We start from the raw sequence: 57671 nt of genomic DNA on the forward strand, positions 1-57671 counted from the left end.
CAATTTGATCGGAGCTTAAGGCGCTATCAAATATGCGAATCTCATCGATATTCCCTTGAAAATATTGAATAGGTGTACCTCTTGATAAACGTCCTACCTCAAACTTGCCATTCCATAAACTCGCATCGGCTTCTATAGTTTGTCCAATCCATGATGCATTGGTAACCGTAGAAATTAATTCACCATCAACATATAGTGTTTGGGTTCCTGTTGTGCCTGAAAAAGTTCCGGTAACATGATGCCACTCATCTGGATTAACTGAACTAGCACTTAATGTATTTGTTGTTCCTGAAGATAATCGTATCCCAAATGATGGTCTGTTTCCATGCTTTCTATATAACCTACAAGACACATCTTCACCTAATATCGTCCTGTCTGAAACACCTGTGAGTGTTCCATCAATTTTTATCCAAGCCATAAGTGTTACTTCGCCTAATCCTTGCAATAACGCATCACCCATTAAATAATCGTCCGACCCATCAAAATCTATCGTTGCGGCTGACGGTGGGTTAACATTAAATAAATCGCGGTAATCTAAATCGCCGCCAGAAGCTAAATCACCATCCGCATCTGGAAGTATCGATAAATCTGAAGGATTTTCAATATCCTCATTAATATCCCAAGTCGTATCAAGAACACCATTGGTTTCAAAGACATTATCTAAACCATCTGAATCTGCATCAACCGATAATACGGCATTTGCCATTCCATTTTCTTGTATATCTGGAATGCCATCATTATCACTATCTAAATCCAAGAAATCTGGGTAAAAATCAAAATCGGTAAATACCACGTCTAATCCCGTACCGTAATCTAAATCTATACCTTCAGTAGAAACAGGGCCAGATGGGGCAATGTAACCAATAGTATATTGTGCTTCCACATTATCTGGAATTCCATCATCATCACTATCTAAATCTAAATGATTAAAAACACCATCGCCATCAAAATCTTCTCCAGAAACGATATTTAAAGAATTCGCATTAAAATCTAAAAACTGACATTGTGTAAATGACATACCAAATTGCCTTGTTCTAGAGCCAGTAGCGGTCTTAAGAGCCTGCATTCTCATAGTAAATGAATTACCAACAAATTGATAATAAGCTCGTAGAACTCTTAAAGTTGAAAAACCAGGACCTTCTTGTAAACCAGAAGCACTAATTTGAATATCACCAGCTCCTAAATCGAGAACCTCAAGAGAAGTTGGGTTTTCAGTTCCGTATGCTGCTGCATCATTATAAACTACAGATTCTCTTAAACTACCGCTTCCATCACAATCCCAAGTAATTCCGTTTATTCTAAATATGTCTGTTGAAGGAATTGTTGTACCAGAATTAACAATTGTAAATTTAAAAGTAACTCCGGGTGTTCCTACTCCCGTGAAAGTAAGTTCAGTTTGTAAATACTCAGGATTACCGGTGGTATCATTATCTATATTAGCGATAGTGGTATTGGACATTTCCATAATCTCCATAAGAACATCATGTCCTGCTATGGTATTACCAAATCTATACACAGCCCCAACAGTTCCAACAGAACCTGAACTTGCCCCAGCATCATAATATCCATTTTCAAAATCTAAAGAGGGTAATGTACATTCAAACCTATTTTCACCCAAATTTTCTATGGCATCTGTTATACCATCGCCATCATCATCATAATCTAACTTATCGATAACTCCATCTTCATCGGTGTCTATTTGTGCATTACAAGTTGCATCTCCACCAGCCACATTAAAATAAATAGTTTGCCCAGAAGTATCGGCAGTGCTACCATTATTATTAATCACCTCTAAACCTGCAACAACAACCGAAACATAGCTTCCACTACCGTTCCAACCATCGTTTGCAAAATCGTAAATTTTTATATAATAATTATTACCGTTTGCAACGCAACCTAAATCGTATTTTGATCCATAGGATTGAGTTACACCAGATTGCGACCCTTGATAACATTGATTATCGTCACATATTGTAGCAATTAAATCGTTTGCCGTATTGTAAATTTCAATTTTATTCTCATAAGCCCTATTAGGCCAAACTACAGTTATTTGTACGTCGGAGAATTGTGCAAAAGAAAAATTGCACATGAAAAAGATAAAAAATAGACTACAGAGTAGATTTTTTTTCATGGTTTATAGATTTGGGCATTACAAAATTAACTGACTCACAACTCTTTACATATTTAATTCGATAAAAATTAAAAAATACTCTATCAAATACACATAATCGATGAATGGTTGCTATTCAACTGATTTGAATCATTTCATTGATACAAACAGCGCCATAGTACTGAAATTAAGTTGAGGGAAGGTTATTTCAGTGTGAGAACCAAATTCGAATTTTTCGATTAAAATAAGGGTCAATATTAGAAAAAAAAATCGATAAAAACTAATATATATCAGATAAAATGCATGTTTTTTACGATGAATTGCACTTTGTCGGTTTCGAAATCAAAAATAAAATTAAACGATTAAACCTATTAAATCTTCAATTTTAGAAATTAATTGAATTTTTATAACCGTGTTTTTTAGAGAAATTTTATTGTATTTAGACACAAAAATGGTTGAAAACCCCAGTTTTTCAGCTTCTAAAATACGTTGTTCTACACGCTGAACCGGCCTAATTTCGCCTGATAATCCCACCTCAGCAGCGTAACAAAAATCTTTAGGAAGGGCAACATCTTCGTTTGAAGATAAAATTGAAGCCACAACCGCCAAATCTATAGCCGGATCATCAACAGATATGCCTCCGGTAATATTTAAAAAGACATCTTTTGCACCTAAACGAAAACCAGCCCGCTTTTCTAAAACAGCCAGCAACATGTTAAGTCGTTTTGCATTAAATCCAGTCGCGCTCCGCTGTGGCGTACCATAAACAGCGGTACTTACAAGGGCTTGTACTTCAATCATTAACGGTCGCATCCCTTCTAAAGTAGCAGCTATGGCATTACCAGATAGTTCTTCATCTTTTTTTGAAATTAATATTTCAGAAGGGTTTGAAACTTCTCGCAATCCAGAACCTTGCATTTCATAAATACCTAATTCATTTGTTGAGCCAAAACGATTTTTATGTGCTCTTAAAATTCGGAAAACATGATTTCTATCACCCTCAAATTGTAATACGGTATCTACCATATGTTCTAATATTTTTGGGCCTGCAATATTACCATCTTTTGTAATGTGCCCAATCAACAAGACAGGTGTTGCCGTTTCTTTTGCAAATTTTATCAACTCGGTAGTACATTCTTTTATTTGAGAAATACTTCCTGAAGACGATTCAATATAATCGCTATGTAAGGTCTGGATAGAATCAATAATAACAATATCGGGCTCTAAAGCCTCTATTTGTTTGAATATATTCTGAGTTTTGGTTTCAGTTAAAATATAACAGTTGTTATTTTCTGGATTAATACGTTCTGCACGCATTTTTATCTGTTTTTGGCTTTCTTCACCAGAAACATAAAGCGTTTTGTAAGGTAGTTTTAATGAAATTTGAAGCAGCAAAGTACTTTTTCCAATTCCAGGTTCACCTCCCAATAACGTTAAAGAACCTGGTACAATGCCACCGCCTAAAACGCGATTAAATTCTGCGTCAAAAGTATCTAATCGAGGTTCTTTAGAGGTATCGATTTCATCAATTCGAAGAGGAATTGATGCTTTTTTTACTTTAGAAGTAGGTGATTTCCAATCGCTTTTTTCTGGTTTCTGAATTAGTTCTTCAACAATGGTATTCCACTCTTTGCAGGCATTGCATTGTCCTTGCCATTTAGCATATTGAGAACCGCAATTTTGGCAGAAAAAAGTAGTTTTGATTTTAGCCATTATTAGTATCCAAAATCTTCTTTAATTAATTCTGCTTTTTCGAGCATCATATCTTTAGTAAGTCCAGCAACTTCTTCAAGTGTGTAAGCAGACTGATATGTTCTCATGGCCTTTTTGGGTTCCCCATTTTCTTCATAAAATCTTGCAATATAATATGCTCCTAAAAGTGTTTCGGGGTATGCCTTACGTGCTAATTTGCCAAGAGCTTCGTAATATTCGTAATATTCGTTTTTTTCTATTGCAGCAGAAATAGCTTTAAAATCGTTTATTAGGATTTTTTTATCGATACCAAATAAATTGGATATTGCCTGATACTTTTCTTCTAAATAGAGCACTGGCGAGATTTCTAATTCCAGAATAACCTCTTTATATTCCTTTTTTGAAATTGGTTGAAAAACCTGAAAAATACGCTCAATAGCGCTTGGTATAGCATGTGCTGGAACAGAGTAATGCGATGGCCCGTTGAAACTTTTAAAATAATATTCTAATTGGTCATTCTCTATTGCTGAAAGATCTGAATTAAGAGCTTCAGTCATTTGCGTTATCGATTTATTATCGTTAGAAGTATTTGCTAAATAATAAAATGTTTTAGATGGAATTTTATTTAAGACCTCTGGCAAATAATCTATCATATTAGGAGCTAGTTCTGGGCTTATTGATATATAAGCTTGAAATAACGCATTAGGTTTTAATAAGTAATAATTTATAAAATTCGCAGTTTCTCCATGGCCTACAGCTATTCTAAAATTACCTGCTCGATATGTTTTTTCCACATATGGCATTAATTCCATACCAATAAACTCGAAAAATACAGCTCCTGTCTCTATTGGTAACGAATTTTGTTCAGAATACAAACAATCATCAAATCGATTATCTATTTGATTTACTCCTACAACTATAGCTTCTGGCATATCATCCCAATACGAGTAATAATCAACATTTCCAGCAACAATTTCAAACATATAATCGCCATCTAAAACTATAAATATAGGATAAGTTTTATCTTCATTAGCGGCATAACCCCTAGGCAATTGAATTTTAATTTGTCGCTCCTCGCCTAGTTTTGAAGAATGAATAGTTTCATATTTAACTTGAGCCTTTGTAATATTCAAAGCCAATAAACAAAGTATAAAAAGAATTGCAGATTTTTTCATTATGAAAATAATTGAGAAATTTTAGTGGCAAGGTAAGAAATTAAGATAGAGTTTAAAAGCAAAGATTTTTATGCTTCTAAGCCCCTTTAAACTGTTTTTTTTCTATTGAAAATAGGTAAATAGATTAATGAAAGTCCTCCAAAAACTATAATTAGTAAGGTTTGCGAAGACCAAACAATCCAACCGAAAGCACGACTAGGGTCCTCAGGAATAAAAAATAACGATGTAAAAACTAACACGACAGCCTCTGGATAAGAGCCAATACCTCCATTTGTTGCAGCAATACTAAAACTGGCTGCTATAAATCCTATTAAAACAGCAGCAAATGGAATGTCATTCATTTCTGCTAATGAAAAAGTGGTAACGTAAAACATGAGCACATACATGGTCCAGATAAAGAGCGTGTGAAAAATAAATGCCCATTTCTTTTTCATTTTAAAAATACTTAAAGCACCCTCAACTAAACCTGCAACGAAATGCTTAATTTTTAGGGCAATTTTAGAGTTACTTCTATTGATAAATCTTAAAAAGAAAAGAATTAAAATGAATACCGCTAGTAAAGCTATACCTATTTTGAAAGGGTCGAATTTTTCAACTAAAAAACCATAGATAAAATCAAATTGAAGAAAAAGTGTAACGACAATAATACCTAACATGACAAGCATATCGGCAATACGCTCTGCTACAATAGTTCCAAATCCTTTTTCAAAAGGTACATCCTCGTAATTTGTCAGTATGGAAGCCCTTGCAACTTCTCCTGCCCTAGGAATCGTATAATTTATTAAATAGGTCGCAAAAACAGCCATAATACTATTCCCTAATTTAATTTCATACCCCATTGGCTCCAGCTGAAACTGCCAACGATAAGCTCTAGATAAATGGCTTAATAAGCCAAAAAACATCCCTAGTAAAATATAGGTGTAATCAGCCTTCTTGAAATATTCTAAAAGTTCTTTAATTGAAATTTGCGACAGAGAATACCAAACTAAAAAAACTCCCAGTAATAATGGGAGCGTAATTTTTAAAGTATTTTTAAGTTTTTTATTCAAAGCCTATTTTAATAAGTTAGTGGCTTCATCAGGGAAAACTAAAGATGGTTTAAAATTTTTAGCCAGTTCAATATCCATAAACGCATAGGTGATAAGAATTAAAGTATCTCCCACAGATACTTTTCTTGCTGCGGCACCATTTAAAGTGATTTCTCCTGTTTTACGGGGTCCTGGAATACAATAGGTTTCTAATCGTTCTCCATTATCATTATTTACAATCTGAACTTTTTCACCTTGTATTATATTGGCAGCATCCATTAAGTCCTCATCAATAGTTATACTACCAATGTAATTGAGTTCTGCACCCGTGCATTTAACTCTATGTATTTTAGATTTTACTACTTGAATTTGCATGTGGCAAAGATAATTAATTTAAAGCGATATTATCAATTAGTCTAATATCATCGGCATATACGGCAATAAACGCTCTATATGCTTTTTTGTTTGATTTTCGTTTAACCGGTTTTAAGGTTTTAACATCGGCAATAATGAAATATTCCAATTGCAATAATTCATGTTTAGCAAACTGTCTTTCAACCCATTCCGAAACTTTACCAGCACTTTTTGTGCCAAATTTTTCCTTGGCAGTTTTTAAAGTTTTGTAAATAAAAGGTGCTGCGTCTTTATATTCGGGCTTTAACCTTGTATTTCTGGAACTCATGGCTAAACCATTAGTTTCTCTATGAATTTTGCAACCAACAATAGTTACAGGAATATGATATTTTTCAACGAGCTTTTTGATAATTGTCAGTTGCTGAAAATCTTTCTCTCCAAAATAAGCTTTGTGCGGTTTTACAATCTCAAAAAAGCGTTTTACTATGGTGCCGACACCATCAAAATGGCCTTTTCTGAATCTGCCTTCCATTTCAAACTCTAATCCATCAAAATCAAATTCCTGTGAAACGGTCTTTCCTTCGTAAATATCCTTCACAGTAGGTGCATATACTAAAATTTTACTTGTGCTAACCGTTTGCAAAAGTGATACATCTGCATCTAAGGTCCGAGGGTATTTTACTAAATCGTTTTTATTATCAAATTGGGTTGGGTTAACAAAAATACTAACAACAACCATATCATTTTCATTCAAGGCTTTTTTAACCAATTGTAAATGACCTTGGTGCAAAGCGCCCATGGTAGGAACCATTCCAAAAGTTAGCTTTTTAGCTTTAAAGGCTTCAATAGCCTTAATTATTCCTTGTTTGTCTTTGTAAACTTCCAACTTTTAATAAAAAATTAACGCGTGCAAACTTAAGATTTTACAACCAATTAGCATAAAATTTTGTACTTTTGCGTGTTTTTTATTTCGAAATTTTAAATAAAGTGTACCCTTCAATTAGGCAAGACTAGTTTTAATTTCTAAAAAACAAATCATTAATTGCTATTGCATTAGTGCTATTTTAAGTCAACAAAAACAAACATATGAAAGATAAGAGGGTATTATATGTATCATCTGAAGTAGTTCCTTATTTACCTGAAACCGAAATTTCTTCTATGTCGTTCGAAGCACCAAGATTGGTGAATCAACAAGGCGGTCAAATTAGAATTTTTATGCCCCGATACGGCAACATTAACGAAAGAAGACATCAATTACACGAAGTTATAAGGTTATCTGGTATCAATTTAGTTATAAATGATTTAGATATGCCTCTTATAATCAAAGTGGCTTCCATCCCAAAAGAACGTATTCAAGTTTATTTTATTGATAATGACGAATATTTTAAAAGAAAAGCAACCTTGACTGATGAAGATGGGAAATTGTTTTCTGATAACGATGAGCGCGCTATCTTTTTTGCAAAAGGCGTAATTGAAACAGTTAAAAAATTAAACTGGGCACCAGATATTATTCACGTGCATGGTTGGTTGGCATCACTACTTCCTATTTATTTAAAAGAATACTACAAGGATGAACCTTTATTTAATGAAAGTAAAATTGTAACATCTATTTACAATCAAAGTTTTGAAGACACGTTAAATAAAGACATGTTTAATAAAATTAGATTCGATAACATAAATGAAGATGCTATTAAATCTCTCGAAGAGCCTTCATATAGTAATTTAATGAAAATAGCGATAGATTACTCCGATGCTCTAATTATTGGGTCTGAAGATATTCCTGAAGATTTAAACTCCTATTTACAGGCCACAGATAAGCCTATTTTAGAATACAAAAGTAAAGATGAATTTGGTGAAGCTTACACAACATTTTTTAATGAAACCGTTTTAAGTTAATACATTTGAATTCATTACATATTTTATGAAAAAGACATTGAAAGCCCTTAAATTTCCCAGCGTTTTTCTACTCATGTTATCTACGTTTATTGCTTGCGATAAAGATTTTAGTGTTATAGAAAGTGATGTACTTGGTATTGATAACGCCAATTTTTATATAGATTCGTTAGTTTTACCTATTAATGCATATAATAAAAAACTAGATACGGTTCAAATTAATAATTTACCATCAAACTTACTTGGTGTTTTTAACGATTTAGAATTTGGAAAAACTAGCGCTAGTATAATAACACAGATTACGCCAGCCTCTTACAGTGAAGATTTTGATATCAATCCGATTATAGACTCTGTAGTAATAAACATTCCATATTTTAGTACTGTAACTGGTACAAATGCTGAAAATACTGATGCCGCTGATTATAAAATAGATTCGTTATATGGGAATATTGATGCAACATTTAAATTAAAAATTTATCAGAACAATTATTACTTAAGAGATTACGATCCATCGGACGTCGATTTTGGTACCCAAAAATATTATTCAAGAACCGAAAATCTTGTAGACCCGACTCATAATTATATCTCTAATGGCAATCAAGAAATTGATTTTGACAATCATTTAGGTGAATTATTATATGAGAATGATGAATTTAAGCATAGCGCCGGTTATATTGAATTATGGAATGTTACGGAAACAGATACCACTATAACTTATAACGCGCCGGCATTACGAATTTTGTTTGATAGTAATAATACAAACGATGCTGATGCTATTGCCTTTTGGCAACAAACCATAGTAGACAAGCATGATGACGCTGTTTTAAGTAATGCCAACAATTTTAAGAATTATTTTAGAGGCTTATACTTTAAAACAGAAGCCATTGGTGACGATGGAAGTATGGCATTAATGAATTTATTTGCATCGGATGCAAACATAACAATCTATTATACTAAAGGTGAAGAAACCGATAGAACACAAGATGAATATGTTCTAAATTTTTCTGGAAATATATTGAACACTTATGTAAACGCTTTTAATGTAACTTTAGAAGACGGCGATAAGGACAATGGTGATGAAACGTTATATCTTAAAGGATTAGAAGGCTCAATGGCGGTAGTTGATTTATTTCCAACCGATGAAGATTTGCAGGATTTTAAAGATCAATTTCGAGATTCAGAAGGAAATCAAACAAAGTTTATTAACGAAGCCCATTTAGTAATTTACGAAGATGAAACTAAAGTGATAAACACAGAAGATGCTTATGGAGATGTTTACCATAAATTCGATCGTATCTATGCATATGATATCAAAAACAACACAACCACTCTAGATTACCAAATTGACCCTTTTGAAGATAATGATCCTATTGTATCTAAAATATTTAGTTTAAGTCAGAGAAGCACACAAGGCAAGTATAAAATTCGAATTACCGAACATTTAAATAATATTATACAAAACGATTCTACAAATTATAAACTTGGTTTAGTATTATCAAATAATGTAAATGTTACTGCAACTTCTGAAGTATTAAATAGTACAGATGATGTAACAGCTATTCCAAGTATGTCGACAATAACACCAAGAGGGACTATTTTGCATGGTAGCAATGCTATTGATGTAGATAAAAGACTAGAATTAAAAGTGTTTTTTACAGCTTCTAAATAAAATTAGTTGCTCAAAATAAACCACTTTAAATTTTTGGAGTGAGTTTTATCGTATAAATCAAATAGTTCATATAAAAATTGACTCATGTTAGAATATATTTTTCATATTTGCTTTAAGTTTTAATAACCCCCAAAATCAAATAAAAAATCATGTGTGGAATTGTAGGATATTTAGGGACAAGGGATGCTTACCCAATTATTATCGAAGGACTTAAGCGACTTGAATATAGAGGTTATGATAGTGCTGGAATTGCCTTGTTTGATGGAACAGATTTAAAAGTTTCTAAAACCAAAGGTAAAGTTGCAGATTTAGAAGATCGTGCTGATAAAGAAATAACCAAACATGGAAACGTTGGCATTGGTCATACACGTTGGGCAACTCATGGTGTACCTAATGATATTAATTCTCACCCACATCTTTCAAACTCTGGTGATTTAGTAATAATTCATAATGGAATTATTGAGAACTACGAATCTCTAAAGCAAGAGTTAATTAAAAGAGGATATACTTTTCAATCTGACACAGATACCGAAGTTTTAATCAATTTAATTGAAGACGTTAAAAAACAAGAAAACGTTAAACTTGGTAAAGCAGTACAAATAGCCCTTAATCAAGTGATAGGAGCCTATGCTATTGCTGTTTTCGACAAAAATAAACCTGAAGAAGTTGTTGTTGCTCGATTAGGAAGCCCATTGGCTATTGGAATTGGTGAAAATGAAGATGAGTTTTTTATTGCAAGTGATGCTTCGCCTTTTTTAGAATACACTAAAAACGCGATTTATCTTGAAGATGAAGAAATGGCTGTTATAAGATTTCATAAAGGTGTAAAAGTTAGAAAAATTAAAGATGATTCCTTAGTAGATACTTATGTTCAAGAATTACAATTAAATTTAGAACAAATTGAAAAGGGTGGTTACGATCATTTTATGCTTAAAGAAATTCATGAGCAACCTAAGGCCATAACAGATACTTACCGAGGTAGATTATTAAGAAATGAAGCCATTATTAAAATGGCAGGTGTTGAAGATAACATGAAAAAGTTTCTTAATGCCAATCGTATCATTATCGTTGCATGTGGTACCTCATGGCATGCTGGCTTAGTAGCCGAATATATATTTGAAGATTTAGCAAGAATCCCAGTTGAAGTTGAGTACGCTTCAGAATTCAGATACAGAAACCCTGTTATTAGAGAAAATGATGTACTTATTGCAATCTCCCAATCAGGTGAAACTGCAGATACTTTAGCTGCTATAAAACTAGCCAAATCGAAAGGCGCATTTGTTTTTGGCGTATGTAACGTTGTTGGTTCTTCTATCGCTAGAGAATCTGATGCTGGTGCATATACCCATGCCGGACCAGAAATTGGGGTAGCATCAACAAAAGCTTTCACAACTCAAATAACGGTGTTAACATTAATCGCATTACGATTAGCACGAGCTAAAGGAACAATTTCAAGTTCAGATTTCAGAACCCATCTTTTAGAATTAGAAATGATTCCTAAAAAGGTAGAAAAGGCGCTTCAATCTGATGATAATATAAAAGCCATAGCCAGTGTATACAAAGATGTTAGTAATTTTCTTTACTTAGGAAGAGGATATAATTTCCCAGTGGCACTTGAAGGTGCTCTCAAATTAAAAGAGATTTCATATATTCATGCTGAAGGATATCCGGCTGCCGAAATGAAACATGGGCCAATAGCATTAATAGATGAAAATATGCCTATAGTTGTTATTGCGACTAAAAAAGGCCATTATGAAAAAGTGGTAAGTAATATTCAAGAAATAAAGTCTAGAAAAGGAAAAATTATTGGGATTGTTACAGAAGGAGATGTTCAAGTAAAAGCACTTGCAGACCACGTCATTGAAGTTCCAGAAACTTTAGAATCCCTTTCACCATTACTTACAACCATTCCATTACAATTATTGTCATACCATATTGCAGTAATGCTTGAAAAAAATGTAGATCAACCAAGAAATCTAGCAAAATCTGTAACTGTAGAATAAATTACGATTCTAATACATTAATTTTCAATTCCCATGTTCAGACAAAAACATGGGAATTGCTATTTTTAGACCTTTTTTTTAAGTATTTGATAAAAAAATAACAGTTTTTTTGTTAAAATATACTATGCGTGCATAATTTTTTATATTTTAGACCGCTTGCATAATATAAGTTTTTTATGTTATCTTGTTTTTAACTAAAACCTAATTTACTAAATGAAGACAATTCTCCCCTTTTTAATGCTATTGTTTTGTGGCTTATCATACTCACAAACAACAATATCTGGTTCAGTACAAGACGATAATGGCCAACCCATTCCTGGTGCAAACATTATTATTGCAGGAACATCCACTGGAACAGTGACAGATTTTGATGGAAATTTTTCATTAAACACCAATCTAACACCACCTTTTGAGCTACAAGCAAGTAGTGTTGGTTTTGAAACTGTTGTTGAAGCAGTTACTTCAAACAATCAAAAAATTAACTTTATCTTAAAAGAAGGAACTTCTTTAGATGAAGTAGTTATTTCTGCATCAAGAACTCCAGAGCGAATTTTTGAATCGCCTGTAACGGTAGAACGCCTCGGACTAAAAGAAATAAGAAACACGGCTTCTGCCGATTTTTACGATGGTTTAGAAAATTTGAAAGGTGTAGATGTAAACACTAATAGTTTAACTTTTAAATCTGTAAACACGAGAGGATTCGCCACATTTGCTAATAACCGATTTATGCAGTTAGTAGATGGAATGGACAATTCAACACCCGCATTAAACTTTCCAATTGGTAACCTGGTTGGTATGACGGAAACCGATGTACTAAGTGTTGAATTACTACCGGGAGCGTCTTCGGCTTTATATGGTGCAAATGCCTTTAATGGTATTTTATTTATGCGAAGCAAAAACCCATTTAATCACCAAGGTATTAGTGGTTCTATTAAAAGAGGAATTACGTCCCAAGAAGCTGCTGGAGACAATGATTATACGGATTTGAGTTTTAGAGCTGCTTATAAGTTTAGTAATAAAATTGCTGCAAAAATTAATTTTGGTTACCTAAAAGGAACCGATTGGGCAGCCACAAGTGAAGTTGATAAAATAAACCCAACAAATACAAGGGCAAATCTAGACTATGATGGCATTAATGTTTACGGTGATGAGGTTTCTGCTAATATTAGAACTGAGGCACCTGATGCTATAAAAGGTATTATTCCAGATGTTGTAGTAAGTAGAACAGGATATAATGAAAGAGATTTAACTAATTACAATGCAGAAAGTATAAAATCGGACTGGGGGTTATATTATCGCCCATGGGAAAATGATTTTGAAATTCAATATGTTGGAAAAGTAGGTACCGGCTCAACCATTTACCAAGGAACAAACCGATATAATATTTCGAACTTCTTTCAACAACAACATAAACTAGAATTCAAAAATGATAATTTCTTTTTAAGAGGTTATGTAGTTACCGATAAAGCTGGAGATTCTTATGATATGGTATTTACTGGTATTAATATCAATAGAGCTTGGAAAGGTGACAAGCAATGGTTTGAAGAATATATTGGAACTTATGCAGCTGCAACACTTGGTGGAGCTACCGAAGCACAATCTCATGCAGCCGCTAGAGCTCAAGCAGAGTCTGGTCGTTATTTACCAGGTTCTCCAGAATACCAATCGGCATTTAACAGAAGTATCAACGACCCTGATTTAAGTACTGGGTCTAAATTCCAAGATGCATCTAAATATTATCACTCTGATGCAAACTACAATTTCAGTCATTTAATAGATTTTGCTGAAATTCAAGTTGGTGGATCTTACAGAAGATATAGTTTAAATTCATCAGGAACAATTTATACAGATCTAGATGGCACTATTGACTATTCTGAATTTGGTATATATACCCAAATTCAAAAGAACTTAGAATTAAGTGATGCCTTAGATTTGAAATTAACAGGTTCTATCCGTTATGATAAATCAGAATTCTTTGATGGTTTCTTATCACCTAGAATATCAGCGGGTTTAACAGTTAATAGAAATCATAATATAAGAGCTTCTGTTCAAACAGGTTTTAGAAACCCTACAACACAAGATTTATTCATTGGATTAGATGCAGGTAGAGCGATATTGGTTGGTTCTGCTCCAGATAACTTAGATCGTTACGTCAGAACATTTGAAATTAGTGATGAAGGACAAACTTTAGGTCAGCCATCCTCAGTAACTCAAACGGGACGTGTAGCTTATGAAAACTCATATTCTGCAAGTTCTGTATTGGCATTAGCTGATTCAGGCAACCCTGCTGACTTAGTAGTTGCAAATCCTGATATTATTAAACCAGAGCAGGTATCTTCAGCGGAAATTGGATATCGTGGAAAATTCAGTAATTTAATTGTTGATTTCAGTGCTTACTACAATAAATACACAGACTTTATTTCACAAGAAGTTGTTATCTCCCCATTTTATGGTACCGCAGGTGATAACGGCTTATCTGTAGCTGCCATCGCTAATGATGATTATCAAGCTTGGAGTACTTACACAAATTCTAAAGCCGATGTTAATTCTTATGGTGCATCTATTGGATTATCAACGAAAGTCTTTGGTGATTTCGATTTAAGTGGAAGTTATACGTATGCTAAACTTGATTTTGATAGAGCTAAATATCCAGACTTTACTACAAACTTTAATACACCAGAACACAAGTTTAAAGCTTCTTTTGGTAATACGGATTTGTTTGAAAATTTCGGATTTAATATAGCATACAGATATAGTGATGATTATTTCTGGGAAGCAACCTTTGGTAATGGTCTTGTTCCAGAATACCACGTGGTTGATGCTCAGATAAACCTGAGAGTCCCAAGTTTTAAATCTACATTCAAGGCCGGAGCTACTAACCTTTTAGGAGATGAATACTTTACTGCTTTTGGTACCGGATTCATTGGCTCAATGTACTATGTGTCTTGGACTATTAATAACCTATAAAATGAAATTAAACATGAAAAACATAAAATATTTATCGCTATTATTTGGTCTTATTGCTTTTATAGGCTGTAACGAACCAGAAGATGTACTTAAAGACACAAATATTGAACCCGAAAAAGTTGTAGAATTACCAGCGCTGGTTTCTGGTTCTGCAGATTTTTCAACTTACGTTTCAGTCGGAAATTCTTTAACTGCCGGATTTACCGATAATGCCTTGTTTAAAGCCTCACAAGGAAATTCATTTCCAAATATTTTAGCTCAAAAATTTGAAATGTTAGGTGGCGGAAGTTTTAGCCAACCTTTAATGAATGACAATTTTGGTGGATTAATAGTAGGAGGTAATATTATTATTAACCCCGTAACAGGCGAACAACTTTTCAAACCAAGATTAGTGACTACGGGCGGTGCTCCTAAAGACTTATCAGATGTTATTGGACCAATTACACCTACAACAGATTTTGCATTAAATAATCCTACAGGTCCGTTTAATAATATGGGCGTTCCTGGTGCTAGAAGTTTTCATATGATTGCTCCTGGTTATGGAAATATTGCAAATTTCCCTGCGGCTGCAAATCCTTATTTTGTAAGAATGACAGGCGCAACACCAAATGCAAGCATGTTAGAATTAGCCATGGCTCAATCACCAACATTCTTTACACTTTGGGCTGGAAATAATGATGTATTAGGATATGCTACTTCTGGTGGCGATGGTTCAAGCCCTATTTCTGATAAACCAACTTTCGACTTTGCGATTTCTACTTTAATAACAACTTTAACATCTGGAGGAGCAAAAGGTGTAGTTGCTAATATTCCTTATGTAACGGATATTCCTCATTTTACTACAGTGGCTTATAACTCTTTAGATCCAAATGATGAAGACACAGGCGAAGAATTTAAAGCTCAAGTCCCACTATTGAATACTGTTTATGGTGCCATAAATCAAGTATTTGCGGTATTAGACCCTTCTCGCACCATAGTATTCTCTGAAACAGAAGCCAGTGGCGTTGTTATTTATGACGAAACATTAGCCGATTTATCTGCTCAAATTACTGGCGCTTTGGGAGCTAGTCCTGCATTCCCTGTCTTTGTACAATCTCTTGGATTACCAGCGGAAGCTGCCCCGTTAGTTGCCTTATTATTAGGAAATGCTTACGGTCAAGCAAGACAAGCTAACGAAAATGATTTAATAGTATTATCTAGTGCATCAGTTATAGGCGAAGTGAATAATTTTTCATATCAAGCACTTTTAAATTATGGACTATCTCCAGCCTTGGCAGCTCAGTTTTCAGTTGAAGGAATCACGTTACCTTTAATTGACAAATGGGTTTTATTACCTAGCGAACAAGCTGAAATTAAAGCGGCAACCGATGAATTTAATGCAACTATTGAAGCTGCTGCAAATAGTGCTGGATTAGCGTTTGTTGATGCTAATGCATTATTAACAGAATTGGCAACAACTGGAATTGCTTCTGATAATTTTATTCTAACCGCTAACCTGGTAACAGGTGGTGCTTTTTCTTTAGATGGAGTTCATTTAACCTCTAGAGGGTATGCCATGGCTGCCAATGAATTTATGAAAGCTATTGATGCTACTTATGGTTCTAATTTTGAAGCTTCAGGTAATTTAGTTGACGTTGGAACTTATCCAACAAACTTTTCACCATTATTACAATAAAATAATAATAAAAATTATATTCTAAAAACACCTTCAAATTGAAGGTGTTTTTTTATTTAAAAAAGCTTTGTAAACAACTTTTATTTTAAATTAAAAAATATATCTTTGCAGCGCGAAAACAAAACATGGTTTTTGCATAATTAAATCGCATAATATTAAACACATAAGTAATGTCTAAAGTTACAGGTAAAGTTGCACAAATAGTAGGACCGGTTATTGATGTTGAATTCGCTGCTGGCTCAGAACTTCCAAAAATTTACGATTCATTAGAAATTAAAAGACCAGATGGTTCTATTTTAGTACTAGAAGTACAATCTCATATTGGAGAAGATACTGTTCGTACTATTGCGATGGACTCTTCAGATGGTTTAAGTAGAGGAACTGAAGTTACTGCAACTGGTGCTCCTATACAAATGCCAATTGGTGATGATGTTTACGGACGTTTATTTAATGTGATTGGTGATGCTATTGATGGTCTTGGAGATTTACCTAAAGCAGGAGATGCTGGGTTACCAATACACCGTCAAGCTCCTAAATTTGAAGATTTATCAACTTCTACTGAAGTTTTATTTACAGGTATTAAAGTAATCGACTTAATTGAGCCTTATGCTAAAGGTGGTAAAATTGGTTTATTTGGTGGTGCTGGTGTAGGTAAAACAGTATTAATTCAGGAGTTGATTAACAATATTGCAAAAGGTCACGGTGGTTTATCAGTATTTGCTGGTGTAGGTGAAAGAACTCGTGAAGGAAATGACCTTTTAAGAGAGATGTTAGAATCTGGAATTATCCGTTATGGTGATGATTTTATGCACTCTATGGAAGATGGCGGATGGGATTTATCAAAAGTAGATAAGTCTAAAATGAAAGAATCAAAAGCAACTTTCGTATTCGGACAAATGAATGAGCCTCCTGGAGCTCGTGCTCGTGTAGCACTTTCAGGATTAACTATTGCTGAGTATTTCCGTGATGGTGCTGGTGAAGGACAAGGGAAAGACGTACTTTTCTTCGTAGATAACATCTTCCGTTTTACACAAGCTGGATCAGAAGTATCTGCATTACTTGGTCGTATGCCTTCTGCGGTAGGTTACCAACCAACATTAGCAACAGAGATGGGTGCGATGCAAGAGCGTATTACTTCAACAAAAAGAGGTTCTATTACATCTGTACAAGCGGTTTACGTACCTGCGGATGATTTAACAGATCCTGCGCCTGCTACAACCTTTGCTCACTTAGATGCAACAACTGTACTTTCAAGAAAAATTGCAGAGTTAGGTATTTATCCTGCGGTAGATCCTTTAGATTCTACTTCAAGAATTTTAACTGCTGATATTTTAGGTGCAGACCACTACGATTGTGCACAAAGAGTAAAAGAGTTATTACAACGTTATAAAGAATTACAAGATATTATTGCCATCTTAGGTATGGAAGAATTATCTGAAGAAGATAAAATGGCTGTTGGTAGGGCTAGACGTGTACAACGTTTCTTATCTCAACCTTTCCACGTAGCTGAGCAGTTTACTGGGATTCCTGGTGTATTAGTTGATATTAAGGAAACTATTAAAGGATTTAACATGATTATGGATGGTGAATTAGATCACTTACCAGAAGCAGCGTTTAACCTTAAAGGTACCATTGAAGAAGCTATTGAAGCTGGAGAGAAAATGTTAGCTGAGGCGTAATTCAATTGGTTATTATCAATTGACAATAATCAATTTTCAATTATAAAAATTATGTATTTAGAAATTGTATCACCCGAAGCAACTTTATTTAGCGGAGAAGTAACTAGTGTTGCCGTTCCTGGTGTAAATGGAGACTTTGAAATGTTAAACAATCACGCACCAATAGTATCTATACTTAAGGAAGGCTTTGTTAAAATTTTAGGTGATATTGAATTAAACGAAGAGGTTCAAGATAAATTTACTAAAGGTGATAATGGTAGAACATTATTAAAAATAAACTCTGGAACTCTTGAAATGAAAGATAATAAGATTATCGTTCTAGCTGATTAAGTTTCAGTTTTAAAATATTTAAAAAAACGCGAAGTAATTACTTCGCGTTTTTTTTATGCTATTTTTTTATGGATTCTAATTCAATCTTTAATTCTTGAAACATATTCATGATACTGCTTAACTTCAGTTCATCGGCATCATATTCTTGGGTGTTGATGCAGCAGGTAAACTCCCATAGCTCTATAACATCCTCAATTTTAACATCAAATGGTTGATACATTTTATTATCAGAATGCAACTCCAAACTGTTTTTCTCTTCTATTTTATTGTAAACACGCTTGTATACCAAACCATCGCTTTTTGTTAAAACAACATAGGTTCTACCATTTTTTACATCGTTTACATTATCAACAAACTTCGCTACAATAAAGGAGCCATCTTTAACAGGAAGCATAGAATCACCACTTATAGGAAATGCTCTGTGCGTACCTGTTGGTAAAAAAGGGAGTTTTATTTTTTGAAGCTGCTCAATATATTCGGGATCTGCATACCCTTGTAAATAACCTGCCGATGCTTTTGCGGGTATAATTTCTATTAAATCTTCATTGGCTTCATTAACTGTAATAGGAAACAATACACGCTTATTCCCTACTTCTATAAACGAGGTGTCTTTAGCGCCGCGTAAATCGTTTTTCACTAAAATATCTATAGGAATATCAAAGTAATTAGAAAGCTCTATTAAACGGTCTATTGGTGGTTCTGAACGCCCTTCTTCATACGACCCAACCATCGAGCGTGTCCACTTTAATTCTTCAGCAAAACGCTCTTGCGAAAACTTCTTAAGACTTCGTAAGTGTTTTATGTTAGATTGGATATGCTTCATTATAAAAATAAATTTTAACATTATTTGCTACAAATATAAGCAACAAAAACTACAAATAGTAGCTAATTTTGTTAATCCTATGTATTTAAATTGTCACACCTATTATAGTTTGCGTTACGGCACCATCGCCCCAAGGCAATTACTTGCTATAGCCTCTGCCAATGGGGCTAATACATTGGCATTAACCGACATTAATAACACATCGGCCAGTTTAGATTTTGTGCGACTTTCTGAAAAATATGAAATTAAACCTGTAGTTGGTGTCGATTTTAGAAATGGTGCACAGCAACAATTTGTGTTGTTAGCAAAAAACAATAACGGGTTTCAAAACATCAACAGCTATCTGTCTACATTTTTACACGATAGTCATTTAAAAATCCCTGAAAAAGCACCTCAGCTTGATGACACTTTTGTTATTTATCCGTATAAAAATCAAAACGATTATACACTTAAAGACAACGAGTTTTTAGGCATTAAACCTAAAGACCTCAACGCTCTTAAATTTTCAAAATGGAATAAACTACAACATAAACTGGTGGTTTTAAAAACGGTTTCTTTTCAAAATAAAAAAGGATTTAACACCCACCGATTATTGCGTGCTATTGATAACAACACCTTATTAAGTAAACTTTCTAAAACAGAAGAAGGCGACCCGAACGATATGATGTTGCCATATAATGAGTTATGTGAAACCTATGAAGAATTTCCGCAGCTTATTAAAAACACACAATCTGTTTTAGAAAATTGCCAAATTGAATTCGATTTTTCGCAAGAAGTACCTAACAACCAAAAATCGTATACCGAAAATGAAGATTCAGATTATACGCTACTTAAAAAATTAACTTACGAAGGCTTACCGTATCGCTATAAAAACCCTGATGATGTGATTTATAATCGCATTAAAAAAGAACTTGAAATTATTAAAGAAAAAGGGTTTGTATCGTACTTTCTTATTAATTGGCGCATTTTAGAATATGCCCGAAGCAAGGGCTATTTCTACGTTGGTCGTGGTAGTGGCGCCAATAGTATTGTGGCTTATTTACTTCGCATTACCGATGTAGACCCCATAGAGCTCGATTTGTATTTTGAACGTTTTATAAATCTGTATCGTAAAAATCCACCCGATTTTGATATTGATTTTTCGTGGACAGACCGCGACGATATTACCAAATTTATTTTCAAAACCTTTAAAAACACCGCACTATTAACGGTTTACAACACCTTTAAGTTTAGAGCTTCAGTGCGCGAATTAGGAAAAGTTTTTGGATTACCTAAATCTGAAATGGATATACTTACTCGAGGTAAATATCAAATCAATCAGCTTGATAAATTATCGCAATTGGTTATTAAATACAGCGAATACATTCAAGGCTTTCCAAACTATTTAGGTATTCATTCTAGCGGTATTATTATTTCAGAAAAACCCATTCATTTTTACACAGCCACTTTTTTGCCCCCAAAAAACTTTCCTACCACACATTTTGATATGGTTGTTGCCGAAGATATCGGGTTGTATAAATTCGATATCTTAAGTCAACGTGGGTTAGGGAAAATTAAAGATACCGTTGAGATTATAGCCTATAATCATCCTAAAAAAAAGCCAGTTGATATTCACGATATTAAACGATTTAAAGCAGACGAAAACATTAAACACCTGCTGCGAAATGCCAAAGCTATTGGTTGCTTTTATGTAGAGTCTCCCGCCATGCGTATGCTACTTAAAAAACTACGCGTTGATACATATTTAGGTTTGGTGGCAGCCAGTTCTATTATTCGTCCTGGTGTTGCAAAATCTGGAATGATGCGCGAGTATATTTTGCGCTACCGTTATCCTGAACGCATTAAAGAAGCGCACCCTGTTTTATTAAAAATCATGCCCGAAACATATGGCGTTATGGTGTATCAAGAAGATGTTATTAAAGTTGCGCATATTTTTGGTGGATTAACTTTAGGTGAAGCCGATAAACTGCGCAGAGGCATGTCGGGTAAGTTTCGATCGCGCGACGAATTTTTACAAGTAAAGCAACTCTTTTTTGATAATTGCAAACAAAAAGGAGAACCCGAAACAATAACCAAAGATGTATGGCGCCAAATTGAAAGCTTTGCTGGTTATGCGTTTGCAAAAGGCCACTCCGCCTCTTATGCTGTAGAAAGCTACCAAAGTCTGTTTTTAAAGGCCTATTACCCATTGGAATATATGGTAGCAACCATTAATAATTTTGGTGGTTTTTATAGAACCGAACTTTATGTACACGAAGCCAGAATGCATGGTGGTATTATTGAAGCACCATGTATAAACCACAGCTTCAATATGGCTATTATTAAAGGAAAAACCATTTATTTAGGTTTTATGTTCTTGCATGCTTTAGAAGCAAAAACCATTGCTAAAATTATTGAAGAACGCAGAGGTAACGGCCTTTTTAAAAGTCTAGATGGTTTTATTGAACGCGTCCCTATTTCCATAGAACAAATTTCAATACTCATAAAAATTAATGCATTTAGGTTTACAGAAATTAATAAACGAGAATTGCTTTGGGAAGCACATCTTAAAATTAGCAAAACAGTTATTCAAGAGCATGTAATAACCTTGTTTAAAACCGAGCGTATAAATTACAAAACACCAAGATTATCTAGCACCGATTTAGAAAACGCTTTTGATGAAATGGAGTTGTTGGGTTTTCCATTATGCAATCCGTTTCATTTATTGCAAACCCCAACATCAAACACCATGCGAGCAGAACATTTAATCCATTTGCAAAATAAAACCATTACTATTGAAGGCTATTTGGTAGCCACAAAAAACACCCGAACTTCCAACGGAAAAAGCATGCACTTTGGTACGTTTTTAGACTACGATGGTAATTTTATTGATACCGTTCACTTTCCGCCTGTGGCAGCAAAATACCCGTTTCGCGGAAAAGGTATTTACAGCATTACAGGAAAAATAATGGTAGAATTTGATTGTGTGACTATTGAAGTTTCGGCTATGGAACGTTCTGCGATTGTTGAAGACCCACGTTATGCTGTAAACTCTTTAAATAGCACTTTTCAGAATAAAAAAAGTTTTGCAGACCATAAAGCAAATCAACTGTCTCCCATGTCTCCAAAAATAATGAGGCGTACTCCAGAAACATTGTAATAGATTTTAAGATATGAGTTACGAGCGTTCTATTGTTCATATGGATTTAGACACCTTTTTTGTGTCCTGTGAGCGTTTGCTCGATAGCCGCCTTAATGGAAAACCGGTGCTTATTGGCGGTACTTCTGATAGAGGTGTTGTAGCCTCGTGTAGTTATGAGGCACGACGCTTTGGTATACATTCTGCAATGCCTATGCGTTTAGCAAAACAACTGTGTCCGGAAGCGATAATACTTAGAGGTAATTCTGGTGTTTATACCAAGTTTTCGCAAAATGTTACCGAAGTTATTAAAGAAGCTGTACCCTTATATGAAAAAACATCGGTTGATGAATTTTACATAGACCTTACCGGTATGGATAAGTTTTTTGGTTGCCATAAACTGGCTTCAGAATTACGCCAACGTATTATAAAAGAAACTGGTTTACCCATTTCGTTTGGGTTGTCTATTAACAAAACCGTTTCAAAAATAGCCACTGGCGAAGCAAAACCCAATAATGAAATACGCATTCTTTCGGGCACTGAAAAACCTTTTTTAGCACCACTTTCCGTAAAAAAAATACCTATGGTTGGCAATGTTACTTACAAAGCCTTGTGCGATTTGGGTGTAAAACGCATTAAAACCGTGCAAGAAATGCCCATGGAACTCATGCATCGTGTACTTGGACAAAATGGTTTAAGCATTTGGAAAAAGGCAAACGGAATAGATAATAGTCCTGTGGTTCAATACCACGAACGCAAATCTATTTCAACAGAGCGTACCTTTAATAAAGACACTACCGATGTTGCCAAATTAAAAGGCATTATTATAGCTATGGCCGAAAATTTAGCCTACCAATTGCGTCGAGGTAACAAATTAACCGCTTGTGTTACCTTTAAAATTAGATATTCTGATTTTCAAACGTATACACAACAACAACGCATTCCGTATAGCGCTATGGATCATACCATTATTCCTGTGGTATTAGATTTATACAGAAAACTGTACAACCGTCGTTTATTGGTACGACTTATTGGTGTGAAATTTAGCCATTTGGTTGAAGGCGGACATCAAATTAATTTATTTGAAGACAATGAAAAACAACTGCACTTAAGTGAAGCTATAGATAAAATGCGCGAACGTTATGGCGATAGGGCAGTAATAAATGCGGCAGGAATGGAGGCCAAAAGCATTAGTAGATGGAATCCTTTTACAGGCGAACCGCCACCACTTTTAGCGAATAGGAGGCAGTAACTTTCTATTTTTAAAGTTTTAACAAAATCACTTCCCATAGTTGATTATTAGAGGTGTAATTTTTTAAAACTTCAAAACCAACCGCTTTATGCGCATTGGAAGACCGTGTGTTTTTAGTATCAACTTCTGTAATAATAGCATCAAAATCATCTTTTAGCTGGTTTGCCATATAATAATACAACCCCCTAAAAACCCCATGGCCTCTAAAGTTTTTATCTACACATATTTGCCCCATTGCTATATAGTTTTTATACAAGTCTTTTTCTTCTAATACCTCATCAATTTCATGGAACATAGGTGCTAACAAAGGGATGTCATTTTTAAAATCTTGCAGCATCGATAAAGCATATCCAACAACTTCACTTTCGTGTTTGGCGATACAATGTGCACAAGCATCGTTCATTTTTTTGAGCATCTCAAAACTATGATTTAAAGTAACAAATCCTTCTTCCTGCCTTTCTTGAGTCGATAAAACCATTCTTAAGTTTCGTTCTTGAAGATTTAAAATTTGATGCAACTCTTCATCAGTTGCAGCTCGAGAGTATATTATGTTCATTTTTACCATAATTTAAATGATAAATAACAAGCAAAGTATTGAAATTAAAAAGACAATGATATTAACTAGAAAATTTTAGTGTTTTTTATAATGGTATTTCCAACGCGCTTATATTTAACCAACTTTCCATTAGCACAAAATGTATATAATCCTTTTGATTTTTGCTCTGAAACTGTTAGTAGTAAAACTTCCTCCAGAGTACAGTTGTTATCTTTTGCTACTTTCTTTTTAATATGATTAATTGTAGCACGACCTTTTTTTAATTGTTGTTGTATTTTTTGATCTAACTTAGGCTCAACAAAAGCATCAATTAATTTACAATGTGAACTTTTATGAGTTTCAGATTTTGCTTTAACGGGCAAATTATTTACAGCAGGAGCTTCAGCATCAATATATTCCCATGTAAAATCAGCTTTTAATAATACACGCCTACCGTCTTCAGTTTTTACAATGTGATTATTTTGAGCAATACTAAATGCTGAAATTAAAAATGTTAATAATAAAATATAGACTTTCATAACAACGTTCACTAAATTAAACTGATTCTCAAAAATACGAAACTAAACTTCAACATATTCTAAAATATCAGATGGTTTACAATTTAGCACTTTGCAAATTGCTTTTAGAACTACAAACCTTAATACATTTACTTTTCCCAGTTTTAAAATAGTAAGATTTTACTTCTAATGGGCAACAATGTCTCGATTACTCTTAGTAAATTATAATCTTTATGACGTACTTGAAACAATTATAGTCAATTTTCATAATAATGAAAGTGCTATAAAATAATACTCTAGAATGATGCTAACTTTTACAAAAGTACCATAGAATAAATGTAGATTATCGGATTAAATTACATCTTCCGTTCATTGGTAGAGAAAAAATATCCATTTATCTAAAAAATTAGAATGCAACTAGCTTTTAAGATACCTTTGACACCAAATCCCTCATTTACAATTAATTAACCTATAATATATTATGAGAAATAATTCTTATTTATTATCTTTTAGCGTTTTCTTAGCACTATTTTCCTTTTCTTGTTCTGTTGAAGAAGTAGATGAATTTAGCTTTGAAACTGAGGAAACTTTCACATCAAAAATCTCAAGCGAGAGTAAAAAAGGAAAGTCTAAAATTGAGATTTGTCATTATAACGAAGGCACAAATTCTTTTGAACGAATTTCAATATCTGAAAATGGCTTAAACGGTCATAAAAATCATAAAAATGATATCTTGGTTTTTGATATTGACGGTGATGGCTATCCAGCCGAAAATGACTGTGGAATAAATTTTAGAGAAGATGGATTATGGGATTGTGACGATTCCAATGCTGAATTAAACCCTGAAACTGTTTGGTATTTGGATGCCGATGGGGATAAATTTGCTGCTTCTTCAATACAAGGTTGTGATTCTCCAGGAGAAGGATATACTTTAGAAGAAATGCCTACCACAGATCTTGATGATAATAATCCTGCGGTTCAAAATGAAGTTGATTGTTTTAATCATATTGTGGGACATTATTATGGTTCTAAATATCATGGGGCGAATTTATTCGAATTAGATTTTATTGTTTCATACCAGAATGATGAGTATTATATGAATGGTTCATTAACCGAAACTAAGTCTGACGGTGAAATTAAAGTACATGATTTAAATTTAAATATTCATAGTGTAAATGAACTGTATTCAAAATTTTATTCCTTCAGATATGATGAAAGTTATCCTATTAATTCAGGAAGTGGATATTATAGTTGCGAAATAATAACTGTAATGATAGGTATTTCAGGCTCTGGAATACCCGGAGTTCAAGCTTTTAATGCAGTGAAAATAAAATAATACATGTTAATATATTTTTAATAAAGAGACCTTCAAAAATGAAGGTCTTTTTTTCTATTTATAAATGTAATCTAAAAAAGCATTAGTCAGCTTATTTAAATAATCGGTTTGATTAGTAAAAGGCTTTATTTATGATATTATAATTCCTTTATTTTCATTCTTATAATTTTAAAACTTCAATACCAAAAGCGTTATTTATATTTGTTAACGATGAAAGACTTTTTAAAAAACTACGAGTTCACCAAGCGAATTAATGACTTCTTACCATTTGGAAATCAAAATAATTTTTTCGCTTTTTCGACAAATGTTTGTTTATAAATATGAGCGACACTTTTAAAACTATAGCCAGATTCCAATATTCAAGCGAAGCTCAAATTATTAAAGGGCGTTTAGAAGCTGAAGGTATTCAAGTATTCTTAACTGATAACTTAACAATAGATACCGATCCTTTGGTAAGTAACGCCATTGGTGGTGTGAAACTTAAAGTTTTGACACATCAAGCTTCAGAAGCACAAGACATTTTAAAATCCATAGAAAAATATTCTATTGATGATGACGGTAATACTATTATTTGCCCAAATTGTAATAGCGAAAAAATAGAACTATTTTCAACTATAAAAAATGCTAAATCATTTTTTGCGTTTGTTTTTGCGCTTGTTTTAAACGTCTTTGTAAATGTACTTCCACTTTACGAGAAACACAGATACAGATGTGAAGATTGTAATGCTGAATTTGATATGGGTAAACACTGAATATAAAAACATCCTAATTATAAACTGAAGACACAACTTGATACGCTTTCTTTAACTTCTTAATTACACGTTCAATTTCTTCCTCATTTAAATGCCCAAAGCCAAAACGAATGGCGCAGATTTTTTTATCTTGATATAATGATGTATTTGGAATAAATAAACCTTCCTTTTCGGCTGCTTCGGCTAATTTTACTAATGAAATTTCAGATTGAAATTGCAACCAAAGAGCTAAACCACCAGATGGTGTTTTCCAGCTTAAAATATCCTTAAAATTACTTTCTAAACACTTACATAAATAATCGCGCCGTTGCTTATAAGTGATAATGTTTTTTTTCATAAGACGATATATTTCACCTTCTGAAATTAACTCAGTAAGCATTTGTTCTTGAATAACATCACCTTGCTTATCTAATAGTTGTAGATAATTTTTAGCTTCAGAAATCAAATTTTCTGGTGCCACAACAAAACCTGTTTGAAAACTTGGAAATAATGACTGACCAAATTTTCCTAGATAAATAACTACTCCGCTAGCATCGGCTGTTGCCATTGGTAATATGGCAGATCCTTCAAACTGAAAATCGTAATCGTAATCGTCTTCAATAATAGCAAATTGATAGGCTTTTGCTAATTCTAACAATTGCAATCGTCTTTCTGCTCGTAACGTCGTAGTTGTTGGATATTGCCTATGTGCACAAACATACACACAGCGAATACTTCGTTTAACAAAATGAGTTTTTAAATAATTTACATCTATGCCATCGGCATCAATAGGAATGGTTTTTATCGTTGCCCCTGCTTGTTGAAAAATCATATTAGAGGCATAATTACTTAAACTTCCCACTAAAACCACATCATTTTGTTTTATTAAAAGCCTTGAAACAATGTACAAACTCATTTCGGTACTTCTTGTACTAATTAAATTCTCAGGTTTTATATGAAATCCTCTGGTGGCGTTTAAGTAATTACAAAGTTGAATCTCAAATAAAGAATAACTGGATTGATTAGGCTGGTTCCATTTATTAATTAATGTTTTTCGTTTCATAACGGCACTATACCATCTAGAAAATTGATAAACAGGATGCAGTCGTAAATCTGGACTACCATCATTAATACTATACTTAGCTTCTGTTATTTGCGAAGTTGAAGCTAAATTAAAGGAAGGTTGAAATGGAAACCCTGTTATTTTTGAATATTGATAAACGGCATCTAACTTCTGTGTGCCAGCTTTTATAGTTGCAGTTGTTTGCTCTGGCACTAATACGAACGTACCCTTATTTGGTATAATTTCTACCCAACCTTGTGAGGCAAGCTCATCGTAAACTGCAACTACAGTATTTCTATGAATTTTTAAAATCTGACTTAAAACTCGCGTTCCTGGTAAAACTGAACCTTTAGAAATATAACCACGTTGAATAGCATTTATAATTTGCTGAGCAATTTGTATATATACAGGTTGTATGTTCGATTTATCAAAATCTACTAATTGTTTAAGAAGTACGCCAACCGGACTATTCATTGTTTTAAAACTGGACTATTAAACTCGTCCGGAAAGTTACGACTTTTGCAGCGTTTTAAACAAGATCATATTATGAAAAGAAAATTATCTATTATTTCGTTAATATTTTTATTCACATTATCTGCTCAAGCACAAGTAGAACCTATAAAAACAGATTCTTTACAAGAAATTATTATTACTTCAACTAGAATAAATTTGCCTTTTAAAGAAAATTCTAGAACGATTGATATTATAACTTCAGAAGATATAAAAAATAGTGCTTCTACAAATGTTGCCGACTTATTACAACAAGTTGCTGGAGTTGATATTCGTCGTCGTGGAACAGCTGGAAGCCAAGCTGATTTATATATTAGAGGTGGTAGTTTCGACCAAACATTACTACTAATTGACGGTATAAAAATGGACGATGCTCAAACTGGGCACCACACCATGAATGCCGCATTACCGCTTGAAGTTATCGAACGCATTGAAATTATTAAAGGGCCTGCTGCTCGTGTTTTTGGACAAAATGCATTTAGTGGCGCCATTAATATTGTTACTAAAAAAGAATTAAGCAACTCTATATCGGTTAAAGCAGAAACAGGATCTTTTGGACAATTAAACGGAGGCGTAACCATCGGTTCGAGCTTAGAAAATTCATCACATATTGTGCATGTTGATAAAATGTCTTCCGCAGGTTATCGTCATAACACCGATTACGACAACAGTAATTATTTTGTGAAAAGTGTATTTAATAAAAACAAAAAAGCTATTGAAATGATTGCCACGTTCCAAGAGCGCAAGTTTGGTGCCAACGGTTTTTATGCCAGAGCAAGTGCCACCGAACAATATGAAGAAACTCAAAACAGTTTGATTGGGTTTTCTACACAATTTAACACCGAAAAACTAACCATCGCACCACGTATTTACTGGAAAAGAAACCAAGATAAATATGTATACCTTAGAAACGACCCAACGGTTTACAGAAATTTGCATATTACTAATAAAATTGGCGCAGAAGTGAATGCCAACTATAAATCGAAAGCAGGAACTACTGGGTTTGGTATCGATATGTCTAAAATTTATATTAGAAGTAATAATCTAGGAGACCGAAATAGATTTATGACGACGCTTTTTTTAGAACATGAGTTTAAGGTATTTAATGATAATCTAGACATTACTCCTGGTGTTGCAGTAACCTATTTCTCAGATTTCGATTTTTATGCATTTCCTGGAATTGATATTGGTTTAAAAATTACCGACCAGTTAAAAGCTTACGGAAATATTGGTTACACGTATAGAATACCAACTTATACCGATTTGTATTATAACGATTCAAGTACCATTGGAAACCCCGATTTAGAAGTAGAAGAAGCTTTTGCTCAAGAAATTGGAATTAAATTTTTCTCACCAAAGTTTACAGGTTCATTAGCATTATTTAATAGAGATGCTCAAAATTTGATTGATTATATTCGCCCAAACACCACAGAAACCATCTATACAGCTACAAATATTGCCGAGGTTAACACTAAAGGATTTGAGGTAGATGCAGCCTATCATTTTAAATGGAGTGGTTTCAACCAAACACTTGCTGTAGGATATAATTTTTTAGATGATGACATTTTAGATCAGAATAAAGACTTATCTCGATATTCATTAAATACACTAAAGCATCAATTCACCACGCGTTTAAGTACACAATTATTTAAAAATGTAAGTCAGAATATAATTTATAAACATGCTGAACGTACTACTGGAGACAGCTATAATGTTTGGGATGCATCCTTAGCACTTCAATTAAAACAAATTGAATTCACCATAACAGCAAGTAATATCTTTGATGCCGATTATATTGAAGCCGGATTTGTACCAATGCCACCAAGCAATGTGCTTTTTGGATTGCGATATAATTTCAATTAACCAAAAAATACATAATAAATTTAGATTTGCTAACGTTTTCATAACTTTGCACATCTAAATTTATTAAGTGTTGTCATTAAACTTACAAGACATTCCTCGCGTTAAAACGTTAACTAAAGAGGATTTTATAAAGCACTATTTTAAGCCGCAAAAACCTGTGGTTATAGAACGTTTTATTGAAGATTGGCCAGCTTATACCAAATGGAATTTAGATTACATGAAAGCAGTAGGCGGCGATATTATTGTCCCACTTTATGATGACAGACCCGTTGACTATAAAGATGGTTTTAATGAACCCCATGCTAAAATGAAACTTGGTGAGTATATCGACTTACTAAAAAGAGAACCAACCAAATTCCGTATTTTTTTATGGAATGCGCTTAAAGAAATTCCGCAACTACAGCAAGATTTCACGTTTCCTGATTTTGGTTTGCGCCTTATGAAAGGTATCCCGATGCTGTTTTTTGGAGGAAAAGACTCCCATACCTTTATGCACTATGACATTGATTTAGCAAATATTTTCCATTTTCATTTTGAAGGCAAAAAACAGGTTATATTATTTGACCAAAATCAAAATGATTATTTATATAAAATACCCCATTCTTTAATAACCAGAGAAGATATCGATTTTAATAACCCTGATTTTGAAAAATGGCCAATGCTAAAAAAAGCAAAAGGCTTTAAAACCGAGCTCAATCATGGTGAAGTTTTGTATATGCCAGAAGGCTATTGGCACTATATGCGTTACGTTACCCCAGGATTTTCGATGAGTTTACGCGCCATTGCTAGAAACCCTAAAAATTTTAGTAAAGCTGTTTATAATGTTTTCGTCATGCGAAATATAGATAACGTTATGCGACGGATACAAGGGCAAAAATGGATAGATTGGAAAAACGAGCAAGCTATTGTAAAGACCAACAAACAATTATAAATAAAGTTTGATATTGAAAAACTTGTAATATATTTGCCCACTTAAATTTAAAACTCAAATCATGAAAAATTTAATTTTATTAATAACCTTGTTAAGTGTTTCTCTTATTAACGCCCAAGCCTATATAGGAAAAGGCGACAACAAATTTCAAGTTGGTGCCAACCTACAAGAAAACGGATCTGGTATAAATATTAGTTACGACTATGGTATTGGAGAAAATATTTCAATAGGTATATCTTCAACTTATCTTTTAGGTATTAACGATATTCTAAAAAATAACGCTAATGAAGATTTAAATGCCGATTTTGATAACCGTTTTGATGTTAGAGCAAGATTTAATGCCAATTTAGGAAATGTTATTAATGTTGACCCAAATTTTGATCTTTATCCAGGTTTAAGCCTAGGGCTTAAAAATTTTGGTGGTCATTTAGGAGCGCGTTACTTTTTTACAGAAGGTTTTGGTATTTACACAGAATTAAATGTGCCATTCGCAAAATATAAAACTGAAAATTTAACTGCAGCCGAAACTTTACACAATCAATTTACAATTAATTTTGGCGCAAGTTTTAACTTGTAAAAAAAACATAAGAGAATTTATAAAACGGGTTAAATTTAGCATTTAATCCGTTTTTTTATGTCGTTACCCGAAAAGCTCCTTAGCCTTTTCATATACTAAGTGCGTTTCCCAGCCTCTATATAGCAGATAATCGATTAATTTTTGCTTTTTTTTGTATTTGTTAGTTTCTGTGATGGAATTCGCTCTTTTTTCGGCTAAAACATTGAAAACCTCGTTGTATTCCGTAATATCTATTTCAGCAAGTGCTTGATTTATATTAACTTTGCTTATGTCTTTTTTCTTTAATTCATGAGTTAATCGACGTATACCCCACTTCTTAATTTTAAACTTACCGCTTACAAATGTTTTGGCGAAACGTTCTTCATTTAGAAAGTTATGCTCCAAAAGGTGGACTATAATAATATCGATAGCTTCGGGTATCATATTCATAGACACTAACTTTTGTCTTACTTCTTGATGACAACGTTCTTGATACGCACAATAATGCTCTAGTTTTCTAGTGGCTTCTTGTACCGTATATGTTTTTTTTGTTTGCATTGGCATCAAAAATAACAATGTTAGAGAAACAAAGAGTTAAAAAAATAAAAAAACCAAATCAAAATTGCTCAGAGTATTTCGAGTAAAAGATTTAAAACTTAACAGCTATGAATAACAAAACCCTCATAAAGTCCTTCTCTTTTTTTATTGCACTATTTTGTGTTGTTTCTTTGGGGTACGGGCAAAGTATATTCAATAACCCAATTACAGATACTAACCCCGGGTTTATAAGCCCTTACACGAATAATCAAGTAGTTAATGCTAATATTTCTGTAACTGGAATTTCTAGAGGACCTGATATTGCAGGAAATAATGGATCAAATAGATATAATGCTCGTAGTTGGAATTCAGCATCATTAAATTTAAACGATTATTTTGAATTTACCCTTACTCCAAATTCAGGTTACGAAATTGATTTTGTAAGTTTTGTATACACTGGGCAAATTTCTGGTACAGGTCCATCAAATTTTTTATTTAGATCAAGTTTAGACGGATTTACCTCAAATATTGGAACGCCAACAGCTGGTGGCGCAACTATTGATTTAACTGCTGCCGCTTATCAAGGCATTACAGGCGCAATAACTTTTAGAATTTATGCTTGGGGAGCAAGTTCAGGTTTAGGAACTTTTAGTATTAATGATTTTACATTTAATGGTACTGTAGGTGCCCTTGGAACTTGTACATCAGTTTCTACTTGGGATGGAACTACTTGGGATGTCGCACCAAGTGCTACTGCTGTGGCAATAATCGATGGAGATTTTAATGCTAATTTAGCCAACAGTTTTACTGCTTGTAGTTTACAAATTAATGCCGGAAATACTCTAACAGTTAATAATTCTGGTTTTGTAGAAGTTGAAAACGACGTTATAGTTGATGGCGAATTAATTGTTCAAACTGAAGGTAATTTTGTACAGCGTGATAACGCTGGAACATTTACGGTTAATACTGGTGGATTAGCAAGAGTCAATAAATCAACAGCATCGAAAGCAGATTGGTTTTATTATACCTATTGGAGTTCTCCTGTAACTGGCGAAACTATTGGAAGTGTTTTTCCAGATGTAGATGGAGACCGACGTTTTTGGTTCAATGCTGGTAATTTTGTTGATACTGATGGCGATGACATTGATGATAATGGTGATGATTGGCAACCTGCCTATGCTGCAGATGCCATGATTCCTGGTGTTGGTTATGCTGCTACCGAAAGTAGATTCTTCTTTGGTGGCTCAGGAACAGCTAGTTTTGAAGGACCTTTTAATACAGGAGATATTAATGTAAACATAACTCTTAATGGTGCTAATCCAGGAATTAATTGGAATTTTATTGGAAACCCTTACCCTTCAGCTGTTGACTTTGATGCTTTTCATTCTGCTAATGCAACGGTTGTTGATGGTGCAGCCTATTTCTGGTCGCAAGCAACACCGCATGCAGAGTCGAATCCTGGTAACGAGCAAAGTAACTTTAGTAAAAATGATTATGCCACATATACAGTTGGATCTGGCGGTGTTGCAGGAGCTAGCGGTGTTACACCAGCGCAATATATCCCTTCTGCACAAGGCTTTTTTATTCCAGCTTTAACTACAGGTACTGCCACATTTACTAATGCTATGCGTATGGCAGATGGCACAAGTAATTCATTATTTTTCAAAGGTTCAAACAAATCAGAATCTAGTAATATTGCTAATAGGCTTTGGCTTAACTTAACTACAGAAAATGGTGTATTTGGTCAAATATTACTAGCTTATGTTGAAGGAGCAACTAATGGAAATGATGGTTTATCATATGATGCACCAAAACTGGTAAGTGAAGATTATGCTGCTATTTTGTATTCAAAAATGGATGCTAGTCCTATGAAGTATGTAATCCAAGGAAAAGATATCAACAGCCTTAATGAAGATGAAATTATCAAACTTGGATTTAGCTCAACTATTGAAGATAATACAGAATACAAATTATCCATTGCGCAATTTGAAGGTGGTTTTTTATCTAGCAACCCTATTTATATCAAAGATAATTTTCTAAATGAGCTTCATGATTTATCTACTTCTGATTATACTTTTAATTCTGAAGATGGTACTTTTAATGACCGCTTTGAAATCGTATTTAGTAATAAGGTACTTTCAACCAATGAGTTTGACAAAGAGCCTAATAGCTTAAGGATTTTAGAAATTGATGACAACCATGTTCAATTTACAACGTCTAGCCCAATTAAAACAATTAAAATATATGATTTATTAGGAAGACAATTATACGAGCTTGAAGGCAATACTAATCAAGAAACATATACCCTTTCTAGTTTAGAAAATACCATTTTTATAGCCAAAGTTGAACTTTTAAATGGTGCTACTATTACTAAAAAAGCGATTAATAAATAATTGAATATTTCAAATAAGTAACCAAAGCTCTAACCATTCGTTAGGGCTTTTTTATATGCTGTATTTTAAAGTCAAAATTAAATTTCTTCCAGCAGCAGCAATACCAGAAGAATACGTTTTGTAACGCTGGTCGGTAATATTTTCTAAACTTGCCATTATTGAAATGGATTTATTTACCTGATATTGTGTTCGAAAGTTTAAAGTATACCAAGAAGGGCTGTAGGGATTTCCATTGGTGTCAAGTGCATAAATATAATCTTTCTCTATTTCTGATGGTGCCAGTTGATTGTATGATATGGAACCATTATAGTTAGCAAATAAATCAAATTTTAGATTATTTGAAGACCAAATAAGATGAGAATTTCCAAAATTTGGAGCCACATGTCTTATCGGTACTTCAATATTACCTTCAACCTCTGTTCCACCAATAATAGAATATTGCGATGTGAATTTTAAGTGATTACTAATTGCCAATTTCATACCTATTTCGTAGCCATAAATCCATGCTTTTGAAGCATTTTGTATAGCCTGTACATTACTTAACTCGCCATCATAAACAATCTCAGATTCGCCATTTAAGGTAAAATCTCGTCTTACTAAAGCATTGTCTAAATACGTGTAGTATGTACTCATATCAAATACCAGCAAATCATTAAAGTTTAGTTTCAAACCAATTTCACCACCATAGGCATATTCTGGTCTTAAATGCTCATTTGGCACCACAACCGATCCAGGTTCAGAATCAAATACCTTACCAACATCGTCTATATTTGGTGCTCGGAAAGCAGAAGAAGCGTTTAATTTCCATTGTATGGTTTGATTTGGCGACCAACTGATACCAGCTGTTCCAGTTAAGGCTTCCGACTCATTTCTCGAAGTATCAAAAGGCAAATTCAAATACATATTATTTTCAGTAAAATCGGCTTCAGAACCTACATAGTTAAATCTTAAACCAGACTGAAAAACGAACTTCGGATTTGGCTTGTATTTTATACTAGAATAAATTGCAGCAGATTGCCAACTTGCTCCATTTGGATATCTGGAAACTGTTTTAGTTGCTGTATTATTTACAATATCTTCCTCAGCACCAATGGATTTCACTTTATTAAAAACATATTCAGCACCATAAAAAAACTGTGTTTTAGGTGATATTCTTTTCTCTAAATCTAAATTGAAAGAATAAGCATCAACGGCTTCTTCTCGAACATTTCGGGTTGAAGATTGAAAATCTCTATCATATCTGCTTTCTTGAAAATTTTGATAGGCTAAAGTTGCTTTTATCTTATCGTATAAATTTGATTTACTACTTAATTTGGTGACTTGAAAGTTAGACATAAACCAATTTTGAGGGCCATAGCTCCATTCTGCAGAACGCAAAGTCTCCCCTTTATAACGAATTAATCGATCGTATCTGGGAATATCTGAAGTTGTGGTATAATATAATCCGAAATCGAAACTTAAATCTTCATACGGTTCAAAATGTACCTTTTGCATTAAATTGAGTTGATCGTATCCAGTATATTTTTGAACCAAAGGATTATCGTTACTAATAATAACATCGCCAGTAGTTGTAGCCAGTGCAAACTCGGGTCGTAAATAATCGTCTGGACCATGGCTTCCCATGAATAAATCATCAAAACTATTATAACTAACACTTGTGGCTAGAGCCCATTTTTCATATCCTAAATTAAAATCGAAATGCCCCGTTTTTTCTTGACTAGCCGATGCATATCTAACTTGAGTATTTCCATTAAACAATAATGATTTTGTATAGGATAACTTTGGTTTTTTAGTATAAAAAGACATAACTCCACCAATGGCATCGCTTCCATAAATAACAGAGCCTGCACCTAAAGTTACCTCGGCATTTTCAATTGCAAACGGATCAATAGATATTACGTTTTGCAGATTTCCGCCTCTAAAAATGGCGTTATTCATTCTTACACCATCCACGGTTATTAAGAGTCTATTAGTAGAAAAACCTCTAATCATAGGGCTTCCGCCACCTAATTGGCTTTTTTGAATATAAACCTGTCCAGAATTTTCTAATAAATCTGCACTGGTTTGTGGGTTTGCAAATTGAATTTGATTTGCATCTATACTTAATATTTTTTGCGGAATATCTTTTTTGTTTTGCCTAAACTTTGATGCCGAAATTACAATTTGTTCTAGCCCTTGTGTATTAGATTCTAAATACACCTTATTAGATTTTATTTGTTGCTTAGTTAAAGACTTAAGTACATGTGATAAATGCTTGAAATAAATAATTTCAGAGTCTGTAAACTCATCTAAATCGGCTTCTCCTCTAAAGTTCGAGACTGCACTTTTAGATTTATCAACATTATAAATTGCTACTCCAAAAACGGGCTCTTTTGTAACCTTATTGAGAATTTTTATATTTTGAGCACGAGATAATGAAGAAAAAAGTATAAAGAAAAAAATAATAATACGGAACTTCATAGCTTTAACTAAACACTTGATTTAATACCTGCAAAGATTTAGGGGTTTTAAAACTCCCCAAATGTAGTTCAAAATAAAGCAAAATCATACTTAAAAAATATTGCCTTTGTTTTGCATTTATTTTAATACTAGGTAAAGCATCAAATGTTGTGCCTAAAAGTTGTTTTAGTAGTATTAAATTTTCTCCAGTTACTGCGTATTTATTACTTGGTTTATTTTCAAACCTGCCTTCTTGTAAATTAAAAAAAGACCACTCCATTTGGGAAGTATCTGGATAAAACCCCAAGTATTTAGTAAGTTTTAATAGAAAAAGCAAATGAAAATTTGCGTAATCGGTTTGAGAATCTAGCCACAAAAAGGTGTTTTCTAAATAACCATATAAACTATCATTTTGCTCCTCTTCTTGCAATGTATTTGATAAAACTTCAGATAAAAACATTACGATAGCACTTTTTAAAACATTACTGTGTACACTAGAATATATAAAATTTAATCGAGACTCTTTTATGGTTTGCAACGACCTGTTGTTTTTTTGGTCAAACTCTAATTGTAATTGGGATAGTAACTGAAAATGTGCTGTTTTAGAACCACCTTTTTTACTTTTTAAAACACCTCTAAGTAAAAAACTAACAATGCCAATTTTTTGGGTATAACACTTAACAATTAAGTCGTTATCTCTATATCTTAATTTTGAAAGTACAATGGCATTTGTAGTGATAAACATTATCTAACAACCATTAATTTTAAGACTTTAGTTTCGAAAGTATCTAAATCTGATAGCATAACCAAGTAAACCCCTGAGGCTACAATATTATTGGCTAAGTTTTTCCCATTCCAATAAGCTGTTCCGCCATCAATTTCTAAATTATAACCACGATGTCTCAAGTTAATTCGAGATTGCGCTTCTGCAACCAAATTACCTTCTATATCTGTAATTTTTATATTTATATTTTCTGAAATATCTTTAATTTTAATCTTATCATCTAAAATATTAAACCCTGGTCTTACTGGATTTGGGTAAGCATATGCACTGGCTAAATCGTCTGTAGTACTTGAACCTCCAGATTTAAAAGAAAGCAACCCTTTACTTGTAGCAATATAAACCACACCGTTTGTCTGATCTAAAGACACATCGCTTATACTGTTTGATGGCAAAGGCGAATTATCTTTTGTGAAATGATATATTGTGTTTTGCCCATCAGAGGAGAGGTAAAATAAACCAGAATCAGAAGTTCCAATCCATTTATTATTTGAGCCATCAACTTCAATATCGGTTACATACTGCTCAAAAAGAAGTTCTTTTGCAATACCATCTTCTTCAATAATTATCTCATCTACAGTAATGTTATCATTGGTGAAAAAACTTGAGGTGTTGTATAAAACTCTTAGGCCTCTAAAGGTTCCAATCCACAATTGATTTCTATTATCAAGCGCAACTGCAGTGGCTAACTCTGTGGGCATATTTTCTTCATTTTTACTAATATTTTTGATTAAAGGATTGTTTCCATTCTCGTTAAAACCGATTACTCCATATTTATATGAAGCAATCCATTTTGTTTGATCGTTACCTATAACAATATCTGCATAACCTAAATTTCCCCCCGTAAAACCATCTACTATAACATCGGTAAAATCATAAGATCGCCATTGATTGTTTGCTGGATTATACGATTTTAAAGGCTCGTCAATAAGTGTGCTTAACGTCCATAATACACCATTGTCATCAAACAAGGGATTTAAAACCCTCACACTTACAATACTTGGGTTACTAGGAACAACTAAAGATTCTAATCCGCTATTATTTTGATCGTATAACATGGTTGGCACGTTTTCGTTTAACTCCACAAGCCCATTATGGAATGAACTGATAAACACTTGATCTCTGTTCTGCGGATTTATGGCTACTCCGTTTAAATCTCTAGCTTGAAAAGCATCTTGATTTGACACGTTAACCCAACTTTCATCTCTTAAATGACTTACCCCTCTTAATCTTGAAAAAGGCACATAAAACAGACTATAGCCACCAAACGTTACCCAAACACCATTGGTCTCTGCTTCAATTGAAAAAGGGGTGTTAAAAAGAGGCCCTTCTGGATGAATCTCTTCAAAACTCAATCCCTCATTAATATTTGTTTTCAAAATCCCAAAATCAAAGGTCCCAATAAATATATTCTCTAGATTAACTGTTGCACAAGTAAATCGTGTTGGGAATTCTGTACTCACAGGTACCTGATTAATCACATTAAAATTCGCGTCATATACAAATACTTCATTTATGGTAGTAACCACTAAATTTGAATTTACAGCTCTTAAATCTAGCGGTAAATTCGGGTATGTGAATAATTCAGTTACAGAATTGCCAACTACTTGATAGATTTTACGATTATTATTTATGGCAAATAAGTTGTTATCAATAGCTTCAATAGATTGCCAGTTTCCAGAACTAACAGACTCCCAATTTTGAAAATCGATTAAATTAGTACTTGCCACTGGGGCTCTTTTTATACCGTTCCCGCCCAAACAGGAAGCATAAATATAATCTTCAAAAACAGTGGTTTGCGTAATTGGTATTTGGCCGCCTCCATTACCTATAAAGTAAGTATCTCCAAACTCGAGTCTTTGCAAATCAAAAGCCGAAATTCCATAATTAGTTGACAAATAGATAAGGTTGTCGTTAGCACTAATATGATTTATTTTTTTATCTGATGGTGAAATTGTAGGTTTATCTATAATATCAACTACCGTTAAGATCTCGGAATCGTTATCAAATACAATTTCTAGTAGTCCGTTTTCATAACCAATAACTAATAATTCATAGGCCTCACTGTAATAAATAGTTGAAATACTTTCTCCAGAAATACCATTTACAGTTGTAATTTCATCTATTTCATTTGTTTGGGAATCTAGTTTAAAAATGGCATTATCTGCCGCCGCATAAATGGTATTAGTCCCTTGAGAAACATCCTTAATTTCATTATAAGAATAATGCCCTTCCCAAAGTGCCGAATAATCTTGTGAAAAGTGAAATAATGGGAAAAGAAAAAAGACAACTACTAGTAAACTCCTTAACATAAGTGTTTTTTGAATGGTCAAATATATTTATAACTAACGAGTTTTACTTAAAAATAATATATTTTAAACAAAAAAAGCTTCCATAAAATCTGGAAGCTTTTTAATTTATATTTAAATGCCTTTAAACAATTCCTTGTGCCAACATCGCATCGGCTACTTTTACGAAACCTGCAATGTTTGCTCCCTTTACGTAATCAATATAACCATCGTCATCTTTTCCATATTCTAAACAAGACTTATGAATATCAGACATGATGTCTTTTAACTTGTTATCTACTTCTTCTCTGGTCCATTTATATCTCAATGAGTTTTGAGTCATTTCTAAACCTGAAGTAGCTACTCCGCCTGCATTTGAAGCTTTTCCTGGTGCAAATAATATTTTTGCTTTGTGGAACGCTGCAATAGCTTCTTTGGTTGATGGCATATTTGCACCTTCACTTACACATATACATCCATTTTTTAATAATATATTAGCGTCTTCTTCATGTAATTCATTTTGTGTTGCACATGGCAGGGCAACTTCACATTTTACACCCCAAGGTGTTTTTCCTTTATGAAATTCAGCATCAGGGTATTTATCTAAATACTCACTTATTCTTCCTCTTTTCTCATTTTTCAATTGCATTACAAATGCTAATTTCTCTTTATCAATTCCTTCTGAATCATAAATATAACCTCCAGAATCAGAAAGTGTTAGCACTTTGCCTCCAAGTTGCAAGACTTTTTCGGCTGCATACTGTGCTACATTACCAGAACCAGATATAACCACATTTTTACCCTTAAAGCTATCTCCTTTAGTTTCTAGCATTTTTTCGGCAAAATAGACATTTCCATAACCTGTGGCTTCTGGTCTTATTAAAGATCCACCCCAAGACATGCCTTTTCCTGTTAAAACACCTGTAAATTCGTTTCTTAATTTTTTGTACATCCCGAATAAAAATCCTATTTCTCTAGTTCCTACACCAATGTCGCCTGCTGGAATATCGGTATTAGGGCCTATATATCTAAATAATTCGCTCATAAATGCATGGCAAAATCGCATAATTTCATTATCAGACTTTCCTTTTGGGTCAAAATCGCTTCCCCCTTTTCCACCTCCCATAGGCAGTGTAGTTAAAGCATTTTTAAACACTTGTTCAAAAGCTAAAAATTTTAAAATACTGGCATTAACAGTAGGATGAAAACGTAAACCCCCTTTGTAAGGACCTATAGCAGAGTTCATTTGAATTCGGTACCCTCTATTTACTTGAATTTCACCACTATCATCAACCCATGAAACTCTAAAAGATATTAATCGTTCTGGTTCAACCATTCTAAGTAGTATGTTCTTGCCATAATAAATATCATGTTCTACAATGTAAGGAATTACAGTTTCTGCTACTTCCTCCACAGCCTGTAAGAACTCTGGCTCATGACTGTTTCGCGATGTTACCATAGCCAAAAATGATTCAATGTTTTGTTTCATATATACAATTATTGCACTGTTATTTATTAAATAAGTAATTTATCGGTACAAATATACATTATCTTCAAAAAGATATGCGATTTTTTTTGAATTTCGCAATAAATATTTTTCGAATATTTTCGTTGTATTTATTAATGTTTGTTTGTTTTCTTAGTTTTTATATATTTGCTCTTAATCATGCCCTCAAAAAATAAACCTTTTATGCTTAACTTAAAACATTTAGCTTCTGGTTTTTGCTTGTTTCTGCTAGTTCAAACTGCAAGTGCTCAACTAGGATTTTCTCATGAAATTGGCGTTATTGCTGGGCCTCTTCAATTTAGATCGGACTACGGAGTACGTGGCGACGAAGAAACCAATTTTGGTAATTCAGGCTTTGGAGTTGGAATTATTCATTATATAAATTTCGCTTACAGGGCAGACTGTAATTGCTATACTACCGATACTTTTTTTAACGACCATTTTAAATTAAGAAACGAAGTTTCCTATAACAAAACCAATTTAGAACATTTGGGCAAATGGGTTGACCCAAGTAGAACAACTATTGAGGCTAACCAGCTAAGAGGCCATAAAGGGGTAGCTAAGAACTTAGATATTGGTACTCAATTGGAATTTTTTCCATTAAGTATTCGTGATTTTCAAGGATTTGCATACAGCTTTGCTCCTTTTGTGAGTATTGGTGTGCATTATACGTCGTTTACACCAGAAGTAAGCACAACGTATGCTAACCCAAACCCAGATGCTGTGGGAGATGTTACAGACCCTAGTAACTTTTATACAGCTTGGGAGCCAGGATCGGTTGACGCATCACCTGGCAGCACATGGTCTGTTGTTTCAAGTGTAGGTGTAAGATACAAACTAACTAAGCTTTCCGACCTCATGTTAGATATGAGATGGCAATATTATTTTCATGATCGAATTGATGGGTTAGACCATCAATTAAGCTTTAATAAATACAATGACTGGTTGGTATGGCTTAACTTCGGTTATATTTATTATCTAGACTAATTTAAGGCTTGCTTTAAATCGGCAATCAAATCTTCTATATCTTCAATTCCAACACTTAGCCGTATTAAAGAATCTACAACGCCTGTTTTTTCGCGTTCTTCTTTTGGTATACTAGCATGTGTCATACTCGCTGGATGGCCAGAAAGTGACTCTACACCACCTAAAGATTCAGCCAAAGTAAATACCTTTAGCTTTTCTACTATTTTTATGGCTTCTTTGTAATTGTTCCCTTTTGTTGTAAAAGAAATCATCCCACCAAAATCGTTCATTTGGCTTTTAGCTATATCATGATTAGAGTGGTTTTCAAAACCAGGCCAGTATACATTTTCTATTTTAGGGTGACTCGCTAAAAATAAAGCCACAGCTTTTCCATTTTCGCAATGACGTTGCATTCTAACATGTAATGTTTTAATACCTCGCAACACTAAAAAACTATCTTGTGGCCCGCAAATTGCTCCACTTGCGTTTTGAATAAAGTAAAGTTTATCGGCCAATGCTTTGTCTTTAACAACAAGCGCTCCCATAACCACATCGCTATGGCCACCTAAATATTTTGTGGCGGAATGCATAACGATATCTGCACCTAAATTTAATGGTTGTTGTAAGTATGGCGTAGCAAACGTATTATCTACAGCCAATAAAATATTATTGTTTTTAGCTATCGTTGAAACCGCCTTTATATCTATAATATTCATCATGGGATTAGTTGGCGTTTCTACCCAGATAAGTTTTGTATTTTGGTTAATAAAGGCTTCAATATTAGATGCATTTTGCATACCTATAAAATGAAACTTTATCCCAAAATCTTGAAATATTTTAGTAAATAATCTAAAAGAGCCTCCATACAAATCGTTGGTAGACACAACTTCGTCTCCAGGCTTTAATAATTTGATTATCGCATCAATTGCTGCTAAACCAGAGCCAAATGCTAAACCGTAAGTTCCGTTTTCAATACTGGCTAGTGCGTTTTCTAGTGCGTTTCTGGTAGGATTATGAGTTCTTGAGTATTCATAACCTTTATGGCCTCCTGGAGTTGTTTGAGCATATGTTGAGGTTTGATAAATAGGTGGCATAACCGCGCCATAAGCAGCATCATGCTCCTGTCCTCCGTGAATTACTTTAGTATTGAATTTCATAAAAATATATCTTTTGTACAAATGTAACTTTTAATTCGGTGTATTCAAATGCAATAATTATCTTTAGTCTAGGTTTAAATTTTTCATATGAATCACTCTAAAATCACTGTACTAATTTGGTGTTTTTTAATACTCTTTAGTTGCAAAGAAGAACAAAAAATCACATTTACCGACGTAAACATTTCTTCTGAAAACAATTCAATTGTCGTTGTTAATATTCCTGAAGCTATTGGAAACTCAACAATTGCAGATCGAATAAATTCTGAAATTGAACAAACTATCATTTCTGAATTACACATAGGAAATCGCGATGATATTACATCAAACAGCATAAAGGAAGGCATATTAAACTTTAACAATGAGTATCAATCTTTTGTGAAAAACTTTCCTGAATCTGAATCTATATGGGAAGCGCAAATTGATGGTGAGGTTATGTATCAATCTTCAGAAGTTATCAGTATTGCCTTAACCACATTTATTAATACTGGTGGCGCCACTGGCATTTTAAATATAACTTTTTTGAATTTTGAATCGGAATCTGGAAAGCGTCTTGAAAACAATCAACTAATAAATAACCTTAAAGCTTTTAAAACTCTAGCCGTACCCTATTTTAATGATGCCATTGCAGACCAAGATGTGCCATTAGATGCTATACAATTTAAATTGCCTGCAAATATAGGCTATAGTGAAGATGGTCTAGTATTATTGTATAATATTCAAGACCTTTCGCCGTATTTAAATGACATATTGGAATTTGCTATCCCGTTCGAGGTTGTTCAAGATATTTTAGTATATAACAGTCTTTAAGAATCGATTCTTATCATAAAAGTTGAATATTAAAATACATCATATGAAGAAAGTTTATTATCTAAAAACGTGTAATACTTGCCTTAGAATTTTAAAGGAATTGAATTTATCATCAGATTTTATTTTACAAGACATTAAATCAGATGAGATAACAGTCAAGCAGGTTGATGAAATGAAAGAACTAGCAGGAAGTTATGAATCACTTTTTAGTAAACGAGCGAAACTTTACAAGGAAATGGATTTGAAAAACCAAAATTTAACAGAGCGCGATTACAAGCAATACATCCTTGAACATTATACATTTTTAAGCAGACCTGTCATAATTGTCAACGATAAAATTTTTGTTGGTAATTCTAAAAAAACGGTTGAGGCTGCTAAGGCTTATTTAAATTCTTAAAATTTTAAAAAATAAAAAAGTCCAACATAAATGTTGGACTTTTTTGCTCCCCCTCTTGGGCTCGAACCAAGGACCCTTTGATTAACAGTCAAATGCTCTAACCAACTGAGCTAAGGAGGAGTGTTATTTTTCGCCTAAGCGAGCGCAAATATATATATCTTTTTACTTACTGCAAACATTTTTTTGAAAATTTTTATCCAAAAATAGCTTTATAAATATCATTGCCGTTTGCAAACAATACTAAAGCAATTAAGATAAAGAATCCTAGCATTTGGGCATACTCCATAAATTTATCTCCAGGCTTTCTTCCAGAGACCATTTCATATAATAAAAACATGACATGACCGCCATCTAATGCTGGGATAGGCAATAAATTTAAAACGCCTAACATAATAGATAAAAACGCTGTTAAATACCAAAACGCTTGCCAGTTCCAAACTGGAGGAAACATATTGCCAATTGCAGCAAAACCACCTATTTGAGTAGCTCCTTTTTTAGTGAAAATGTATTTAAACTGCGCCAAATAGTCTTTTACTTCCCAATAGCCGTTACTTATACCTGCAGAAACACTCTCAGCAAAACCATAATCCTTCTGATTAAACTTAATAAATTCTAAATCACTTGGTCTTGCATAAATACCAATTATTTTATCTTCATTAGGTTTTATACGTAACTCTTCTGGCTGATTATTGCGTTCTATTTTTACTAATAACTCATCTGAATCGCTGTTTTTTATTTGATAAGTTAAATCTGCATAATATTCAACAGGATTACCATTTATCGCTACAATTTTATCAGTCGGTTGTAAACCTGCAATTTCTGCTGGAGAATTTGGGGTAATAGAATCTAATTCAAAAGGATAACGAGGTGTTAATGCGGGTAAATCACCAGCTTCAAAAAGTTGTGTTCCAATATCTTCAGGTATCTTAATATCTTCAACACTTCCGTCTGAATGCTCTACTTTAATATTATTGACATCCCTAAACATGATATATTTATTAATATCGATGGTTAGATCTTCAAAAGATTCCCCATTTATAGAAATAACTCGATCACCTTGCTGAAAACCATAGTTTTCTAAGGTTTTGGCAACACTATAACCATACTTTATATCATCTTTCGTTGAATATTTTGTTCCCCAAACAAATAGCATCATAATGAATAAAAAGAAGGCCAGTAAGAAATTTACAGTTACTCCACCAAGCATGATTATTAAGCGTTGCCATGCAGGTTTAGATCGAAACTCCCACGGTTGCGGTTCTTGGGCCATTTGTTCGGTATCCATGCTTTCATCAATCATACCCGAAATTTTAACATAGCCACCTAAAGGTAACCAGCCAATACCGTAAACGGTTTCACCTATTTTCTTTTTAAATAAAGAAAACTTCACATCGAAAAATAAATAGAATTTTTCAACGCGTGTTTTAAAAATTTTAGCTGGTATAAAATGTCCTAACTCGTGCAGAACTACCAATATAGAAAGGCTCAAAAGTAATTGAGCTCCTTTTATTAAAAATACAGACATGTATTACAATTTTTTTTTAACCGCACAAAAGTAAGCTTTTAAACCAAGTTTAAAAAGTCATTCGCCGAAAGCCTTGTGTTTTAACAATAATTTATGCTGGAATTGAACGCTTTCAAAATTAAAATCGTCGTATTTTTGCAACTACTTTTAATGTTAACGAGTTAAAAATGCTATCTTTTTTTAAGGATTACAAGATTTTCGCAATTGTTTTTGGTGTTATATCTATCATTATTGTTTCAATTATTTATAATACGTTAAACGTTTACAGACCGCTTCCTATTTACCAACCAGCTATGGTTAGTACAGAATTGGTTGACAGCACCATTCAACATCAAAAAAAATATCATAAAATAGCAGATTTCGCACTTATTAATCAAAATGGCAAAACGGTGACCCAAAATAATTATAAAGATAAAATTTACGTAGCCGATTTCTTTTTTACAACATGCCAAACCATTTGCCCGATAATGACAAATCATATGGTTGATATTCAAAAAGAAATTTTAAATGACGACGAAGTCATGCTACTATCACACTCGGTTACCCCAGAAATTGATACCGTTGCACAACTAAAACGATATGCCATTGAAAAAGGGGTTATAGACCGCAAATGGAATTTGGTTACAGGCAATAAAAAAGATATTTACAAATTGGCGCGTAAAAGTTATTTAGCTGTAAAAGATAATGGTGATGGTGGCCCTTTTGATATGATACATACTGAAAACTTTATGCTAATTGACAAGAAACGTCAAATAAGAGGGTTTTATGATGGCACCAATTCTGAAGAAATAGAACGACTACTTAATGATATCGCTATTTTAAAAGAAGAATACAAAAACTAATTAATTGGATATAAAAAAAGCCCTTTCAAAAAGGGCTTTTTTGTGTTTTAAAGTTTATTTTATTTGAAACGTCTTTTGTTGTTCCAAACTAATGAACTAGCGTTACTAAATTGTTTCGTTTTAGTTCCAACTTTACTTTCTGTTGCAATACTATTACTTGTTTTCATATTTTTAAATTTTACGTTCTTTAAAAGTTAAAATGTAGTTTGCCTAATCACTTTTTATCATTATCAACATGATTGTTATGGCGCATTACATTATGTAATTAATTCTGGTGCAAAGATAAGCCTCACTTCAACTTGCTGAAAACAACAGATTTAGCATATTTATATGCTATATTAACATAAAAGCCTTCAAAAATGCTTTTAGCCTGCAAAATGACATAATTGGTAACATATTTCAATAGGAATTTTTGTCAAAAGCTCTCATTTGGTAGATTAGACTAACGGCATACAGAAGCCCGATCAATTATTTATATTTAAAACTTTTATACTTCTAAACTTTTACATTACTTTTGCTTCTTTAAAATCAATCTAAATAAGCTTGAAGACAACTTTAGCACATTTAAAACGAGGTGAAAGCGCTGTAATTACTGATGTTTCATCATCTGATATCCCTTTAAAACTTTTAGAAATGGGTTGTTTACCTGGAAATACAGTTGTTCTTGTTCAAGTAGCTCCGTTTCAAGACCCTATGTATCTAAATATTAACGGATCGCATTTAGCCATAAGAAAAGAAACCGCCTCTCTTATTTTAATTGAAAAAGTAGCACATGAGTAAACAAATTAATGTGGCACTTATTGGGAACCCAAATACTGGGAAAACCTCAGTTTTTAATGCTTTAACAGGGTTAAACCAAAAGGTTGGAAATTATCCAGGAATTACGGTCGAAAAAAAACAAGGTATTTGCAAACTACCACGTGGTGTTAAAGCACATATTATTGATTTACCTGGAACTTACAGCTTAAACGCTTCTTCTCTTGATGAAAATGTAGTAATCGAGCTTCTTCTGAATAAAAATGATAAAGATTTTCCTGATATAGCTGTTGTTGTTACCGATGTTGAAAATTTAAAACGAAATCTGTTACTTTTTACCCAGATTAAAGATTTAGAGATCCCTACAATTTTGGTTATTAATATGGCCGACCGAATGCTTTACAAAGGTATTTCCTTGGATATTGATTATTTGGAAGATAAACTTAATACCAAAATTGCACTTATAAGTACTCGAAAAAATGAGGGCATTGAAAACTTAAAACAACTTATTTCGAATTATAAAGAGGTTTCTATAGAACCTTGTATTGATACTACAGAAATAGACAAAGACTATTTTGAAAATTTAAAAAACGCCTTTCCTAATCAATTATTATACAAACTCTGGTTGGTAATTACTCAAGATGTCAATTTTGGAAAAACCGATAGAAATAAAATTGATGCAGTAGCTAATTTTAAAACTAAAACGAAAGCCGATTTAAAGCGATTACAACAAAAAGAAACAATAAAGCGCTATCAATTTATTAATGAAGCTCTGGATAAAGGACAAACGATAGATTTAAGTCAAGCAAAGGACTTACGTATAAAACTTGATAGAATTTTAACCCATAAAGTTTGGGGCTATTTAATTTTTGGAATTATTCTGCTTACTATTTTTCAAGCCATTTACGACTGGTCAAGTATTCCAATGGATTTTATTGATGGGTTGTTTGCCAATTTAAGCGAATGGACTAAAAACCAATTACCATCTGGTGCTTTTACAAGTTTGTTGTCGGAAGGTATTATTCCAGGATTGGGTGGCATCGTCATTTTTATTCCACAAATCGCCTTTTTATTTCTATTTATTGCCGTGTTGGAAGAAAGTGGTTATATGAGTCGCGTTGTGTTTTTAATGGACCGAATTATGCGCCGTTTCGGGCTTAGTGGTAAAAGTGTTGTACCACTAATTTCGGGTACTGCATGTGCTATTCCAGCCATTATGGCGACTAGAAATATTGAAAGTTGGAAAGAGCGTTTAATCACTATTTTAGTAACGCCTTTTACCACTTGTTCTGCACGTTTACCTGTTTATTTAATTATCATAGCCTTGGTTATTCCAGAAGGCCGCATTTTTGGATTGGGTTATCAGGCCCTAACCTTAATGTTACTCTATCTTATAGGTTTTGGAACCGCTATACTTTCGGCTTATATTTTAAATAAAATATTAAAAATTAGAAGTAAAACGTTTTTTGTAGTCGAAATGCCAAACTACAAACTACCACTTTTTAAAAATGTAGTGCTTACAGTTATCGAAAAAACTAAATCCTTTGTTTTTGGAGCAGGTAAGATAATTTTAGCCATTTCAATCATTTTGTGGTTTTTGGCGTCTTACGGTCCTGGAGAACAATTTAACAACGCCGACGAAATTATAAAAACGGAATACGCTTCTCAAAATTTAACTGATGATGATTTACAACAAAAAATAGCATCTCATAAGTTAGAGCATTCGTTTATTGGGATTACTGGTAGAGCCATAGAGCCTGCAATACGTCCTTTAGGTTACGATTGGAAAATAGGTATTGCCATAGTGAGCAGTTTTGCAGCTCGTGAAGTGTTTGTTGGTACTCTTGCCACCATTTACAGTGTTGGAAATGATGATGAAGCTACAATAAAAAACAGAATGGCAGCCGAAGTAAACCCCGTTTTAGGTGGGCCACTATTTACCTTTGCTTCTGGTATTTCATTAATGCTGTTTTATGCTTTTGCAATGCAATGTATGAGCACGCTAGCCATTGTAAAAAAAGAAACCAATAGTTGGAAATGGCCAATTTTACAACTCGTTATTATGTCCGCTTTCGCATATATTGTGGCCTTAATTGCGTTTCAACTATTGAAATGAAACTAGTTTAAACTCGACTACTTTATTATGAATGAGATTATTCAAAACATATTAGTCTTTACAGCAATAGCATTAGCTATAGCATTTCTAGTTAAAAAATTCTTCTTAAAAAAACCGAAGTCTAAAAAAGCTTGTGGAAATGACGACGGTTGCGGTTGTCATTAAATCAAATTGATACCTTATAACTTAAATTAGTTACAGATTTTATTCGTAACTAATTTTTTTTAGTTACTTTTGAAAAATATTTAAGCTTACTTAAATATTGTTTAAAGCAATTAAAAATGTCTATAGCCATAGAAAATTTTGTAAAAGCCATTTACAAAAACGGAAAACGAGATAATAATGATACCAAACCAGGTAACATAGCAAAAAAACTTGGCATTTCTAACGCAGCAGCCACAGATATGGCACAGAAATTAGCCTCAAAAGATTTACTGCATTACGAAAAATATCAAGCTTTAAAACTAACAGATAAAGGCAATAAAATGGCTTTAAATGTGGTGCGAAAGCATCGTTTATGGGAAAGTTTATTATTTAAATTGTTTGATATGTCTTTACACGATATTCATCGCGAAGCTGAATTATTAGAACATCAAACTTCAGATTTATTGGCAAACAAAATAAGTGAATATTTGGGGAACCCTAAGTTCGACCCGCACGGAGACCCCATTCCAAATGCTAACGGCGAAATAACAACCACTGATACCTCAATAGCGCTATCTCAGACCAGTGAAGGGAAAAAATACATGATTTCTAGATTAATGAGCGACGATAAAGAGTTTTTTGAATTTTGCGCGCAACACGGATTGAAATTCGGGAACACACTATTTGTTTCAAAGCAATTCAACAAAAATAAAATGACACAAATTTTAATAAACAATAATACCATTTTACTTAACGAAGACTTTACTTCAATAATATATGTCAATGAAAGCAATTAAATACACTCTTTTTTCACTTAGTTTATCATTTTCTTTTTTAACTTTTTCTCAAGAAGATGACAGACTTTCTCAACCCTTAGTTACCGACCGACCAGATGCTACAGAAGCATCATCAACTGTAGGGAAAGGCACTTTACAGTTTGAAACAGGCGGATTGTATGAATCCTACGAAGCAGGAAACATAAAATCTGAGAACTACACTTTTAATACGATGTTGATTCGATACGGAGTTCTAGAAAACTTAGAATTACGATTAGGTTGGGATTTTGTTGAAGGCACTAATAAAATAAACAATAATAAACTGGATAATGTAACGAGCGGTTTATCCCCATTGCTTTTAGGGATGAAAATCGACATTGCAGAAGAAAATGGCTGCATGCCCGAAATAGCATTAATAGGACATGTGTTTCCTGTTTTTAGCGCATCTGCCGATTACAGACCCGAATATACGAGCATTGATTTTAGATTATCATTATCTCATACACTTAGTGAAAAATCAAGTTTAGGGTACAATATAGGTGCCGAATGGGGAAATGATTCTCCAGAAGCTTCAGCTATTTATACACTTGCTTATGGTTATAGTATTAATGATAAATTTGGCATGTACGCAGAACTTTACGGCGATTTACCAGAAGACAATAAAGCAAACCACTATTGGGATGCCGGATTCACCTATTTAGTTTCAAACGATTTACAATTTGATACCTATTTAGGAACAAGCATTACGGAAGGACAAGATATTTTATTCGGACTTGGGTTGAGTTATCGTGTTAAGCCTACAAACAAATTAAAATAAATTCGATATGAAAAAAATACTTATCATACTTCTTCTTTCTACTGTTTGCATGAGCTGTAAAGAAGAAAAAAAGACAAACGGTAAACTAAATATAGTTACAACCACCACCATGATTACCGATTTAGTTAAAAACATTGGTGGCGACCACATTAATTTACAAGGATTAATGGGTAGCGGTGTCGATCCGCATTTATATAAAGCTAGTGAAGGCGATGTTGCCAAATTATCAAACGCCGATATTATTTTTTACAACGGGTTGCACTTAGAAGGCAAACTAGTTGAGGTTTTCGAGAAAATGAAAAACAAAAAAACCATTGCGATTTCTGATGCTTTAGACAAGTCAACTTTAATCGGTTCAGAATATTTTGCTTCTAACTACGACCCGCATATATGGTTTGATATAAACTATTGGAAACAAGCTACAGAATTTGTGGTAAAAACACTTTCAGAAGCTATACCTGAGCAAAAAACAACCTTCGAAACCAACGGAAATGTCTATATCGAAAAATTAAATGCGCTTAAAAATAAATTAGAGCAAACCATAAGTAGTCTTCCAAATGAGCAGCGTATTTTGGTAACGGCGCATGATGCGTTTAACTATTTCGGTAAAGCTTTCGATTTTGAGGTAGTAGGCCTACAAGGACTTTCAACCGCAACCGAAGCTGGCGTAAAAGACGTTCAAAAATTATCAGCCTTCATCATTGAAAATAAAGTTAAAGCTATATTTGTAGAGAGCTCGGTACCAAAACGCACCATTGAAGCGCTTCAAGCAGCAGTAAAATCTAAAGGGCACGAAGTTACCATTGGCGGCACATTATATTCCGATGCGTTGGGCGATGCAGGAACCATTGAAGGCACATATATAGGCATGTTCGAGTATAACGTGAACACTATTGTAAATGCACTAAAATAAAATGTTAATTTGAAGCTATTTCCTGCTATTCGCTGTATCTTTTTTTCGTGCCTCAAAAAAGGATGCCGCTTCTATCAGGGCTAGATTATCAGCCAAAAGTAGTTTAAAGCATGTAATTACAGATTAGTTTGCAAGAACATTTACATAAGAAATGAGAACAAATAACAAAAAGTCAACACCCAAATCAATTCGTAGAATTGAACGTCAAGGCGCAGAATAGATGAAGAAAAGCTCCGAGAACAGGAGAACGCAGTTCGACGCGGAGTTTTCAAATCGGTTTTTATCCTGATAAAATCAGGATAAAAAATTCCTCGGCTTGAATTTGATTTTTTGGTTCGTTTTGTATCAAGACAAAATGAACAAATAGATAAAATAAAGATGGAACAAAAAATAGCCGTAAAAGTAGACGATTTAACCGTAGCCTATAACTACAAACCCGTGCTTTGGGATATCGATTTAGAAATCCCCGAAGGCGTTCTTATGGCTATTGTAGGGCCCAACGGTGCTGGTAAATCTACGCTTATAAAATCTATTTTAGGTATTTTAAAACCTATAGCAGGCAGCGTTAGCATCTACGATAAACCCTATGACAAACAGCGATCTCTCGTAGCTTACGTACCCCAAAAAGGCAGTGTAGATTGGGATTTTCCAACAACGGCTTTAGATGTCGTGATGATGGGCACTTACGGCAGTTTGGGCTGGATAAAACGTCCAGGACAAAAAGAAAAAAAGGCAGCATTAGAAGCTTTAGAAAAAGTAGGTATGCTTCCTTTTAAAAACCGTCAAATTAGTCAGCTTTCAGGCGGACAACAACAACGAATATTTTTAGCTCGAGCTTTAGTACAAAACGCATCCATCTATTTTATGGATGAACCCTTTCAAGGAGTTGATGCCACTACTGAGATTGCCATCATAAACATCCTTAAAGAATTACGGAAAGCCGGAAAAACGGTTATAGTAGTACATCACGATTTACAAACTGTCCCAGAATATTTCGATTGGGTAACCTTTTTAAATGTAAAAAAGATTGCTACAGGTCCGGTAAAAGATATTTTTAATGATGATAACCTTACTAAAACCTATGGTATTAATTACAAAGTAAGTATTCAGGAGTAAAAATGGACATAACAGAATACATAAAACTGGTCTTTACAGACTACACCTTAAGAACCATAACTATGGGAACCGCCATTCTTGGTGCAGTTACAGGTATGCTAGGCAGTTTTGCTGTATTACGTAAACAAAGTTTACTAGGTGATGCTATTTCTCATGCAGCCTTACCCGGAATTGCCATTGCTTTTTTAATTACGGGAACCAAAGACACTAATGTGTTACTGTTGGGAGCTTTAATAAGTGGACTTTTAGGCACGTTTTGGATTCGAGGTATTATTAGTAAAACCCATTTAAAGTCAGATACCGCTTTGGGATTAATACTATCCCTGTTTTTCGGATTCGGTATGTTGTTGCTAACATTCATCCAAAAACAACCTAATGCCAACCAAGCAGGACTCGATAAATATCTTTTTGGTCAAGCCGCAACTCTTGTTGAAAGTGATGTCTGGTTAATGGCCATAGTAACGGGTATTTGCCTTTTTGTTTTATTACTTTTCTGGAAAGAATTTAAAATTTTATTGTTCGATGCCGATTATACCAAAACTCTAGGTTTCAATACTAATTTTATTGATGTATTAATAACGTCCTTTATCGTATTAGCCATTGTACTCGGCCTTCAAACGGTTGGCGTGGTATTAATGAGTGCTATGTTGCTTGCGCCGGCGGCTGCGGCAAGACAATGGACAGACAGCCTAGGAATAATGGTATTTCTTGCTGCTGTTTTTGGTGCTTTTTCAGGTGTATTTGGTACAGCAATAAGTGCCACTCAAAATAACCTTTCAACAGGACCTGTAATCGTTATTGTTGCAGGAGTTTTTGTGCTTGTTTCTTTCGTTTTTTCACCAAGTCGAGGATTGCTGTTTAAGCAAATTCGATTTATTAAAAACCGAAGAGATTTACAGCTTCATAACACCTTAGCTTTTATGTTCAGAATTGCTGAAACTCATGAAAATATTTCACACCCACATGCTATTAAAATATTAAACAACTTTCAGGGTTTTACCAAAGGGACGCTTCAAAAATTAGTACGTAAAAATTATGTGAAATTAGACGGGAGCATGTGGAGCTTGACCGAAGAAGGTTTTAAAATTGCATCAAATTTGTACAACCAACAATCCGATAACAATGAGTAATGCACAATTAGAAATACAGGTTATTGCTAGTTTAGTTGCTATTGCATGTGCAATTCCAGGTACGTTTTTAGTGCTTCGAAAAATGGCCATGATTAGTGACGCAATTAGTCATTCTATCTTGCCTGGTATCGTTATTGGATTTTTTATAACACAAGATTTAAACTCCCCATTATTAATATTACTTGCAGCCATAACTGGTATTATTACTGTGGTTTTGGTAGAATATATTCAAAAAACAGGGTTAGTAAAAGAAGACACCGCTATTGGATTAGTATTTCCTGTACTCTTTAGTATTGGTGTAATTATGATTGCTAAAAATGCTAACGACGTCCATTTGGATGTAGATGCGGTTTTATTGGGTGAGCTCGCATTTACGCCATTCGACAGACTCATTATTTCTGGAGCCGATGTTGGCCCAAAATCCATGTGGATTATTGGAAGTATTTTAATTATTACCATCGGGCTATTAATCGCATTTTTTAAAGAACTAAAAGTAAGCACTTTTGATGCTGGGTTATCTGCTTCGTTAGGTTTTTCGCCTGCAGTTATTCATTACGGATTGATGACGGTTTCTTCGGTTACAACTGTTGGGGCTTTTGATGCGGTAGGCGCCATATTAGTCGTTGCTTTAATTATTGCTCCAGCAGCAACAGCCTATTTATTGACAAACAATTTGAAGCGCATGCTCTTATATGCCATCTGTTTTGGTGTATTTAGTGCCATTTCAGGATATTGGTTAGCACATGTTTTGGATGCCTCAATTTCAGGATCGATAACCACCATGCTCGGTTTACTGTTTTTTATGGTTTACTTATTTGCGCCTAACAAAGGTGTTATTGCTGTTATGTATAGAGAAAAGCAACAACGTACTGAAGTATCATTATTAACGTTTTTGTTACACCTTAAAAACCATACTGAAGAAAGTGAGCGCCATGTTAATCACCTCAACGAACATATCAATTGGCAAAAAGTGCGTTCTAAAACAGTTTTAGATTTGGCTTTAAAAAACAATATGATTCAGTTTGATAAAAACATAGTTTCATTAACCGAAAAAGGTGATGAATTTACATCAAAAGCTATCGACTATATCATTACTAACAAAGATGCTCAAATTGAGCACATGAAAGATGATTTCTTTTTGTTTAGAGGTTAAACTATGGCACAACACAACGAACTCGGTAAAAAAGGCGAACAACTGGCAGTAGATTTTCTTATGAAAAACAATTATGATATCGTTGAACGCAACTACAGGTTTGATAAAGCTGAAGTGGATATTATTGCCCAAAAAGAAGGTGTTCTAGCTATTATTGAAGTTAAAACACGTTCTACTTCCGATTTTGGAGATCCGCAAGATTTTGTTAAACCCAAGCAAATTCAACGCTTAGTAAAAGCTGTTGATGAATATGTAACCGTAAACGATTTAGATGTGGAGGTACGTTTTGATATTATCGCCATTGTAAAAGAAGGTAAAGGCTTTAATATTGAGCATCTAAAAAATGCATTTTACCATTTTTAGTTTTATTCTTCTTCGCCTTGAATATACTTTACCAAAGATTTAAAGTCTGATGGCTTTTCGAGAATTCTTTTATCCTTATCTAATATAAAATACGTTGGTGTTGAAGTTACACCATAGGCGTCACCGATTTCGTTATCCCATTTGCCTTCACCATAAACATGAATAAAATTAGGAAAATCATAAGTTAGATTTTTCCAGCTGTAAGGCTCATCTTCTAAACCAACAGCAACTACTTTTACTTTGCTTTTTTCCAAAGTATTTACAAAATCTCTTAATTGAGGTATTTCTTCTAAACAGTGCGAACAACCACTACTCCAAAATACGACTATGTAATTTTCGGCAACATTTAATTGTGTTAATTTCTTAGTAATAAGCTTTCCTTTTTCTTTGACTTCAACATCAAAATCTGGCGCTATATTACCTTTCGAAAGATTTTTATATAAAATTAATGCATGTAAAAGATCTTGATCATTTAAAGACACAGCAACATTCATTAAATAATTTTCTGCTATATAATTTGAAATAGATTCAAATCCTAAATCAGACATTTGCTGCCATAAATCAAACAACAAGATGCGTTGCACTTCTTTTGGAGCTGTCTTCATATGGCGATAAACCACATCGATATTCTTTTTGTAATTTTCAAGTTCATCTTCAGAATTTGCAGACATTCCAAATACATAATTCAACATTTTTTCTTCAAGAAAGTTAGAGCTCTGTAAGGTTTTATTATTAAAATCTACATGGTCAAAATAATGTTTTTCTAAGTTTTTAATATAAGTTTTAACATCTTCAACCTTTGATGGAATATAGGGCCTGTTCGCTTTTATAAAATCAAAGGCCATAGTGCCTTTTGCAGCTTTCTCGAAACTTTCCTGTGTTTCTTTCTGAGTTTTAAAAATAGCCTTTAACGCTAGGGTATCTTTACTTGCTTTTC

General features: G+C 33.6%; 48 protein-coding genes and 1 tRNA gene (1 of these 49 running past the window's edge). 29 read left to right on the plus strand and 20 right to left on the minus strand.

Annotated features, from left to right (window positions below; all coding sequences use genetic code 11):
• The 6 genes from BUA46_RS06105 to panC form a co-directional block, all read right to left on the minus strand.
• On the minus strand, window positions 1–2131 hold a 2131-nt coding region (locus BUA46_RS06105; RefSeq protein ID WP_143148091.1), incomplete at its 3' end, for a LamG domain-containing protein.
• 333 nt (window positions 2132–2464) lie between these two features.
• Window positions 2465–3823: a DNA repair protein RadA gene (gene radA, locus BUA46_RS06110; RefSeq protein ID WP_019388474.1), complete on the minus strand. Its 1359-nt coding sequence runs from the start codon at window positions 3821–3823 to the stop codon at window positions 2465–2467.
• Between the two features lie 2 nt (window positions 3824–3825).
• A complete protein-coding gene (locus BUA46_RS06115; protein WP_019388473.1) occupies window positions 3826–4977 on the minus strand; it encodes an alpha/beta hydrolase in 1152 nt (383 codons plus the stop codon).
• A gap of 86 nt (window positions 4978–5063) precedes the next feature.
• Window positions 5064–6026 carry a lysylphosphatidylglycerol synthase transmembrane domain-containing protein gene (locus BUA46_RS06120; RefSeq protein WP_019388472.1) on the minus strand — a complete coding sequence of 321 codons (963 nt, stop codon included), beginning with the start codon at window positions 6024–6026 and terminating at the stop codon, window positions 5064–5066.
• Between the two features lie 3 nt (window positions 6027–6029).
• Window positions 6030–6380, minus strand: a complete 351-nt coding sequence (panD, locus tag BUA46_RS06125; RefSeq protein ID WP_019388471.1) for an aspartate 1-decarboxylase — start codon at window positions 6378–6380, stop codon at window positions 6030–6032.
• Between the two features lie 13 nt (window positions 6381–6393).
• Window positions 6394–7245: a pantoate--beta-alanine ligase gene (gene panC, locus BUA46_RS06130; RefSeq protein ID WP_019388470.1), complete on the minus strand. Its 852-nt coding sequence runs from the start codon at window positions 7243–7245 to the stop codon at window positions 6394–6396.
• A 200-nt stretch (window positions 7246–7445) separates the two neighbouring features.
• Between panC and BUA46_RS06135 the strand changes: the two genes are divergently transcribed.
• From BUA46_RS06135 to BUA46_RS06165, 7 genes are all read left to right on the plus strand, one after another.
• The gene (locus BUA46_RS06135; protein WP_019388469.1) at window positions 7446–8255 is read left to right on the plus strand and encodes a glycogen/starch synthase; all 810 of its coding nucleotides are present in this window, start codon (window positions 7446–7448) and stop codon (window positions 8253–8255) included.
• A gap of 25 nt (window positions 8256–8280) precedes the next feature.
• Complete coding sequence (gene bamH / locus BUA46_RS06140; RefSeq protein WP_019388468.1) at window positions 8281–9921, plus strand: BamH family beta-barrel-assembly machinery protein; 1641 nt, start codon at window positions 8281–8283, stop codon at window positions 9919–9921.
• A gap of 149 nt (window positions 9922–10070) precedes the next feature.
• Complete coding sequence (gene glmS / locus BUA46_RS06145; protein ID WP_019388467.1) at window positions 10071–11924, plus strand: glutamine--fructose-6-phosphate transaminase (isomerizing); 1854 nt, start codon at window positions 10071–10073, stop codon at window positions 11922–11924.
• A 213-nt stretch (window positions 11925–12137) separates the two neighbouring features.
• On the plus strand, window positions 12138–14891 hold the full coding sequence (locus BUA46_RS06150) for a TonB-dependent receptor (protein WP_026010126.1): 2754 nt from the start codon (window positions 12138–12140) through the stop codon (window positions 14889–14891).
• 13 nt (window positions 14892–14904) lie between these two features.
• A complete protein-coding gene (locus BUA46_RS06155; protein ID WP_035106536.1) occupies window positions 14905–16566 on the plus strand; it encodes an SGNH/GDSL hydrolase family protein in 1662 nt (553 codons plus the stop codon).
• A 170-nt stretch (window positions 16567–16736) separates the two neighbouring features.
• Window positions 16737–18245, plus strand: coding sequence for a F0F1 ATP synthase subunit beta (gene atpD, locus BUA46_RS06160; protein WP_019388464.1), 1509 nt, complete (start codon window positions 16737–16739; stop codon window positions 18243–18245).
• 51 nt (window positions 18246–18296) lie between these two features.
• Window positions 18297–18575 (plus strand): F0F1 ATP synthase subunit delta/epsilon, encoded by a 279-nt coding sequence (locus tag BUA46_RS06165; RefSeq protein WP_019388463.1) that lies wholly within the window; start codon window positions 18297–18299, stop codon window positions 18573–18575.
• A 58-nt stretch (window positions 18576–18633) separates the two neighbouring features.
• Here the strand turns inward: BUA46_RS06165 and BUA46_RS06170 are convergent, their stop codons facing one another.
• Window positions 18634–19398, minus strand: a complete 765-nt coding sequence (locus tag BUA46_RS06170; protein WP_026010125.1) for an XRE family transcriptional regulator — start codon at window positions 19396–19398, stop codon at window positions 18634–18636.
• Between the two features lie 79 nt (window positions 19399–19477).
• On the opposite strand from BUA46_RS06170, the gene BUA46_RS06175 reads away from it, so the two are divergent.
• Together BUA46_RS06175 and dinB are read left to right on the plus strand one after the other, a co-directional pair.
• Window positions 19478–22537: a DNA polymerase III subunit alpha gene (locus BUA46_RS06175; protein ID WP_143148092.1), complete on the plus strand. Its 3060-nt coding sequence runs from the start codon at window positions 19478–19480 to the stop codon at window positions 22535–22537.
• Between the two features lie 13 nt (window positions 22538–22550).
• A complete protein-coding gene (gene dinB / locus BUA46_RS06180) occupies window positions 22551–23768 on the plus strand; it encodes a DNA polymerase IV (RefSeq protein WP_019388460.1) in 1218 nt (405 codons plus the stop codon).
• A gap of 10 nt (window positions 23769–23778) precedes the next feature.
• On the opposite strand, the gene BUA46_RS06185 is transcribed toward dinB, so the two are convergent.
• From BUA46_RS06185 to BUA46_RS06195, 3 genes are all read right to left on the minus strand, one after another.
• Window positions 23779–24324: a GNAT family N-acetyltransferase gene (locus BUA46_RS06185; RefSeq protein WP_026010124.1), complete on the minus strand. Its 546-nt coding sequence runs from the start codon at window positions 24322–24324 to the stop codon at window positions 23779–23781.
• A gap of 65 nt (window positions 24325–24389) precedes the next feature.
• Window positions 24390–24842 (minus strand): DUF3157 family protein, encoded by a 453-nt coding sequence (locus tag BUA46_RS06190; RefSeq protein WP_019388458.1) that lies wholly within the window; start codon window positions 24840–24842, stop codon window positions 24390–24392.
• A 42-nt stretch (window positions 24843–24884) separates the two neighbouring features.
• Window positions 24885–24992 carry a helix-turn-helix domain-containing protein gene (locus tag BUA46_RS06195; protein WP_072794741.1) on the minus strand — a complete coding sequence of 36 codons (108 nt, stop codon included), beginning with the start codon at window positions 24990–24992 and terminating at the stop codon, window positions 24885–24887.
• 310 nt (window positions 24993–25302) lie between these two features.
• Between BUA46_RS06195 and BUA46_RS06200 the strand changes: the two genes are divergently transcribed.
• Together BUA46_RS06200 and BUA46_RS06205 are read left to right on the plus strand one after the other, a co-directional pair.
• Entirely contained in the window at window positions 25303–26157 is an 855-nt protein-coding gene (locus tag BUA46_RS06200) for a hypothetical protein (RefSeq protein WP_019388457.1), read from the plus strand.
• A gap of 320 nt (window positions 26158–26477) precedes the next feature.
• Window positions 26478–26909, plus strand: a complete 432-nt coding sequence (locus tag BUA46_RS06205; RefSeq protein ID WP_019388456.1) for a putative signal transducing protein — start codon at window positions 26478–26480, stop codon at window positions 26907–26909.
• A 13-nt stretch (window positions 26910–26922) separates the two neighbouring features.
• On the opposite strand, the gene BUA46_RS06210 is transcribed toward BUA46_RS06205, so the two are convergent.
• Window positions 26923–28425 carry an aminotransferase-like domain-containing protein gene (locus tag BUA46_RS06210; RefSeq protein ID WP_019388455.1) on the minus strand — a complete coding sequence of 501 codons (1503 nt, stop codon included), beginning with the start codon at window positions 28423–28425 and terminating at the stop codon, window positions 26923–26925.
• A gap of 72 nt (window positions 28426–28497) precedes the next feature.
• On the opposite strand from BUA46_RS06210, the gene BUA46_RS06215 reads away from it, so the two are divergent.
• The 3 genes from BUA46_RS06215 to BUA46_RS06225 all read left to right on the plus strand — a co-directional run bounded on the left by BUA46_RS06215 (window position 28498) and on the right by BUA46_RS06225 (window position 31832).
• Window positions 28498–30324, plus strand: a complete 1827-nt coding sequence (locus tag BUA46_RS06215) for a TonB-dependent receptor plug domain-containing protein (protein WP_019388454.1) — start codon at window positions 28498–28500, stop codon at window positions 30322–30324.
• Window positions 30325–30394: 70 nt separating this feature from the next.
• A complete protein-coding gene (locus BUA46_RS06220) occupies window positions 30395–31255 on the plus strand; it encodes a cupin-like domain-containing protein (protein WP_019388453.1) in 861 nt (286 codons plus the stop codon).
• Between the two features lie 61 nt (window positions 31256–31316).
• Window positions 31317–31832, plus strand: coding sequence for a DUF6646 family protein (locus tag BUA46_RS06225; protein ID WP_019388452.1), 516 nt, complete (start codon window positions 31317–31319; stop codon window positions 31830–31832).
• A gap of 63 nt (window positions 31833–31895) precedes the next feature.
• On the opposite strand, the gene BUA46_RS06230 is transcribed toward BUA46_RS06225, so the two are convergent.
• A complete protein-coding gene (locus tag BUA46_RS06230; protein ID WP_026010123.1) occupies window positions 31896–32369 on the minus strand; it encodes a regulatory protein RecX in 474 nt (157 codons plus the stop codon).
• A 107-nt stretch (window positions 32370–32476) separates the two neighbouring features.
• On the opposite strand from BUA46_RS06230, the gene BUA46_RS06235 reads away from it, so the two are divergent.
• A complete protein-coding gene (locus BUA46_RS06235; protein ID WP_019388450.1) occupies window positions 32477–34741 on the plus strand; it encodes a DUF8693 domain-containing protein in 2265 nt (754 codons plus the stop codon).
• A 51-nt stretch (window positions 34742–34792) separates the two neighbouring features.
• Here the strand turns inward: BUA46_RS06235 and BUA46_RS06240 are convergent, their stop codons facing one another.
• From BUA46_RS06240 to gdhA, 4 genes are all read right to left on the minus strand, one after another.
• On the minus strand, window positions 34793–37201 hold the full coding sequence (locus BUA46_RS06240) for a TonB-dependent receptor plug domain-containing protein (RefSeq protein ID WP_019388449.1): 2409 nt from the start codon (window positions 37199–37201) through the stop codon (window positions 34793–34795).
• 4 nt (window positions 37202–37205) lie between these two features.
• Window positions 37206–37925, minus strand: coding sequence for a DNA repair protein RecO (gene recO, locus BUA46_RS06245; RefSeq protein ID WP_019388448.1), 720 nt, complete (start codon window positions 37923–37925; stop codon window positions 37206–37208).
• Window positions 37925–40273 carry a type IX secretion system anionic LPS delivery protein PorZ gene (gene porZ, locus BUA46_RS06250; protein ID WP_019388447.1) on the minus strand — a complete coding sequence of 783 codons (2349 nt, stop codon included), beginning with the start codon at window positions 40271–40273 and terminating at the stop codon, window positions 37925–37927. The genes recO and porZ overlap by 1 nt, the downstream gene beginning before the upstream one ends.
• Before the next feature lie 121 nt (window positions 40274–40394).
• A complete protein-coding gene (gene gdhA / locus BUA46_RS06255) occupies window positions 40395–41738 on the minus strand; it encodes an NADP-specific glutamate dehydrogenase (protein WP_019388446.1) in 1344 nt (447 codons plus the stop codon).
• Between the two features lie 201 nt (window positions 41739–41939).
• Here gdhA and BUA46_RS06260 point away from each other — a divergent pair, with 201 nt between their 5' ends.
• Window positions 41940–42743 (plus strand): THC0290_0291 family protein, encoded by an 804-nt coding sequence (locus BUA46_RS06260; protein WP_050981783.1) that lies wholly within the window; start codon window positions 41940–41942, stop codon window positions 42741–42743.
• Here the strand turns inward: BUA46_RS06260 and BUA46_RS06265 are convergent.
• Window positions 42740–43879 (minus strand): cystathionine gamma-synthase, encoded by a 1140-nt coding sequence (locus tag BUA46_RS06265; RefSeq protein ID WP_019388444.1) that lies wholly within the window; start codon window positions 43877–43879, stop codon window positions 42740–42742. The genes BUA46_RS06260 and BUA46_RS06265 overlap by 4 nt on opposite strands.
• An 87-nt stretch (window positions 43880–43966) precedes the next feature.
• On the opposite strand from BUA46_RS06265, the gene BUA46_RS06270 reads away from it, so the two are divergent.
• Both BUA46_RS06270 and BUA46_RS06275 read left to right on the plus strand, forming a co-directional pair.
• Window positions 43967–44686, plus strand: a complete 720-nt coding sequence (locus BUA46_RS06270; RefSeq protein ID WP_019388443.1) for a PdaC/SigV domain-containing protein — start codon at window positions 43967–43969, stop codon at window positions 44684–44686.
• A gap of 43 nt (window positions 44687–44729) precedes the next feature.
• On the plus strand, window positions 44730–45083 hold the full coding sequence (locus tag BUA46_RS06275) for an arsenate reductase family protein (RefSeq protein WP_026010121.1): 354 nt from the start codon (window positions 44730–44732) through the stop codon (window positions 45081–45083).
• Between the two features lie 46 nt (window positions 45084–45129).
• Here the strand turns inward: BUA46_RS06275 and BUA46_RS06280 are convergent.
• A tRNA-Asn gene (locus BUA46_RS06280) sits at window positions 45130–45203 on the minus strand.
• Between the two features lie 73 nt (window positions 45204–45276).
• The gene (rseP, locus tag BUA46_RS06285) at window positions 45277–46608 is read right to left on the minus strand and encodes an RIP metalloprotease RseP (RefSeq protein WP_019388441.1); all 1332 of its coding nucleotides are present in this window, start codon (window positions 46606–46608) and stop codon (window positions 45277–45279) included.
• Between the two features lie 167 nt (window positions 46609–46775).
• Here rseP and BUA46_RS06290 point away from each other — a divergent pair, with 167 nt between their 5' ends.
• From BUA46_RS06290 to BUA46_RS06335, 11 genes are all read left to right on the plus strand, one after another.
• The gene (locus BUA46_RS06290) at window positions 46776–47450 is read left to right on the plus strand and encodes an SCO family protein (protein WP_019388440.1); all 675 of its coding nucleotides are present in this window, start codon (window positions 46776–46778) and stop codon (window positions 47448–47450) included.
• A gap of 543 nt (window positions 47451–47993) precedes the next feature.
• Window positions 47994–48230, plus strand: coding sequence for a FeoA family protein (locus BUA46_RS06295; protein WP_019388438.1), 237 nt, complete (start codon window positions 47994–47996; stop codon window positions 48228–48230).
• Window positions 48223–50322 (plus strand): ferrous iron transport protein B, encoded by a 2100-nt coding sequence (feoB, locus tag BUA46_RS06300; protein WP_019388437.1) that lies wholly within the window; start codon window positions 48223–48225, stop codon window positions 50320–50322. The genes BUA46_RS06295 and feoB overlap by 8 nt, the downstream gene beginning before the upstream one ends.
• 27 nt (window positions 50323–50349) lie before the next feature.
• A complete protein-coding gene (locus BUA46_RS15175) occupies window positions 50350–50487 on the plus strand; it encodes a hypothetical protein (protein WP_019388436.1) in 138 nt (45 codons plus the stop codon).
• A 116-nt stretch (window positions 50488–50603) separates the two neighbouring features.
• Window positions 50604–51263 (plus strand): metal-dependent transcriptional regulator, encoded by a 660-nt coding sequence (locus tag BUA46_RS06305; protein WP_019388435.1) that lies wholly within the window; start codon window positions 50604–50606, stop codon window positions 51261–51263.
• Window positions 51250–52059 (plus strand): transporter, encoded by an 810-nt coding sequence (locus BUA46_RS06310; protein WP_019388434.1) that lies wholly within the window; start codon window positions 51250–51252, stop codon window positions 52057–52059. The genes BUA46_RS06305 and BUA46_RS06310 overlap by 14 nt, the downstream gene beginning before the upstream one ends.
• Window positions 52060–52066: 7 nt before the next feature.
• Window positions 52067–52972, plus strand: a complete 906-nt coding sequence (locus tag BUA46_RS06315) for a metal ABC transporter solute-binding protein, Zn/Mn family (RefSeq protein ID WP_026010120.1) — start codon at window positions 52067–52069, stop codon at window positions 52970–52972.
• Between the two features lie 378 nt (window positions 52973–53350).
• On the plus strand, window positions 53351–54088 hold the full coding sequence (locus BUA46_RS06320; protein WP_019388432.1) for a metal ABC transporter ATP-binding protein: 738 nt from the start codon (window positions 53351–53353) through the stop codon (window positions 54086–54088).
• A gap of 2 nt (window positions 54089–54090) precedes the next feature.
• The gene (locus BUA46_RS06325; RefSeq protein ID WP_026010119.1) at window positions 54091–55218 is read left to right on the plus strand and encodes a metal ABC transporter permease; all 1128 of its coding nucleotides are present in this window, start codon (window positions 54091–54093) and stop codon (window positions 55216–55218) included.
• The gene (locus BUA46_RS06330) at window positions 55211–56371 is read left to right on the plus strand and encodes a metal ABC transporter permease (RefSeq protein WP_019388430.1); all 1161 of its coding nucleotides are present in this window, start codon (window positions 55211–55213) and stop codon (window positions 56369–56371) included. Before BUA46_RS06325 ends, BUA46_RS06330 begins: the two co-directional genes overlap by 8 nt.
• Before the next feature lie 3 nt (window positions 56372–56374).
• The gene (locus BUA46_RS06335) at window positions 56375–56734 is read left to right on the plus strand and encodes a YraN family protein (protein WP_019388429.1); all 360 of its coding nucleotides are present in this window, start codon (window positions 56375–56377) and stop codon (window positions 56732–56734) included.
• A gap of 2 nt (window positions 56735–56736) precedes the next feature.
• Here BUA46_RS06335 and BUA46_RS06340 read toward each other — a convergent pair whose 3' ends face one another.
• Window positions 56737–57671 carry the 3' portion of a peroxiredoxin family protein gene (locus BUA46_RS06340; protein WP_019388428.1) on the minus strand. 400 nt of this gene lie beyond the right edge of the window, so 935 of the gene's 1335 nt are visible here — the last part of the coding sequence; its start codon lies off the right edge, out of view; it ends in the stop codon at window positions 56737–56739.

This window comes from Algibacter luteus, assembly GCF_900141715.1.
GTDB classification, from domain to species: domain Bacteria; phylum Bacteroidota; class Bacteroidia; order Flavobacteriales; family Flavobacteriaceae; genus Arenitalea; species Arenitalea lutea.

Coding starts and splice junctions, on each gene's coding strand:
- bamH (WP_019388468.1), top strand. CDS start 8,281: ATGAAAAAGACATTGAAAGCCCTTAAATTTCCCAGCGTTTTTCTACTC.
- BUA46_RS06225 (WP_019388452.1), top strand. CDS start 31,317: ATGAAAAATTTAATTTTATTAATAACCTTGTTAAGTGTTTCTCTTATT.
- BUA46_RS06270 (WP_019388443.1), top strand. CDS start 43,967: ATGAATCACTCTAAAATCACTGTACTAATTTGGTGTTTTTTAATACTC.
- dinB (WP_019388460.1), top strand. CDS start 22,551: ATGAGTTACGAGCGTTCTATTGTTCATATGGATTTAGACACCTTTTTT.
- BUA46_RS06260 (WP_050981783.1), top strand. CDS start 41,940: ATGCTTAACTTAAAACATTTAGCTTCTGGTTTTTGCTTGTTTCTGCTA.
- recO (WP_019388448.1), bottom strand. CDS start 37,925: ATGTTTATCACTACAAATGCCATTGTACTTTCAAAATTAAGATATAGA.
- BUA46_RS06325 (WP_026010119.1), top strand. CDS start 54,091: ATGGACATAACAGAATACATAAAACTGGTCTTTACAGACTACACCTTA.
- BUA46_RS06265 (WP_019388444.1), bottom strand. CDS start 43,879: ATGAAATTCAATACTAAAGTAATTCACGGAGGACAGGAGCATGATGCT.
- BUA46_RS06310 (WP_019388434.1), top strand. CDS start 51,250: ATGAAAGCAATTAAATACACTCTTTTTTCACTTAGTTTATCATTTTCT.
- gdhA (WP_019388446.1), bottom strand. CDS start 41,738: ATGAAACAAAACATTGAATCATTTTTGGCTATGGTAACATCGCGAAAC.
- BUA46_RS06190 (WP_019388458.1), bottom strand. CDS start 24,842: ATGAAAGTCTATATTTTATTATTAACATTTTTAATTTCAGCATTTAGT.
- porZ (WP_019388447.1), bottom strand. CDS start 40,273: ATGTTAAGGAGTTTACTAGTAGTTGTCTTTTTTCTTTTCCCATTATTT.
- radA (WP_019388474.1), bottom strand. CDS start 3,823: ATGGCTAAAATCAAAACTACTTTTTTCTGCCAAAATTGCGGTTCTCAA.
- BUA46_RS06240 (WP_019388449.1), bottom strand. CDS start 37,201: ATGAAGTTCCGTATTATTATTTTTTTCTTTATACTTTTTTCTTCATTA.
- BUA46_RS06135 (WP_019388469.1), top strand. CDS start 7,446: ATGAAAGATAAGAGGGTATTATATGTATCATCTGAAGTAGTTCCTTAT.
- rseP (WP_019388441.1), bottom strand. CDS start 46,608: ATGTCTGTATTTTTAATAAAAGGAGCTCAATTACTTTTGAGCCTTTCT.
- BUA46_RS06165 (WP_019388463.1), top strand. CDS start 18,297: ATGTATTTAGAAATTGTATCACCCGAAGCAACTTTATTTAGCGGAGAA.
- BUA46_RS06330 (WP_019388430.1), top strand. CDS start 55,211: ATGAGTAATGCACAATTAGAAATACAGGTTATTGCTAGTTTAGTTGCT.
- BUA46_RS06335 (WP_019388429.1), top strand. CDS start 56,375: ATGGCACAACACAACGAACTCGGTAAAAAAGGCGAACAACTGGCAGTA.
- BUA46_RS06275 (WP_026010121.1), top strand. CDS start 44,730: ATGAAGAAAGTTTATTATCTAAAAACGTGTAATACTTGCCTTAGAATT.
- BUA46_RS15175 (WP_019388436.1), top strand. CDS start 50,350: ATGAATGAGATTATTCAAAACATATTAGTCTTTACAGCAATAGCATTA.
- BUA46_RS06185 (WP_026010124.1), bottom strand. CDS start 24,324: ATGAACATAATATACTCTCGAGCTGCAACTGATGAAGAGTTGCATCAA.
- BUA46_RS06210 (WP_019388455.1), bottom strand. CDS start 28,425: ATGAATAGTCCGGTTGGCGTACTTCTTAAACAATTAGTAGATTTTGAT.
- BUA46_RS06205 (WP_019388456.1), top strand. CDS start 26,478: ATGAGCGACACTTTTAAAACTATAGCCAGATTCCAATATTCAAGCGAA.
- BUA46_RS06320 (WP_019388432.1), top strand. CDS start 53,351: ATGGAACAAAAAATAGCCGTAAAAGTAGACGATTTAACCGTAGCCTAT.
- BUA46_RS06290 (WP_019388440.1), top strand. CDS start 46,776: ATGCTATCTTTTTTTAAGGATTACAAGATTTTCGCAATTGTTTTTGGT.
- BUA46_RS06155 (WP_035106536.1), top strand. CDS start 14,905: ATGAAAAACATAAAATATTTATCGCTATTATTTGGTCTTATTGCTTTT.
- BUA46_RS06200 (WP_019388457.1), top strand. CDS start 25,303: ATGAGAAATAATTCTTATTTATTATCTTTTAGCGTTTTCTTAGCACTA.
- BUA46_RS06115 (WP_019388473.1), bottom strand. CDS start 4,977: ATGAAAAAATCTGCAATTCTTTTTATACTTTGTTTATTGGCTTTGAAT.
- BUA46_RS06230 (WP_026010123.1), bottom strand. CDS start 32,369: ATGCAAACAAAAAAAACATATACGGTACAAGAAGCCACTAGAAAACTA.
- BUA46_RS06215 (WP_019388454.1), top strand. CDS start 28,498: ATGAAAAGAAAATTATCTATTATTTCGTTAATATTTTTATTCACATTA.
- feoB (WP_019388437.1), top strand. CDS start 48,223: ATGAGTAAACAAATTAATGTGGCACTTATTGGGAACCCAAATACTGGG.
- BUA46_RS06170 (WP_026010125.1), bottom strand. CDS start 19,398: ATGAAGCATATCCAATCTAACATAAAACACTTACGAAGTCTTAAGAAG.
- BUA46_RS06235 (WP_019388450.1), top strand. CDS start 32,477: ATGAATAACAAAACCCTCATAAAGTCCTTCTCTTTTTTTATTGCACTA.
- BUA46_RS06315 (WP_026010120.1), top strand. CDS start 52,067: ATGAAAAAAATACTTATCATACTTCTTCTTTCTACTGTTTGCATGAGC.
- glmS (WP_019388467.1), top strand. CDS start 10,071: ATGTGTGGAATTGTAGGATATTTAGGGACAAGGGATGCTTACCCAATT.
- BUA46_RS06150 (WP_026010126.1), top strand. CDS start 12,138: ATGAAGACAATTCTCCCCTTTTTAATGCTATTGTTTTGTGGCTTATCA.
- panD (WP_019388471.1), bottom strand. CDS start 6,380: ATGCAAATTCAAGTAGTAAAATCTAAAATACATAGAGTTAAATGCACG.
- BUA46_RS06305 (WP_019388435.1), top strand. CDS start 50,604: ATGTCTATAGCCATAGAAAATTTTGTAAAAGCCATTTACAAAAACGGA.
- BUA46_RS06175 (WP_143148092.1), top strand. CDS start 19,478: ATGTATTTAAATTGTCACACCTATTATAGTTTGCGTTACGGCACCATC.
- atpD (WP_019388464.1), top strand. CDS start 16,737: ATGTCTAAAGTTACAGGTAAAGTTGCACAAATAGTAGGACCGGTTATT.